This is a genomic window from Streptomyces sp. NPDC059906, from assembly GCF_042730645.1.
GTDB classification, from domain to species: Bacteria; Actinomycetota; Actinomycetes; order Streptomycetales; family Streptomycetaceae; genus Streptomyces; species Streptomyces rubrogriseus.
Window position 1 is genome coordinate 1 of record NZ_JBHWKU010000041.1, and the last position, 56301, is coordinate 56301.

Below are 56301 nucleotides of genomic sequence, written 5' to 3' on the forward strand. Positions count from 1 at the left end.
AGCACTACGTCGACACCCTCGTCCCGGACGAGCTCAAGCACGTCTTCGACACCATCAAGGCCGAGCACGAACTCACCGTCGCCGAGGTCCTGCGCATCACCGGCGAGAGCGAACTGCTGGAATCGCAGGGGGTATTGAAGCAGACTCTGGCGGTCCGCGACGCTCACCTCGACCCGATCTCCCGTCTCCAGGTCGCGCTGCTCGCACGGCAACGGGCCGCGGCGGCCGCGGGCGAGGACGCGGACCCGACGCTCTGCCGAGCCCTGCTACTCACCGTCAACGGCATCGCCGCCGGCCTGCGCAACACCGGCTGACCCACCCCCCTGCAAAGGAGTTCCGCCATGCCCGAGCCGGATCACTGCGTGCCCGCCCCTTCGCGACGCGGCCTGCTGCGCAGCGCGTTCGTCTCCAGCGCGGCCCTGGCCGTGCCCCTCAGCGGCGTCACCCCGCGGGCGCACGCCACCCGCTCCCGCGCCACGGTCCATCGGATCCCTCGGCCACCAGTCGGCCGTGCGCACCCTCACCATCGGGGACGTCCGGCTAACCTACGTCGTCGACGCGGCCATGGAGTTGGACCGGACCGGATTCCTCCCCGCAGTTCCGGCCGACTACTGGGAGGAGCACCCCGAGGCATTTGCCCCCTCGGGCCGTATAGCCGCCTCGGCGGGCGGCCTGCTCGTCGAACGCGGTGGCCGCCGGCTGCTGATCGACGTGGGCCTCGGAGCAAACGTGCTCTCGCCCTCGCTGGGCGTCTCCCGCGGCGGGGCACTGCTGCACACCCTGCAGGCGCTGCGGGTGCCACGGCACTCCATCGACACAGTGGCATTCACCCACCTCCACACCGACCACACCGGCCTCGGCTTCCTCACCGAGCACGGTCGGCCACCGCGCAAGGCGTTCCCCCGCGCCGACTACACGGTGGCGCGGGCCGAGTGGGACCCGTTCTGGAACCGTGAGGTGGGGGTCGGGGCGCCGTCGTGGCAGGGGTTCATGGTACCGATGTCGCGGGTGCTGTGCCGGTTCGAGGACGGTGAGGAGGTATGGCCCGGGGTCACCGCACTGATCACCCCCGGCCACAGCCCCGGCCACACCACGTATGTCGTCTCGGCCGGTGACGGGCGGCGGATCTTAGTGTTCGGCGACGTCTTCCACGCCCCGGCGCAGATGGCGCACCCGGAGTGGCCGTCCGGGCCCGACGTGGACGTCAAGGGGGTGTTGAGGGCCCGGACGAGGTTGCTGGGTGAGTTGAGCGTGCCGCGTACCCACGGCTTCGCCTTTCACTTCGGCGACCAGGCGTTCGGCCGGCTGATCGAAGGAGGGCGGTGGCGTCCGGTGCCCGCCCTCGCCCTGCTGCCCGCCCCGATACAGCTACGCTGAGCTGTGCGGACCGATCGATGAGGCCTTGACTCAAGCCGCAGCGAGCTGCCGCTCGGCAGCGGGTATCGGCTCTCCGGCGACCGTTTCGGCCTCTTCTGTGCGACCGCGGGTTGCATGGTGTAACTATGCCGCCGTCCTCGTGCGAGCCGGGCCCGCAGGCAGACACCATCAGGTGGAGAGTGACGAGGCGTGGCTGGTCGCCGAGCGGGAATTCCGCTGATGGCGAGCCGTCATCGACGCCAAGGTCCAGGCGCATGACGTGGCGCATCTGTGAGAGCAGAGCCCAGGCCGTCTCGGTCTCTGCCGTGAAGGCGTCCAAGGCCGCTCCGTCCACAGGCTGCGAGGCAACTAGGTGTATTGGCCCGCAAGGTTGTTCACGCGGCTGATCGGTGGGTGGCCGCCGAGTGTGGTGTGGCATCGGTCGTGGTTGTAGGTGTGCAGGAAGTCTGCCAGAGCTTCGGACCGTTCCTGGTTGCTGGTGTAGGGCCGCAGGTAGGCCCATTCGTCGAGCAGCGTGCGGTTGAAGCGTTCGACCTTGCCGTTGGTCTGAGGCCGGTAGGCGCGGGTGAGCTTGCCGGTCGCGCCGAGGCCGGCCAGGGCGTGCTGCCAGGCGAAGCTTTTGCGGTAGGGCCAGGCGTTGTCGGTCAGGACCCGTTCGATGTGGTCGATGCCGTGGGCGGTGAAGAAGGCGGCGGCCCGGCGGAGGAAGCCCGCGCAGGTGGCGGCCTTCTCATCGCCGTGGATCTCGCTGTAGGCGAGGCGGCTGTGGTCGTCGACGGCGGAGTGGATGTAGTCGAAGCCCATGCCACTGCGGGTGGCGCGGCCGGCCTGGCGGCCCAGGACCTTGTGGCCGCCGCCGTCGGGGATCCGGCCGAGCTTTTTGACGTCGACGTGGACGAGTTCGCCGGGCCGGTCACGCTCGTAGCGGCGGATGACCTGTCCGGTGGGCCGGTCCAGGAAAGCCAGCCGGTTCAGACCGTGGCGGACCAGGATCCGGTGAGTCGTCGAGGCAGGCAGGCCCAAGATGGGGCCGATGCGGGCGGGGCCGAGCTTTCGGTCCTGCCGCAGCCGGCAGACGCGGGCCTCCATCGCCGACGGAGTGCGATGCGGTGTCGTCCGGGGCCGGCTGGAGCGGTCCGTAAGGCCCGGATCGCCCTCGGATCGCCGGCGTCGGATCCACTTGTGGGCCGTGGGGCGGGAGATGTCCATTTCCGCGGCGACTTTGCGCGACAGGACGGCCCGAGCAGACACGGGCGATCAGCAGCCGCCTGCCATGAACGGTCAGGCGGGCATTACGGTGGAACACGAAGGCCTCCGTGCGGTGAAGATTCGACACCTCCACCACCACGGAGGCCTTCGCCATGATCAAGCCCGCCCAGCGTTAACAACGCTCGTGATCAATACACCTAGCTTGACTCTGTCGGGGATCTTGGAGGTGCCGAGGTCAGGTGCCCAGAGTGCGCCAGGACTTCGGCCGGTGTATCCCGCGGTGGTCGAGGTAGCTCTGGAAGGCGGTCGGCAGCCGAGGCACAGAGGTTTCCTCGGCCGGTGGCCGACCCCCGAGGCGCTCGATGTTGACGGCGATGGCCGTCAGAACGTGCTGGACATGGGCCTTCCCATGTCCTCGGTAACGGCAGCGCCGCATGCCGTGTCCGTGGGCGAACTCGTTGACCGTGCCCTCGACCCCGGAGCGGACCGCGTAGCGTGCCTTCCACTCGGGAGTCTGCTGCTCGGCGCGGACCCGAAGTTGCAGGTCACGGAGCTCTCGCGGGGGAAATCCCACGCTGCGGGCGTCGTCGGCGGTGCTGGTGCACTGGCTTCGGGATGGGCAGGGGCGGCATTGGCTCTTGGTGAACCGGGCCACGATCAGCGGGGCCGCGGTGGGTGACGAGGTCGGGTAGGGGCCGTGCCAGCCCGCGCTGACCTGCCCCTGCGGGCAGGTGACCCGCTCTCGGTCGTAGTCGATGTGGAAGTCGTCCCGGGCGAAGCCCTCGTTTCGGCGGTGCTGGCGGGTGGGATTGCTCTTCAGCGGACCGGAGACGGTGACCTGATGTTCCCGGGTGGCCTGGTGCAGGTGGGGCAAGGAGGTGTAGCCGGCGTCGACCAGGTGCTCAGCGGGCAGCAGCCCGCGCCGGGCAAGGCGGGTGTGGATACCGGGCAGGACCTGGCTGTCGTGGGTGGTGGCCGCCGTGGTGGCCACGTCCGTGATCACGTTGGGGGCGTCGGGAGCACAGGTCTCGGTCAGATGAACGGCGAACCCCTTCCAGCTGATGATGTGCCCGTGCCGCGCGTAGCGGGCCGAGGTGTCGTAGGGCGAGACGACCGCCCGGGCCGAGGGCGGCAGTCCGGGGCCGTCTTCCTTCTCGGCGGTGCGCCAGCACAGCCGGCCTGCGGCATCCCGGTGGTAGTTCTGCACCATGATCTGCCGCAGGGCCTGGACGCGAGGGCCGTGTGCGGGGCTCGCACCATGCTGGTAGAGGTGGTCCAGGAGCCGGACGGCATCCCTCCCGGCGGCGAGGATCCGGGTCATGGGCCTGGTGGGGTTCTTGCCCAGGCGCACCGGGCGGCCGTAGCGCACGGCCCAGTCGTCGTCGACCAGCTCGTCCAGCAGGTGCGGTGCGGTGGCGGAGACTTCTTCGAGTGCGGCCCGGACGGCCTCGGTGACCAGTTCCAGGCGGGTCAGGTCGCGCACCGCGGCCAGGACGTGGGTGGAGTCGGTGCGCTGCGTGGTGCGCTCGCGCACCAGTCCGGCCTCCTTGAGCCGGGCCAGCGCAAGGTCGAGGAGGCGGTCCGCCCGGCCGTCCTCGGCGAGCCGATCGCGGAAGTCGGCCAGCACGCTGTGATGGAAGCCGGGGTCGCCCAGCTCCATCGCGAGGGCGTACTTGAAGTCGATGCGGCACGGACCGCCTCGGCGGCCTGCCGGTCCGACAGGCCGAGCAGGAACTCCAGCACGCAGACGGTGGCCAGCTGAGCTGGCGACAGTCCCGGCCGTCCATCCCGCGGGTACCAGTCGGCGAAGTCCTCGTCACGCCACAGCCCATCGAGGCGGTCGCGTACCCATATCGCCGCCGTACCGCCCGGGTTGCTCGCCCGCGCGACCTGCGCAGTCAGAAGCTGTTTCAGATCCAGTGATCTGTGACGTTCTGTACATGACGGGCTGGTCGGTGAGGCTGGCCGGGTAGATGTTGAGGAATCTCAATAGGGTCTAGTTTCGGCCATGTTGGCTCCGTATCTGGTGATGTTGATGGTGGCAGGTGGAATCTGGGCTCATTGCCGGGCCGGGGTTACGCAGCCGACGCAGGACGCCGACGCTTCGGCCCGCGCCGGGTGGTGCGCCATGGCCCCAATGGTGGAGATGGTCGGGAAGGTCACGCGGAGCCGTTACGACGAGCTGGTGGCCGAGTCTGTGGACATGGTGGAGGAGGACACCCGCTGCCAGTTCAGGCTCGGGGATGCGGCGCTGGAGCTGGAGCCGCTTCGCGGGCACGGCGGTCACCTGCCGCTCGACGAGGGTGACCAGGGTGTGGAGGAGTCGCTGCGGTTGCTCGCCGACGAGATCGGGCTGTCCTTCTACACGGTCCGTACGCAGCGGTGGGTGGCCGCGCAGTGGCCCGCCGAGCATCGGCAGGCGGGGGTCTCCTGGGAGGTGCACCGGATTCTGGCGTCCGTGCCTGACCGGTTCGAGCTGATCCGGAACCCGCCGCTGAGCGAGCGCACCGGCCGGCGCCGGTGGAGTGCGGAGGTGGCCAAGAAGGTGGTGGGCTGGAAGACCGAAGAGGTCCAGGTCCCGATCACCACCGAGGAGAAGGTCAAGGCGATCCGTGAGCTGGCGCGGGATGACGAGGCGGTGGCGGCGCAGGTGGCCACCGACCTCCTGCGCCGCCCGGAGGTGGCGTTCAGGGCGATGCGGGACGTCGAGGCACGGGAGAATGTGAACGAGGCCCAGTTCGTGCAGGCCGGATTGGATGAAGACGAGTTCGACGAGGAGTACGAGGAAGCCTTCGGTGAGGAGGGCGAGCCGTTCGACGACCCGGCCCGCATCGTCCACAGCTGGCGGAAGTCGATGGAGTTCAACGACCTGATCGCCGTCTGCCAGGGGTTCATCGCAGGGGCCGCGCGGCTGGTCCCGAAGCTGCGCGGGCACGAGTTCACCGACACCCAGACGAAGGTGTTGGAAAACCATTTGGAGAAGATCCGCGCGACGGCCGACTGGATCGAGACCGCGGCCGCAACCGGTCAGGTTGACCTCGATGAACAGCTCGCCCAGCTGCTGCGGGGCCAGTAGCCATGGGGGCGGGTCTGCCCGCCCACGTCCACGTCCAGGCGGTACGCAAGGCTCTGCAGGAGGCACGCCGGCGGGACTGACGCTCGCGCAGCTGTGCCGGGCGACCAAGCGCACGCCGTCGCAGGTCTGGGCGGGCTTGAGGTTCCTGCGGAAGGTCGCGGTCAAGGAGGGGCTGCCGCCGGTGACCTACAGCAGACGGGACGGCTTTCAGATGTCGGAGGAGAGCGAGGTCTGGATCTCCTACGAGCGGGCCATCTTCCAGGCGGAACTGCACCGGGTCACCAACTTCATCACCGGGATCATCGCCCCGCACGCCAAGAAGGCCCCGGACGACGAATGGATCCGCCTGGTCCTGGACCAGCTCGGCGGCGTCAAGGCCACCCTGGAAGTCCTCACCCGCATGGAACGCTGATGACCGAAACCCGACCGCTGGCCGTGCGCGAGCGGCACTACCCCAGTGACACCACCGACGCCGAATGGGCCATCCTCGAATCCCTGCTTCCCGTCCCGGCCTGCGAGTTACCCACCGGCGGGCGCCCGGAGAAGCATCCGCGCCGCAACGTCGTCGACGCCATACGCTATGTCAACGACAATGGGTGCAAGTGGAGGGCAGTTCCCGTCGACTTCGGGATCCCCTGGCGCACGGTCTACGGCTTCTTCCAGAGGTGGCGGGCGAGTGGGGACCTGGCCCGCATGTTTGCCGAACTCCACCAGATGGTCCGTGTTCACGATGGAGTCAATCCCCGTACTGTTGCGGTGATCCTGGACTCCCAGTCAGTCAAGGGCGCCGAGACAGTGGGCCAGGACACCCGTGGCTTCGACGGCGGGAAGTTGATCAACGGGAGGAAGCGGCACCTGGCGGTCGACATGCGAGGCATGGCTCTGGCCGTGATGGTCACCAAGGCCTCGCCGCACGACAGCATCCCCGCCCGTGACCAGCTGTTCCGCCTGCGCCTGACCCATCCCGAACTCACCGTCGCCTGGGCGGACTCCGCTTACGGAGGGAGTCTCGTGGACTGGTCCCACTCCTTCCTCAACATCACCCTCAAGACGGTGCCCCGCCGCAAGGACCAGGAGGGCTTCGCCGTCCTGGCGAAGAGGTGGCGAGTCGAGCGGGCCATTTCGTGGATCATGAGAGCCAGGAGAAATGTCCGAGACTACGAACGGCTCGTCTCCCACAGCGAGGCCCACATCACGTGGACCTTCATCACCCTCATGGTCCGCCGCCTCACCCGCCCTCCCCGACCGCCCCGTACTTCACCGCACCCCGTCGAACCGGTGAAAGCGGTCGGCAAGCCGAAGCCCATACGCCTTCGGACGCAGGCACGGACGATCCGACTGGCTGCCACCGCCCTTCGCTGACCTTTGACCTCGTATGGCCGATACGCAGGGTGATTTGAGGCCCAAATCCTCGCGTCTCCCCAGGTCAGGCGGGCTAGCTGGTCTGCGTCGCGTTGCTGGAGGGCTCTTCGAGTTCAGGCAGAGGCCTCTTCGGTACTGCGTTCTCGATAGGCGACGGCTGGTCCGGTAGCCGCCGAGCGACACCAGTTGCGATGAGCGCTATGCCGGCGAGGGTGGTGGCCACAAGGCCTGGCCCGGTGAGAGCGAGCAACTGGCCGCCGAGCGCAGAGCCTGCTGCGGACCCCAGGTTGTAGCCCGAGCCGAGCCAGGCGTTGGCTTCCGCGTGCCGCGGGGGGTCGATCCGTTCGTCGACGAGGATGTAGGCGATCACGAAGATCGGGGTCATGGGAAGGCCGACGCAGAAGACGGCCAGGATGGTCAGCGGGGAATGTGAGAGGGCGGCCAGCAGCAGCGCACCTGCCACGAGGCCGCCCGTGGCTGCTGTGTAGCGCGTTCGCAGGGATGCGGTCCATTTCCTGCGCCCATAGGCCAGTCCGCCGACCAGTCCGCCGAGTGAGAACGCGGCAAATGAGTAGCCGGATGAGATGAGGTTGCCGAAGTCGGCGGAGGCAGCCGGGATGACTACGGTCAGCCCTCCTCCGTAGAGCCCGAGCACGATGACAGGCACCGTGATGCCCTGGCCGTCACTTGTCCGGATGATCGACCGCCGCCGCGTTCGCGACTCGGAACCGGGGGCCGCAGCCACCTCGGTATCGGGCAGGGCCCGCAGCACGCCCGCGAGGCCCAGAGCTGCGGGCAAGAGGAGAAATGCGCTGGAAGCGAGCACCCAGCGTGCGTCGGTCAGCGTCATCGCGGCGGTTCCCAGCAGGGGGGGCAACGACGAACGTCAACTCCTCGATGGTCGAGTCCAGGGCGTGGATGCTCTGAAGGTGCTGCTTGTCGGGCATCAACCGGGACCAAGCGGCCCGCAGGCTGGGGGTGAGGGGTGGGAACAGTCCGCCTGCCGCCGCGGTGAGCGCAAGCGGGATCTGCCAAGGGCTCACGCTGATCGCTGCCGCTGCGGCGGAGAACAGCAGCCCGCTGGACAGCGCCATGAGCACGACCATGGCCGGGCTGCGGCTGGAGCACCATCGTGCACGGGCGGGTCCGGGGATGGCGATGGCCAGCATCAGAGCGGCGGAAGCAAGGCCGGCGATCCCGATGCCGTAGTGCTGGGTGAAAGCGATCAGCACTGAGAACGGGATCAGACCGGAGGGCAGACGGCTCAGGACGCCGAGGGCTAGGACCTGCTTGGCCTTGGGAACCGCGAGACTGCCTCGGTAGGAGGGTGCGGTCGGATTGCTCACGCGGTTACTCCAACGTGCGGCGGTAGGCGGAGGGTGGGGGTGTTCTGTGCCTCCGCCCACTGACAGACGACGGCAAGAGCCTGATTCAGGTGAGCAGGGTCCTGACCGTCGATGAGCTGGTGCCCTTCGACCACGGCGGTGCCTTTGCTGACTCGGACCGCGATGCGCCCCACTAGGGAGTTGCCGACGAGTACCGGCATGCCGAAGTAGCCGCACTCGCGCGCGGCCGCGGGTTTGTAAGCCTCCAGCAGGTACTCGACGCCGAAGAGCCGCCGCATACGGGGCCGGTGCCAGATCAGGGAGTCGAAGGGGGAGAGCGGGGTACACGCTTCGTGGTCCAACTGCGGCGAGCTGAGTGCTGCACGTGAGGCCCAGGCGGGTTGTGCCCAACCTTCGACCTTGACAGGCTCGGCCTCATCCGACGCGGTCAGGCACGCGGCGACTTTCCGGGGCGGCAGGCGGAAGTAGTCGGCGACATCGTCTGCGGTTGCGACGCCGAGTGCCTGGAGGGCTAGTCGCGTCAGCGAGCGCAGGCACTCCGCTTCATCTGGTTCGGCGTGCAGAAGATCACCGGGGATCACGGCCTCGGCACTCTGGTAGACGCGCTGCCAGCCGCGCCGGTGTACGCAGGCGAGCTCCCCGATGGCCAGCAGCCATTCCAGAGCCCACTTGTTGGCCGAGGACCTCTCCCAACCGCTTCCTTTCGCCCCACCAAGATCGCTGATGGTGACAGAGCCGCGTTCGGCCACAACGGACCGGACGTGACTGACCGCGGCCGGGTCGACGGTGGGCCCGGTCCACCCCTTCACCGCATAGCTACGGCGCCGGAAGGCGAACAGTGGCCAGAGGCTGAGCGGAATCAGCGAAGCGGCATGGGCCCAGTACTCGAACAGTGCCGGCGGGTCTGATTCACCGATCAGCTGCTGGGCTTCGGCGACGGGCACCCCGCGGGCAAGTTGGATGAGTTCATGAGAGCGTCGCACCACGCTGATCGTGTCAAGCTGGATGCTGCCGAGGCGCCCCAGGACGTCGTCTGCGCGTAGCGAGGCCGATGTGGTGTGCAGGCCCTGAGTCGTAACGGCGAGGGAGCGGGCTTGGTCCAGCGAGAGTTCAATCACTGACGGCTGTCGCCTCCGCCAAATCGTCGTTCACGCCTCGGGCCTGCAGTGAATCAGCGTGCAGGAGAACCACTCGGGCGATCGGCTGGCCACGGCGCACGTTGACCGGGGCCGTCGGCCGTACCGCGATGCTCACGCCGTGTTCCTGGCTTGCCCGTGTCAGGACCGTGCTGGAGAGGATACCCACCGGTACCTCGAGGTCGGCGACGCCTTCCAGGGGAAGCACCAGGAGGAAGTAGCCGCGGGGAATCTCAGCAGCCCAGCCCAGACGCCATTCGACGCTTCCAGCCCCGTTGACAAGGAACATGTTCTCCCAGCCACGAGCAGTGGAGAACTGGTGCAAGTGCAGCCAGGACGTCTTCTCCACCGCCAGATGTGACTTCTCCCGTTGCCACAGCTCCGTGCGGTTCGCGGCCCGGCCGGCTGCTTCGGGGTCGGTCACGCCGTCCAACTCGATCTGGTCGAGCGGGGAGAAGGCCACATCGACGGGGCTGGCCACTTCCCAGCCGAGCTCTTTACCCATCACCCACGGAGCACAGTGCTCTGGACGACGTTCGGCTCGGACGAAGCGGAAGTTCTCCCGGTAGACCGCTGCAGTGGCACGGCTGCTTTGCCGATCGACTGCATGCTTAGCTGGCAGGAGTGACCATGCGTGGAGTTGCCTGAAGCGCACGTCGACTGGCAAGGGTTATCACTTTCCGTTGATTCGAGGGCTCCCGCAGGCTGGAACCTGCGGGAGCCGGTGTCACGAACTCACTTGTGCAGGCTCAGAGTTACAGCTTGGCCGGGGAACTGTCACTCAGTCGGGCGGCCGCCTCGTTAAGCTTGCTCTCGTCGTAGCTGACCTGCGCGGAGTCGAACACCGAGACGCTGCAGGGCCCGAAGCCGACCTTGATCTCGTCGTACTGAACGTTGCCGCCTTCTTCCGCCGGCAGCGAGAGGTCCACGCCGTCGAGGTGAACCACGCTCAAGCTGTGCGGGCTGAACTTGAGCTGGACCTGGTCGTCGTCGTCCGGAACCGTCCTGGCGAACAGACCGCAGTACACGGTGTTGTCGCTCTCGTCGACCGCGATGCCGCGGGGGCCGGGGCCGACAGGTATGTACCGGGTGGTGGTGAGTTCCTCGGTGTCCACCACTGCGATCTGCGAGATCCGCTCCAGTGACAGGAGCGCGAAGGCGTTGTCGGCGGTGAAGGCGACGGCGCGGCCACCGTCGCTCTTGACCGGGACCTTGGCGATGACGGTGTCCGTCTCCAGGTCGATGACGGGCAGTGCCTCGATCGCGTTGCAGGCGACGTAGGCGCGCTTGCCGATGCGGTCGATGTTCAGGCTGTAGGGGAAGGAGTCCTCTCCGATGTGGATCCGGGCGATCTCGCGGATCGACTCCGGACGTCCCTCGGCTGTCAGGCCGCTGAGGTCGAGCTTGGAGATGTAGCCCGAGCCCCAGATGCACACGTACGCGAACCGGCCGTCCTTGCTGATGGCCATGTGGCGCGGGTCACGGGCCACCGCAACCTGGGTGAGCTCGGTGGGAGACTCCAGGTCCACGACGGAGACCGTGTTGGAGCCGGAGTTGGACACCAGCAGATAGCGCTCGCCGGGCACGATCCCCAGACCGCGAGGGCCGGAACCGACGGTGATCCGCGCGACCTCGCGGCGGGTCAGAGCGTCCAACTCGGAGACGGTGTTGGTGCTCGTGTTCGAGACGAAGCCTCGTCCGTCGCGGGTGAACTTCACGGCCCCACGAGGAGCATTGCCGACGGCGATCTCCTTGACGACTTTGTGGGAGGAGGGTCCGTCCTTGCGGATGACCGTGATCTGTCCGGAATCGGTGTCGGTGGAGTAGATCTCAACGCTCACGCTGTCTCCAACTGTTGGCTTCCGCCACGTGCAGTGGCGGTTGAGATTTCACCAACGACGCTGTGCGCCCCAGCTGGCACATGCATACGCCACCCAAGTGTTTGTCCGAAAGCGGAGCTCTTGACATCGAGGGCAGCAGAAGGATCGTGACTCGCAGCCGACCCGACGCTGTGTCCACGAAGCGCCACAGGATGCTCGCCAAGTTCAGGACGCACTCTGCACTCGAGAGCTCAGACGGGGCGGTGGGAGCTTCCACCAGTACCTACGGAACGTCACAGATCACTGGATCTGAAACAGCTTCTCAGAGACGGGACCTGCTCACCAGAACGCGGGCGAAGGGACAACGGGCACCTCGACAGCTGCATCAGTCGGTGAAACTCCCCGAGCATGCCCGTTGATCATGCTGCCGCGCTGAGGAACTCCAAGATCCCCGACAGAGTCAAGTTAGAGCTCGTAACACGATCAAGGTGAGACGCGGTCTAGCCTTGTTGGGTGCCGTCCCTCGCCGTTACTGCTACCTCGCACTCGTTGGTGCCTGCCGCTCTCGTCTACGCCGCGCTCCTGGATGCAGAATCCTGGCCGTCGTGGACCTCGTACTACGAGGTCGACTGGGAGCTGCCCGCAGGGGTCGAGCGGCCAGCACGGGTTGGTGATCTCCGCACCATCCGTTCTCGCCTCGGACGGGTGTGCTGCCGCGAGCGCATTGTCGAGATGGTTCCCGACCAGCGGTTCAGCTACGACCAGGCCGCCGGGTTGTTCACTTCTCATCGGGGGTCTGTGGACCTGGCCCCAGCACCCCACCGCGGCACCGACATCACCTGGTCAGCGACTTACCGGCATACCCTTCCCCTCCTGGACACGCTCAGGCGACGGCGTCTGCAGATTTTGACCCACGATCTGGCTTCATACGCGAACTCGGTCATGAGTCGACACTCCTAGCTGATCCGGTCCTCTTGAGCCGCCGCCAGCAGATCAGGCTGCTGGCCAGCTTGAGGAACGCGTCGTGAAGTTCAGGGCGGCGTTCCCAGCGGACGGCGAGGCGTTTGAACTGGTGGAGCAGGGCAAAGGTCCGCTCGACGACGTAGCGGAGCTTGCCCAGGCCCTTGATGTTCGGGGCGCCCTTGCGGGAGATGACGGGCAGGATCCGCCTGCGGCGCAGTGCCAGGCGCACGGCCTTCGAGTCGTATGCCTTGTCTCCGAGGACGGCCTCGGAGCGCCGCCTGGGTCGGCCGGGTCGGCCGGCGGCAGGAGGGATGCCGTCGACCAGGTTGATGGTCTGGGTGATGTCGTTGACGTTGGCCGCTGTGGTGATCACGTGTAACGGAGTGCCATTGCCGTCGCAGATCAGGTGGTGTTTGCTGCCTGTCTTCCGGCGGTCGACCGGCGACGGACCGGTCGCGGCACTCCCTTTTTCGCCCGGACGTGGGAGCCGTCCACGCATGCGCGACTCCAGTCGAGCTCGCCGGCCGTGTTCAGCTCGGCGAGCAGGAGGCGGTGCAACCGCTCGAAGACCCCGGCCTTCTGCCAGCGGTCCAAGCGCCGCCAGCAGGTCTGTCCAGAGCCGAATCCCAGCTCCAGGGGCAGAAGTCGCGTCGAGGAGGAACCCGTCGAAGCAGGCGGGCAGGACGTGCAGGCGCTTCTCGAACCGCGGATCCCTCATCTCCACGACGAGGTCGCGCAGGTCTCCGCCGCCTTCGCCGCACACATGTGCGAGACCAGGCTGTCGTGGTCAGGTTCGATCTGGGGGACTCCGAGCTGTTCGCTGAGGTATCCCTGCGGGTCGAAGTCGACGATGAGGACGCGCTTGTCGGTTCTCGGCGTCGGCCTCGCCGAGGCCGACGGAGATGGCGGTCTTGCCGACCCCGCCCTTTCTGGTTGCCGACGATTTTGCGCTCGGGGTCGGTGCCACGAGTCCCGTGCTGGGGGGAGGGGTTCGCGTCGAGCCAGCCACGGATCGACTGGGCGAGGCCCTGGGTGAAGGAGACGCCGCGGTCGGTGCAGGTCTGCTTGAACTGCTCGTACAGGCCTGGCGGAAGCCACGTGGAGAACGACCTCGCACCGGCGGTGTCCACGTCGGCACCACCGCTCGTGCCGGCGCGCCGGCCGTTGATCGCCGCCTCGACGGCGTCATGAATGTCCAGGCTGAGCTCGGCGGCGCGAATCTTGTCAGCATATTGACTCATTAGGGCGTAATGACACCCTTTGCAAGTTCTGACGCTGTTTCACCCAATGGGCGTCCAACCTGGACTATCACGCCGTGACAATTGCCGCGCGTGGCTCGACACCCCGCCTACCCTCAGGTCGACCTCGGCTCTTGTCTGCTGGCGCGGCCCGAACACCGGACGACGGATCATCGCGTACTACCGTGTCCCGATGACTGATGTCGAGGTCCTTACGCGCACACAGACCGCTGGTGGGCACCCCGTCGAACGACTGGTCTGCCATCCGCGACTACCGCTCTTCGCATGCCTGGATTCGGAACGTCCCGCGGTCACCATCTGGACCTGCGACGCGGGACAGCTACGCGAACTGGGTTCGGTCGGCACCGACTCAGTCGTCTACAGCGAGGCTTTCGGATGGAAGCGATCCCAACAGACGCCCGCAGTGGCATGGCATCCCTCCCAGTCGCTGCTCGTAGTGGCGAGCGAGGGCAGAGCGGTGCAGTGGGAGCCCTCCGGACTGACCAGTCTGGAGAGCTTGCCACCCGGTGCCGGCTACACCAGTCTGGCCTTCAGCCCAGACGGTCGGGCCATGTGGGCGTCGCCGCCATCGGACGGTGAAGACGACGCCTGGGACCGCTCGGACATCCTCGACCTCGACTCGGGCTCCGTCAGCACCGGCCCGCGTTGGGACACAGGGGTCACGGAACATCCCGGCGGTGGCCTGGTGACCATGCTCGCCAGCGATCAGGGAGCGACGCTCACACTCTTCGCCCGGGCCGGTACCCACGCCGCACCCGCAGGGATACGGCTGCTGCGGCACGCACTGATCCTGGACGCCGACGGCTACGAGACACCGATCTTCAGCCCTGACGGACGCCTTCTCGCTATCCGCGGCAACGCATACGGCAACTCGCTGGATGTCTTCGAGTTCCCCTCCCTCCGCCGCGTCTTCGCGACGTCCCTCGGTGAACCCAGCCCGGGTTACCCATATCCGCAAGAGTGGCTCGACCAGATGCGCGCCTGGTCACGCCACAACGTCGCCTTCGGAATCCGCCCTGCCGTGCTCTGGGTCGGAACTCCGGCCGGGGCCCTCATCGAGGTGGATACTGAGGCCCCAGCCGCGACAGAGCACGACTTGCCGGGAGGCGCCCCGGTGTCCGCGCTGGGCCGCACGGCGACGGGCGAACTCGTCATCGCCACCGACGCAGGCGATCTCGCGCTCCTGTCCGTGGACCCTGCCTCCACCAGGGCTCACGGCACAAACGACGTCACTGCTCAGGCCGCAGTCGCAGCATTCGTGAACGCGACCTCCGAAGTTCCCGACGCTGCCGACCTGGGTACCGATCTGGTCCTTACCGACGGAGCCTCCACCTGGGATTCAGGCGACCTGGCGACGGTCAACACGGCATCGGCCACAGATCCGACGTGGCTCCAGCTCCAAGCAGCCATCAACGACGCCCGTGATCAGGACAAATAGCCGCAGCGGCATATCGGTCCGGCCTTCGGCGAGCTGCGCCGATGCTCCTCGTTCCGGCGGAGCGGCTGTGATCGTCTTCGGCTGCCGCCTCAAGCCGTCAACTACTCCACGAGGCCGAAGCCGTCCGGGAACGATTCCAGGTAGTCGCGGCGGCCAGGGTCGGCCTCGGCCTCGGTCATTGCCCCGATCACCTGCTGAAACTCTGCACGCTGGCAGCTCGACAGGCCGCCCACCACCGCGGCGACACCTTCCAGTGCCTTCACCGCGTCATCCTGATCCAGGTGTTCGCCGTCGGCACTCTCGACGAACCAGGCCAGGTCCACGAGCGCCTCCGCCAAGGCACGGACCAGCGACAGGTACTGCGACATGGAGGACCCCCAGAGGTGGTGGCTGCAGAAATCTCCGCGCACCCAATCACATGCTGCTGACAACGCTCACTCACTGCCACCGCACCACAGAAGGTGGACCGAGACCTGCCTTTGGTGTCCGGGCGTGCCTTCCTCCCGGGCTGGACCGCGCAGTCAGTCGGTGAGCTCTGTCTGGGATGCCACCGCGGTAGTGGAGTCGTGACGGATGAACCACTCGGTGGCGAACAGCTTCCTCCGCGCATCCGGCGGAAGGCCGGCGATCACCCCTGGCAGAGCTCCCCGCTCCACCTCGGAGCGGTGCGCCAGTACGGCGGCGATCTTCTGCCGTATCCAGGGGCTGACATCGACGGTCGCGGTGACCTGTCCATCCGGAACGCTGTACACCGCCCTGCGCGCACCGATCACGTCTTTCAGAGCCGGCACGGCCGAGTGCGGGTGCGTGGCCAGATAGACGGCGTGAGGCTCCCAGGGGGCACCGACGTCTGGGTAGAACTGCTCAAGTCCGGCTGCTCGGGCAGCAAGCATGGTCACCCGGTGAGTGTGCACGTGATCGCGGTGACCAGGCAGCCCGCCGTATGCGTCATGGGTGACCATGACGTCCGGACGGAATTCCCTGATGTGCTTCACCAGCCGCCGCACGGCTTCGTCGAGCGGTGCATCGCAGAACCGCATGCGGCCCGGAGCCGAGTGAGGTACACGCGCGTCGGCGTAACCGAGCATTCGGGGCCGGCCCGCACCGAGGATGTGCAGTGCCTCGGCCAGCTCCGCGGCCCGCAGGGTGTCCGCCGCCCAGGTTGCCGTGACGACCGCCGTGCGCGCGCCCGCGGCGGCGTGACGGGCGAGCACCCCGCCAGCAGACAACGACTCGTCATCCGGATGAGCGAAGACCGCGAGCAGGCTCGGCACAGTCATGGTCAGACAACCTCCAGCTCGAAGGAGGGCCCGGTCGTACGCCGCTCAGGATGGAGCGCCACTGGTCTCCGATCTCGCTCAGAGTCGGGACGAGACCGAGAATCGGACTCGTGCAGAGGCCGGACCCACGGATTGTCATGCCGTGATCCTTGCGGGGGGGGGGAGTACGGCCGTGACGGTACTCCCGGCTCCTCCCGGTGTGAAGTGATCCGACTCTGGAGTCGGATCACTTCACACGGCGGGTCTTCAGCTGCCGACGGCTCGCAGGTGACGCCCTGCCTGGCCCCGGTCCTCGAAAATGGCAGGGGCGAGCCGGAAGTGCTTGACGCTGTGCCCGGTTCGGCAACCGTCGCTGTTCAGGCGCTGATGCTGGGTAGTTGCTGTCCAAGCCGGTACTAAGGGTGGGATGAGTGATCAACAGAACTTAGAAGCGGCCTGGAGACGCCTCACTGCCTGGCTAGAGGTGAACGCGCCGGTTTCCTACGCATCGCTGCTGCCCGGCGCCCCGGAAGTGGCCATTGAGTCAGCGGACTCGACACTGAAGCAACATCTGGGATTTCCGCTTCCTGCTGAGCTGGCCTCACTGTGGCGGATATGTGGTGGCGTGGAGCACCAGGAGCTCGAGGACGACGAGGAGGGCGAAGTCGGTTCGGGGGCGCTTCTTCCCGGCGGGGTGATCATGTCCCCAGTGGACGCGCTGAGGCCCCGGTTGCCCGAACGCACCGGCCCCGACTGGTGGGGCGGTGCCCCGGTGGTGCCATGGCTGACCGGCGACGAGGCAGGGCCCGAATCCGGGCACTGGGTGGGCGATATCGGTGTGGGCCGGTGGACCTTGGACAGCTTGATCGACGTCGGGCAGAAGGCCGCGTACCCGTCGATCGCCGCCTACCTGGATGCGGTCTACCGCACGCTGACCGACGGTCCGGCCGACGCGATGGACTCGCGCCTGCCGGGAGTGGTGTGGGGGTGCTTGACCTGGGACTGGCCTGAAGCACCGCTGCTGGACGAAGCGTTGCCGCACTGGACACCCATCCACTGACTCTGCCGCTGGACCTGGCTCTTACGGGTAGCCCATGGTGCAGATGACCTCCGGGGTGGAGGTACTGCATCCGTTGAACCAGGTCAGCGAGCCGCCCGGGGTGACCCAGCACTCGTCCTTGTCCAGGAGCCGCATCCCGGGTGCGAAGGTGTTGCCGAAGCCGCTCATCGCGCCGGAGTTGATGTACTTCGACATCGACGACCGCCCGCAGGTCTCATCGCAGGTGGGCGGATCGTAGCGGGTGTCGTCCAACAGGTGATCGCTGCCGTCGTCGGTCTCGGCCGCCACGGTCTGGATGCACTCGCCACCGCCGTTCTTGCCGACGGGCATCCGGCCGGCCCGCCGCGAAGGGGAACTCGTCGCAGGAGATCTGGTCCGGATACGGTCCGCCCTGGATCTCCGGGTGCATCGCCGTCTTCGGGTGGGTGAGGAACGGCTTCTTCGGGGTCCACCCGTCGGTGCGCTCGGACTGGCTCTTGGCGCACACTCGCCGCGAAGGGGAACTCGTCGCACGAGATCTGGTCCAGATACGGTCCGCCCTGGATCTCCGGGTGCATGTTGTGTGGTTGCCGCAAGCTGGCGGCACTTGGCGCGTTCGACGTGGCGCAGCAGCAGGTCGGCGAACTGCACGATCTCCGCTGCCTCGATCGGGGCGTCGAAGTCGACGGAAGTGCTTGGCCATCTGTTCGGAGGGCTGGCGAGGTCGCGGTGGATGTGGGTGAGCGCGGCGCCGGCGTGCGGAAGGTTGGTGGCCAGGGCGTGGCGGGCCTGGTGGGCGACGTAGGCGCCGCCGAGGTCGGGCCGGGCGATACAGGTCCTGAGGCACTGGTTGAGGGCGGTTCCAGGTGACCGCCGAGCTTCCCCCTCCATCCGTGACAGCCGGGTCACCCTCCGCCTCTGACCGAGGAGAGAGTCCCGATGACCATCCGATGTCCGGCGCCGACGGCCTCACCGCGACCTGAGCCGTCTGTGCCGACCCCGCCCTGCACGACACCCGTGTCCGACGGCATCCGCACGGTGGCCGCCGGAGACGCGCTGCTGTCCCCGGTGACCACCCGCGCGAGGGAGCGCAAGGGAGCGCGAGGTGACGGTGCTGGTCTCGAACGGGCAGCGGGCCACGAGATCGCCGAGCAGCTCTTCCTCGGCCCGTTGACCGTGCGCACCCACGTCCAGCGCGCCAGGACCGAGCTCGACGCCGCCCGCAGTCGGGCCCAACTGGCCGCCATCGTCTACCGGGTGGGGCTCGTCCGGCATCCGTGGTGAATCGGACAGCTCCCCAGACGGAGCGACGTCAGTGGCCATGCCGGCGGTGAGCAGGACCCGGTTCGGTCCCGGGTTCGGTACGGCATCATGGGTCTGCCAGGGCAAGCCGAGACTCTCCCCACGGAGCGGAATCCATGCGCCAGAAGCTCGCCATGCGCCACCCAGGCATCGTCGTCGCCCTCCTCGCGCCGGGTGTGGCACTGCTGTTGGCCGGGTGCGGGAACGACGGTTCGGACGAGTCCGGCGCGGACCGGCCGAGCGCGACCCGGACGTCGGCGAGCGCGGCCTCGACGCCCGCACCGGATCCGGACACCACGCCTCCGACCGGGAGTTCGGGCCCGTCGGCCCCGCCCACCGGCGAGGACCCCCCGGCGGACCCGGCACCCGACGCGAGCGACCTGGTCGACGACGCGTTCGACGCGGCCCGCGTCGCCGCCCTCCAGAGCGGCCTGCGCTACATCGATCCGGCCCTCGGCACCCCGGAGGACCTGGCCAAGGCCGACGCCCAGTGCGCCGATCTCCAGCGGAACGTGGCCGAGCCCGACCGGGTCGCCGCGCAGCGGTTCAGCACCGGGGACCACAAGGTCACCGAGGCCAACGGCAAGCGGATCAACACACTGCTGAGCAACACCTACTGCGGCCGGTGAACGCGGGCGCGGTCCGGGACATCCGTACAGGTCCGGGTACGGGTCAGTTCTCGGGGGGGGGCGGCAGCGGGCTGCCCGCGGTGTCCGCGCGCGGCTCGTGGAAGGCGGGCTCGGACCGGGCCGCCCGGCGCAGGTGTTCGGCGAGCGCGGTGGTCGCGGCCGACGTGGCACGGTCCTTGACGCCCCGGGCCAGGAGGTGGTGGCGGCGCGCCCAGGGTTCCTGCAGTTCACGGACGTCGAGGGTCCGGCGGGGGTCGACGGCGCGGCGCGGTACGACGGCGAGCCCGACGCCGGCGGCGGCCAGGGAGACGAGGACGTTCAGGTCGGCGACGGTGGTGCGGTAGCGCACGGCCGGGGCGTGCGGCCCGAGGCGCCGCTCGATCCAGCGCCGCAGCGACGCGTCGGCGTCGAGGCCGACCAGGGGGTGCTCGGCGACCTCGCGGTAGCTCAGCGCGGTCCGTCCGGCGAGGATCCCTCCGGCCTGGCCGATCACGACGAGGGAGTCGTCGCCGAGGGGTTCCAGCTCCAGGCCGCAGTCCCCGGCCTCGTGGTCGAGGACGACTCCCAGGTCCGCCTCGCCGTCGGCGAGCATCCGGACCGTCTGCGGGGTGCGGCTCTCGAAGACCGTGACGTCGGTGTCCGGGTGGGCACGGAGGAACGAGACCAGGGCCTGCGGCACGAGCCGGTGCATCGCCGAGCCGCCGCTCAGCAGCGTCAGCGCGGTCGTCGGGGACCGCGTATAGCTCGCGACGGCGCTCTCAGCCGTGCCGTCCGGTCGAGTACGTCACGGGCGTGGCGGGCCAGGGTCGTTCCCGCCGGTGTGGGCCGCACGCGCGTCGGCCACGGATCGGCAGGGCCACCCCGGCGTGGTGTTCCAGCGAGCGCACCCGGGCGCCGGCCGAGGGCAGGCTCAGGTGCATGCGGTGGGCGCCCGCCGTGATCGACCCCTCGGTGACGATGTGGAGGAACAGTCACAGGTCGTCCAGGTCGTAGCGCACCTCGCCAGCTTAGGGCGGCTCGAACCGCGGACCGTGGCGAGGCACCGCGCAGGCCTGCGCCCAGCCTGCGGCCCAGCCTTAGGCTCCGTACGTCGATTCCGCATTGTGGAACCGCGCGGCCGCGGGAGACGCTCGGCGAGTGATCGAGGTTTGCCTTGTCCTGCTGACCGGTGTCGCCGCCGGGATCCTGAACGCCGTCGGCGGCGGCGGCACGTTCGTCGCGCTGCCCGCGCTCGTCGCCTTCGGTCTGCAGCCGGTGACGGCCAACGCGGTGTCCCGGGTCGCGCTCGTGCCCGGTGTCGTGGCCAGCGCGTGGGTGTGCCGGCGCGAAGTCGTTCGGGTCGGGCCCGCCTCGACGAAGGCGCTGACCTGGGTGAGTGTGGCCGGAGGTGGGGTCGGCGCCGGGCTGCTGCTGGTGCTGCCCGCGTCGTCGTTCGACGCGGCGGTGCCGTGGCTGCTCGCCTTCGCCACCGCGATGCTCGCCTTCGGCCAGCAGCTTTCCCGCGCGTTGGCCGGGGCGCTCGGCCCGCCCGTCGGCCTGGGCCCGGGAGGCGTGCTGTGCGGTCAGTTCGTCCTCGCCCTGTACGGCGGATACTTCGGCGGAGGCGCGGGCATCGTGATGACGGCCCTGTGGAGCATCGGTCTCGGCCTCGACGCCGCGGTCAGCAATCCGATGCGGATCACGCAGCTCGCGGCCGTCTACCTGAGCGCGACGGTGCTGTTCCTCGTCGCCTCGGACGCGCTGAGCGCTTCGCTGCTGCTCACCGTCATGCTGGCCGGCGCCGTCGCGGGTGGTTTCGCCGGCGCCCACCTGGCCCGTCACCTCCCGGCCCGGCTGCTGCGGGGTTGCCTCCTGACGACAGCCGTGATCACGACCGTCCTGTATTTCCTGCGCGGCTGACGACACCGCAGGCCGCACGCACACACTGCCGACCCTGGAAGCGGAGGCGACCGGCATGACCGACAACGGAGCGCAAGTGGGGGCGGGGGCGGCCGCGCCCCTCACGGACACGGCACGGACGAGGCTGCTGATGGCCTGCGCGGCGTGCGACTTGGCCGACCTCGCCCGTGCCGCCGTCCCGGTCGGCGCGCACGAGATGAACCCCGACGGCACCAGCCGAGAACCGGGCGCCGTGCTCACCGACGCCGCCCGTGTACTCGCCGCCGCGCACCGCTACCTGGAGGCGGCCGCGGTCTACGAGCGTGTCGGCGGCGCGGACTGGCGGCTCGTCGGGGACAGCCTCAACGTGTCGCCCCGTGCCGCCCGCGTGCGCTTCGCGCCGGCCGAGGCGGTCTTCCGGGCGGAACTGCGCTCCCCCGCCGACGCGGACGGCCTGCGCGCCCACATGCTCGCGGAGCCGCCGGAGACGGCCCTCGACCTGGACGACTGGGTACGCCGCCACCAGGACAGCGACGTCGGCCTGGGCACCGCACCGGTCTCAGGGGGCCTCCTGCCCAGCGAGCCCGTTGCCGGCCCGGGACGGGAGAAGGGCCGACCCCGCGCGGCACGACCGGTCTGATCACGCCGTCAGCCGCCACAGGGACGTGGTCTCGGCGCTCCGCGCGTCGTGGAGCGGGTCACCCGTGTCCCGGGAGCGGGGGTGCCGGGGCCTGGTGCCGGTCCGGTCCACCACCCGGAGGCCGGCTGCCCCGACCGCGTCGAGGAGGTCGCGACGGGTGCGCAGGCCGAGGAGTTCGGCCAGGTCGGACAGGACGAGCCAGCCCTCGCCGCCGGGCCTGAGGTGGGCGGCGAGTCCGGCGAGGAAGCCGTGCAGCATGGTGCCGTCCGGGTCGTAGACGCCCTGCTCGACGGAGCTGGTCGGCCGGCCCGGCAGCCAGGGCGGGTTGCATACGACGAGGTCGGCGCGGCCTTCGGGGAACAGGCCGGGGCGCCGTACCTCGATACGGCCGGCCAGTGCGAGCCGATGGGCGTTCTCCCGCGCGCAGGCCAGGGCGCGGGGGCTGATGTCGGTGGCCACGACGCGGCCGAGTCCACGGCGGGCCAGGACCGCAGCCAGGACACCGGTGCCGGTGCCGAGGTCGAACGCCGTACCGCTGCCGGGAGCGCGCCGGAGCGCCGGTGGCAGCGGTGCGTGGGCGACGAGGTCGACGTACTCGCCCCTGACCGGGGCGAACACTCCGTAGCGGGGGTGGATGAGGGTGCCGAGCGCCGGTACGTGGACCCCTCTCGCACGCCACTGGTGGGCGCCGATCACGCCCAGCAGTTCCCTGAGCGAGACCGCCACGGGTCCCTGGGCAGGGCCGTAGGCGTCCAGACACGCCTGGCGGACGTCGGGGGCCCGGCGCAGCCGCAGGGTGTGGTCGTCGTTCAGCAGCACCAGGAGCTTGCCGAGGATCCGGGCGCGGTGACCGTTGCCGCGCCGGTGCAGGTGGAAGGACTCGGCCGGGGTCGCGCCGGGTCCGGGCGGCTCGGGGCGGATGCGCCGGCCCATCGCCACCAGCAGTTGCCGGGCGTTGTGGTAGTCGCCCTGCCAGAGCAGGGCCGTTCCTTCGCGGGCCAGCCGGCAGGCGGCGTCGGCCGTCGTCCGGTCGTCGGCGAGGACCGTGCGCAGCGGCGGCGGGAAGGTGCTCTCGGAGTGCCAGCGGGCGGATCGGTGGGTGGGGCCGTCGGCCCAGTGGATGGCGGACCCCACGTACTCCTCGTGGTCGAACGTGCGGGGACACGAAGAGCACTTCGACGAGGAGCAGGCCGAACCCACGCCGGTCCGCGGGACGGGCGTGTGCGGTGGGGCAGGGGGGCGTCTACCGCTCTCGCGTCGAAGCGCGCGAGCGGACGTCCCACACAACCATGCCGGGCACCACCATCGGATCCAGCCCTTTCCTGAGGAGGGACAGCAGGTTCGCACGGTGCGTGCAGCCTGCCAACCGATATATCGGCCCTTCTGCCCTTGAGCGCCGCGGCACATCGCCCTCGCCACCGCCAAGTGACGGTGCGCGGGCCGCCGCACTCGCCTGGTGTGCGAGCGCGCCCCCGGCCGGGCCGATACGCGGCTGATACACGGCCGAGCCGCGCCGGATGCCCGCAGGCGACGCGCGACCGGCAGAATGCGAGCAGTACGAGGTCAGGGGCGCCGTGCGGGATTCCCCGGTGGGCGACGGGAAGAGAGGTCGGGCTCAGTGAGCGAGGAGGACGCTCCGGCGACCGTGACGATCCTGCTGGTCGAGGACGACGAGGTCATCCGCAGGTCGGTCACGCTCGCGCTGGAGCGCTACGGCTACCGGGTGGTGTCGGCCGGTGACGGTCTGACCGGGCTGGAGCTGTTCCGGGAGGGCCGCCACGACCTGCTGCTCCTGGACGTGATGCTGCCCGGCCTCGACGGCATCGGGCTGTGCCGGCGGATCAGGGAGACCAGCATGGACCCGGTGCTGATGATGTCCGCGCGTGGTGACGCCCTGGACGTGGTCTCCGGTCTGGAGGCGGGCGCCGACGACTACGTCGTCAAGCCCGTCGACACCGCGGTCCTGGTGGCCCGCATCCGCTCGCTGCTGCGGCGGGCGGTCTACACTCCCGCCGCCTCCGGCGCGGCCCCGGCCGCCGCCGAGGGCCGGGGGCGGCCGGAGCGGTCCGGTGCCGACGGGCGTGAGCTGCTGGTCTTCGGCGACCTGACCGTCGACACCGCGGGCCTCGAGGTGTCGCTGGCGGGACGACCCGTCGCGCTGGCGCCGACCGAACTGCGGCTGCTGCTGGAGTTCGCCGCGCACCCCGGCACCGTGCTCGACCGGCAGACCCTGCTGCGCAACGTGTGGGACTACGGCTGGGACGGCGACAGCCGCGTGGTCGACCTGTGCGTGCAGCGGCTGCGGAAGAAGATCGGCGCCGACCGGGTCGAGACCGTCCGCGGGTTCGGCTACAAACTGCGGCGCTGACGTGGACGCCGTACGCGACCTGCTCAACTGGCGTTCCCTGCGCTGGAAGACCTGTCTGCTGGTCACCGTGTGCTGCTGTGCCGTCGCGCTGACCATCGGGACCCTGGTGCACTCCAGCACCCTGGCCCGGTCGATGAACGACGGGGCCGCCGAGGCCACCGCGGCACTCCGCACCGGCCTGGACGCCTACGAGCGGGACGGCGTCCCGTCCCCGGGGCTCCACCTGGTGCCGGGCGAACTGCCGCAGGAGTTGCTGAACCGGCTCGACGACCGGCGCGACAAGCGGCAGGCGCCGGAAGCGGAGCGCGGCGCGGTCACCTGGTACGAGGAACCGGGCGCCGGGGACCACCCCTCAATGTGGGCGGCACGCCTCTACCGCGGCAAGCCGGTCGCCGCGGAGATCGACATGACGTCCGACCTCCTCACGCGCCGTGCCCTGGACCGGCACATGTGGAAGTACTCCCTGCTCGCCCTGGCCTTCGTCGTCCCCGTGTCCGCGCTCGCCGCCGAACTGCCCTACCGCCGGCTGCGGCGGGTGGCGCGCACCACCCGCCGGATCACGGACGGCGACCTGACCGCCAGGACCGGAGCCGGGCGCGGCAACGACGAGATCACCGCCATCTCGGCGACGGTCGACTCGATGGCCGACAGCCTGCATCTGCGGCTGCTCACCGAGCAGCGCTTCACCGCGGACGTCGCGCACGAACTGCGGACCCCGCTGATGGGCCTGGTCACCGCGAGCGAGTTGCTGCCCGAGGGGGAGGCGACCGGCCTGGTCCAGGACCGGGTGCGGGTGCTGCGGGCCCTGGTGGAGGACCTGCTGGAGATCTCCCGCCTGGACGCGGGCGCCGAACGGGCCGAGCCGAGAAGGGTTTTGCTGGCCGACGCGGTCGCCGAGTCGGTGGAACGCACCGGGCTGGACACACGCTTCGTCACGCGGGACGCCCTGTCCGCCGAGACCGACCCGCGCCGCCTGGACCGGATCGTCACCAACCTCGTCGTCAACGCCCACCGGCACGGTCGTACGCCCGTCGAGGTCACGGTCGCCGGCACCACGGTGACCGTGCGGGACCACGGCCCCGGTTTTCCGCCCGCGCTGCTGGCCGAGGGGCCCCAGCGGTTCCGCACCGGCACGCCGGAACGCGGCCGGGGGCACGGCCTGGGCCTCACCATCGCGCTCGGCCAGGCGCAGGTCCTCGGGGCGTCGCTGTCGTTCGCCAACGCACCCGACGGCGGGGCCGTCGCCACCCTCGGGCTGCCCTCGGACGCCGCACGGCCGATACACAACGGATGACCGGCCGAGCGGGAGCGGCGACACGGCCACGGCCGTGCGGACATCCCCCTCGCCGAGAGTGGCCGCGATGCGCGAACGACGCGCACCGCGTCCCCTGGAGGTGCTCCCGTGCGCCCAGTGCCCGAACCCGGCGAGCGTGACGGTTTTCCCACCCCGCCGTCCCCCTTCCGCCCGCGGCGACGCCCGGCGCTCCTCGCCACCGGCGCGAGTGCCCTGGTCACCCTGGTGACCCTCGGCAGCGTCCTCGCGGCCCGCGGAGCCGCCGACGACGCGCCGTCCGCGACGGGCCCCGGCGGCGGACGGCCCGGCACGTCCCTCACCGCGTCGCTGCCCTGGCCACAGGAGGGTCAGGCGGCCGTCCTGGTGGAGGGGATCGGGCAGCAGGGCACCGCCGCGGTCCACGGGCCACGACGGCCGGTGCCGATCGCCAGTGTCACCAAGGTGATGACGGCCTACGTGATCCTGCGCGACCACCCCCTGCGCGGCGACGCCTCCGGCCCCCTGGTCACGGTGGACGCCGAGGCCGCCGGCGAGTCCTTCTCCGGCGCGGAGTCCACCGTGGAGGTCCGGCCGGGACAGCGGCTGAGCCAACGCCGCCTGCTGGAACTGATGCTCGTCCCCTCCGGCAACAACATCGCCCGGCTGCTGGCCCGTTGGGACGCCGGGTCGCAGGAGGCGTTCGTCGCCCGGATGAACCGCGCCGCCGACGACCTCGGCATGGACGACACCACGTACACGGGAGCCAGCGGCATCGAGTCCACCACCACGAGCACCGCCTCGGACCAGTTGAAGCTGGCGCGACAGGTCATGCGCGACGAGGTCTTCAGGTCCGTCGTAGCCCTGCCGCGCACGGCCCCGGCAGTGGGTTCCGCGACGATCTCCAACAGCAACGAACTGCTGGCCGCACCAGGTGTGATCGGGATCAAGACCGGTTCCAGCACGCCCGCCGGGGGCGCGCTGATGTGGGCGGTCGACGTCGCGGACCGCACCGGCCGACGGCATCTCGCCCTCGGTGTGGTGCTGCACCAGCGCGCCGGTACCAGCCCGCAGGAGGGCCTGCACGCCGTCTTCGACACCAGCCGCGCCCTCGTGGACGAGGTACGGCACCGCATGGCCGCGATCGTCCCTGCCCGTGCCCCTGCCCCTGCCCCTGCCACGGACACCGGCTCGGACACCGACGCCCCGTCCGGAACCCGGTGAGACGACCTTGACCGCAGTTCTCGACACCTCCCCCGCCCCACCGCAACCCCCCGCGCCCCGGCCGCCGCGCCGCCGCGTCTCCCCCGGCGGACGCGACGCACTGGCCGCCGCCCTCGTCGCCCTGGCCGCCACACTCCTGATGCTGGGCCACTCCCTGATCCCCGACCGGCCCGGACACCTCGGCAGCCTCACCGAAACCTTCCTGCCCTGGACCGGCCTCGTCGTGCCACTGCTCCTCGTGTGCGCCGCGATCCGCCGTTCCGCCGTCGCCGCCGCGACCGTACTGCTGCCCGCCCTCGTGTGGGGCCTGCTGTACGGCGGGACGCTGACCGACAAGCAGACGAGCGGCGGTGACCTCACCGTGGTGACGCACAACGTCAACGAGCACAATCCGCGCCCCGCGCGCACCGCCCGTGCGCTGGCCGAATCCGGCGCCGACGTGGTGGCCCTGGAGGAACTGGGCGACGCGTCGGTGTACGAGGAGGAGCTGGCCGCCGATTACCCGTACCACTCGGTGCACGACACGGTGGGCCTGTGGAGCCGCTATCCGCTCACCGACACCCGGGCCGTCGACATCGCCCCCTGGCCGCGTGCCCTGCGCGCCACGGTCCGCACACCCAAGGGGCCCGTCGCCGTGTACGTGGCGCACCTGCTGTCGGTCCGGTTCAGCCCCACGGCGGGATTCGGCACGGCCGCCCGCGACCGCGCCGCCGGTCTGCTCGCCGAGGCCCTGCGCGCCGAAACGTTGCCGCGCGCCCTGCTCGTGGGCGACTTCAACGGCACCACGGACGACCGCGCCCTGTCCGCGCTGACCTCGCCGATGCGCTCGGCGCAGGAGGTGGCGGGAGCCGGATTCGGGCTGAGCTGGCCGGCGGCGTTCCCGCTGGCCCGGATCGACCACATCCTGCTGCGCGGCATGGAGGCATGCTCGGCGTGGACCCTCCCGGCCACCGCCAGCGACCACCTGCCGGTGGCGGCGTCCGTGCGGTGGTAGCGGCGGCGGGGCCCGTGGCGGTGACGGTGGAGCACTGGTTCACGGCGCCGGGGTCATCGCGGTCTCAGATCCACCGCAGCGTCCCGGCGGAGGACGCCGAGGTGGCGCCGAGAGCCTGCCCGGCACCCGTGGCGGGGCGCAGGGCCGCACCTGCGCTTCGGACAGTGGGCACCGACAGATGAATCCCTGGTGGGGCACCTTGTCGGCGGTGATGTCGGCGATCCGGCCGATCGCGTGCCCCGCCTCGGCCCCCGTCGCGTAGGCTCGTCAGCGGGGTGGGGCGTAGCGCAGAGGTCGACGCGCGCGGTCTCCAAAACCGCGAGGACGCTGGTTCGAATCCAGCCGCTCCGCCCCGTGCGCCGCCCTCCGCCGGGCAGGGCTCGCGGGATCCGGCTCGTCAGAGGATGAAGACGCTCTGTGCCAGCTCGGTGCGGTAGATCTCGCCGGGATGGACCAGCCACTCGACCTGCCCGGTGCAGCCGGGGCCGCGGTGGACCTCGGCGATCGCGTCGGTGTGGTTGGCCACGGACGAGGGGTAGCGGTCGATCGGATAGCAGCCGCTGGGGTCCTTGTGCGTCTGACCGTTGATCACCAGCGTGCCTTCGGCCGCGGTGGCCGATGTCGTCACGCCCAGCACAAGTGTCACGGCCGCACCGGCGGTTCCCACAGCCATCGCCATGCGTCGGATTCGCTTCACGCGTGTCCCCCTTCGTTCGCCGCGGTCGCACGGTGCGAGCCGCTCCACGGCACAAAGGTGTCCACTCGCTACGCGATGTATTCGGGCGGGAAGGGTGGTTGGGCCGGGATCGGTCAGGTGCCCAGGTACTGCCTGATGAGTTCGTACGAGCGGACCCGGTCGCGGACGTCGTAAACGGGTGTGGTGAGCATCAGTTCGTCGGCCCCGGTCTCGTCGGCCAGGTGGGCCAGCCCGCGGACGACGGTGTCGGGGGTGCCCACGGCCTGCTGGGCCCGGAAGTCCTCCAGGGCGCGCAGTTCCCCGGCCTCGAAGGAGTGCGCGGCGGCCTCCGCGGGCGTGGGGAAGGGCAGGTCGCCGACTCCCTTGAGGAGCCCGGCCTTGACGACGTTCATCGGGCCGCGGAGCCGTTCGGCCTCTTCCGCGCTCTCGGCGCACACCGTCTCCACGCAGAGGAGCACGCGGGGCCGGTCGCACCAGCGGGAGGGGGCGAAGGCGGAACGGTAGTGCTCCAGTACCGCGGAGGTGTTGTCCGGGCGGATGTGGTGGGCGACGGCGACCGGCAGCCCGAGCCGGGCGGCCAGGGCGGCCCCGGCGGGGCTGGACGCGAGCAGCCACGGCTCGGGCAGCGGGCCGAGTGCGACCTCGTCCACCAGGAGGGCGAGGATCGCGGCCACGTCCGCCTCGTACTCGGAGTCGGTCGTGGGTCCGGCGCCTCGGCGCAGGGCTCGTGCGGTGGCCTCGTCGAAGGTGCCGGGGCCGCGGCCGATGCCGAGGTCGATGCGGTCCTCGTGCAGGGCGGCCAGGGTGCCGAACTGCTCGGCGACCGTGATGGGCGCGTGGTTGGGGGCGAGTACGCCGCCCGAGCCCAGGCGGATCACCGCTGTGGAGGCCGCGGCGTGCGCGGTCAGCACGACGGGCGGGAAGGCCCCGATCGCGGGTGAATGGTGGTGCTCGGCGTACCAGATGCGGTGGTAGCCCAGGCGTTCCAACTCCCGTGCGAAGGTGGCGGTGTCGCGCAGGGTGTCGACGGCCCGGGTGCCGGTCTGGACCATCGCGACCTCGAGCGCGGAGAGTGGAATGTCGATCACGTCCGCCATCATAGGAACCGGCCGGGCCGGACGAGGGATGCGTGAGCCCGTTCCCGCCACGGGACGAGTCCGTCCGTCCCCGCGGCCGCGTACCGGGACGGATGCTTCCTGGCTCCGGCGGCATCCTGGACGGCAGGTCCAAGCCGACCATGACACATCACTGACGTGTCCTGCGGGAAAGCGGTGCCACCTGGCAGCAGCCCTCCGACCGGGAGAACCTGCCGTCCCTGTCCCTGTCCCTGTCCTTGTCCCTGTCCGTGCGTCGCGAGGACCTCGACACCCGCTACCCGGGACTGCGCAACGCCGTCATCGAAGGCGCCCGGCTCGACGACGACTCGGACCGCGCCTCCGCACCGTCCTGGCCGGGACCGCGCTCCCGCGCTGCGCGCCCTCCGCCGCCGTGCGCCTTGCCTCACGACTGCCCGCCGCTCCGTTCCTGCCCACGGGAACGTGGAATGCTCCTCGGCCGGACATCGCCACGTGGGAAGGCCGAAAGGTGTACGTACGTGGTCGAGTCGGTCGGCGGGGCCCCGCTGTCGATCGTGGGGCAGTACATCGAGCAGCAGAACCGGCCCGTATGAGCGGAGGCCGACAGTGCGGACCCGTGCACACGGCGTGGGTCAGAGCAGCACGCATGTGACTGAGCGTTTCAACTGACGAGTGGGCGTTGGCCAGGCACGAAGGGTTGGCCGTGAAACTGGCTCTGCCCGCAGTTCCTTGAACGGACATATGGCCGGGAGCGAACGTGCCGCATGTGGCACCCTGACCGGATGGTAGAGAGCGACCGGGAACGCGGATTAGAGGGCTGGATCTGGAGCGAGAACGTCCAGCCCTTCTTGGCTCTTTTGGCGCGTTACGCCAACTATGACTTCGATGGCACCGACTGGCAGGTGGTCGAACTCGGTCTTGAGACCACCGATGATCAGCACCCGGACCGTTGGTACAGCTATCCCCTCGTCGGATCGGACCATCACCTCGAAGTGCACCTTGCCAAGGCTGTGGGTGGCGATGAGGTATCTGTCCGCGTGGCGGGAACTTCCAACCCTGAGCTGCTGCTGAGGACGGACACCCTGATATCGGCCTTTGCCACCAGGCTCGTCGTATGAGGCAAGGGTGGGTCGCAGCCCTCATGGTTGGGTGAGAATCCGGGTCCGGAGGAGGGCGAACGAGGCTCGGCCATACATGGCCCGCTTCAGTATCTTCACCCGGTTCACGTTTCCTTCGGCGGTTCCGGATCTCCAGGGCAGGGTCAGGCCAGCAGTCACTGCGTCGAGGTCCTGGCCGAGGAAGACCGCGAAGCCCTTCATGGGCTTCGGTGCCTCCGGCTCGGCCGGCCGGATCCACTCCAGCAGCAGGTATCCGCGCCGGTGACGGACTATGTCGGCGAACCCCCGAGCGACGTCGCAGACCCTGGTGATGTCCAGGAAGGCGAGCCGGACTTGAAGGAGTCGCCCGTCCTGGCTCTCAGTGAGCGTCTCCCGGGCCGTATGATCCACGAGGTGGTTTCCCGGAGGGCTCGCGGTGTCGGCCTGGACCGGTTCGGCGGTGCCCGCTCGAAGGGCAGCGAGGTGTTTGCGGACGATCTCCCTCGCTCACGGTCGCTGACCTGGGGATTCACGGAACTGCGGACAGAGCCAATTTCAAAGAACCCTGTCAGTGAGGTTGCCAGCCTCTCGGCGGTGGGACCTTCTTCGACAAGCTACAGGTCATGCACAGCGGATCGGGCGGTGGAAACGAAGGTCAGAACAGACTGCCAAAAGGGGTCGTAGCACTTGGTCAAAGGCGGCGGAGGCGTTCGCCTCGCCTGCGATAGACGCCTCAAGAGCGCGGTATGGAGGGCGAGTCGTGAGCCTGAGATTCTCCGCGGCTGTGGCGACATCGTCGGGCCCTTCCAGGTTGATCACCCATATGAAGTGGCGGAGCTTGCCGTACTCCTCACGGAGATTGGCCCGGACCTCTTTCAGAGCGGGCACCTGATCAGTGCGCGAGTCGCTTGATCCATGAATATCTGTAATCTCCCAGTACAACTCCGCCATCTTGTGTGCCTGCTCGATGAGGCTCACGTAGGCGGATCGTCTTGCTTCACTCACCCGGACGGTGCGTTGGGACCTCTCGACCGCGTTGGCCTGGATCTGTGCGGCGCGGGCAGTGCCGCGGCTGGTGACCCAGCTGGCGAGCACGGCAGTGGCGGCGGTCAGTGATGAGATCCAGATGGCTGAGTAAGTCATGCCGATGAGCATTCCCCCGCATGGGCATGACGACGACACCTGTATCCGAGGACCGGGTGCGGCTGCTCGCGATCCAGCCACGATGTGGGAACATCCAAACTCAGAATCGCTTCACCACCGCGCTGAAGCCCGGTGCACTGCGATGAGATCCGGTAGAGCGCCAGTGCTGTGATCGCATAGGTTCGCCGGGTTGGCCGTGTACTGCTCAACTCCGCGCCGATCCAGTGCTGATGATGCGTGGAGATCGGTGCAAGGTGACACCTTCCTGATCCATACTCTGTGGCGGCAGCGTCGGGGAGGGCATGTCCTTGCAGCACAGCAGTGGGATGACACGAGCAGTCGGGCGAGCAGCGGTCGTTGCCGTTGCCGCTGTCCTGATGAGCAGTTGTTCGTCGGACGATCCAGCGCAGGCCAAGGAGCGACAACGGGATTACTGCACCAAGCTGGGGACCTGGCAGGACACGGCGCACGCCACGACAGCCGGCGATCCGGACGCCGATGCCGGTGACGGACAGGGTGTCCAGTCGCCCGAGTTCGACACCACCGGGTCGGCAGGGCATGCGGTCATCGAGGCCTCGAAAAGGCTTGAGCGGGCAAGCCCGGAACACGGTGGTACCGGCATCGTCGATGACACCGTCAACGCGGTCGGCGGCGACATCGGGGCTGAGGGTCGTGCAGTGTCCTACTGCGACAGCTCAGGCTTCGAGACCTTGGTCAGTTCGGCGGGCTAGTGTTGTGAGCACATGAGGGTCACCGGGTCGTCGGCGTGAAGCACAGCTCGACGCGGTTCTTCTTCGCCCATCGACGGATCTTGTCGCCCTTGTGGGCGGACAGATTGACCAGGATGACGTAAATCGGGGCGCGGTCCGGGCACGCGTCCCGATCGACCTCAGTGCGGTCGTGGCCGACGGAGTGGCAGCCGTGGAAGTACCGGACCCCGTGTGTGCGGTGGCAGGTCGCGGGATGGTGCTCGGGGCGACCGGCGGGAGCCCAGCCGGCTCCGGCGGTGGGGCGGATGCCGAGCGCCGGCGTCACGCTCGGGGTCGGGCGACTCCTTCCGGGTCCTGGTGCGCTGGAAGGTGACGCCGCGGCGGGCGAGCAGGCACCGTAATGCCTCGCGGCCGACCCGGATCACACGGCCGTGCACTCTCCGCGGGTAGGCGGCGAATTTGCGGATGGACCAGCGGGTGAAGGGCTGGCCGAGCTTGGTCGGGCGGACGGTGTCCTCGTCGGCCTGGACCAGCTGGCCGATCACCGGGACCCTGTTTCCGCCGGCCGAGGCCAGCAGCATCATCGCGCGCCGGTATCGCACCGAGCTGGTGCTGCCCCGGCGCACGAACTGCTGCAGCTTCTGCCCCTCCTGGTCGGTCAACCTGCGCACACGGACAGGCTCAGCCACCACACCCCAACGGTCGGATCGGACGTCTCCGGACATCCAACCGCTGGAACCGCGATCCGGCGAACCTTCCCGGTCAGAGCGCTAGATGTATGAGGGGCGGACGTTGGCGACGACTTCTCGCAGTCGGGATGATGGTGGCTGGCCGCCCGCACCTGAGTGTGGTCGGTGGTAGTTGTAGTGGATGTTCCAGACCTCGATTGCAGCTGAGCGCGCATCCTCGCTGATGAAGTCCCGGGCGTAGAGCAGTTCTTCGGCCAGGCTCCGCTGATGGCGATCCACCTTGCGGTTGTGTCGAGGTGTGTAGGGCTTGGTCCTCTGATGCCGGGACTGCTTGCCCACGATCCGGGCGAAGTCTCCGGAGCGGTAACACGCGCCGTTGTCGGTGACGACGCGGTGGATGTGGGTGATGCCGTGGGCGGCGGCCTTGGCTTGGTCACTGTTGCGGCCGTGGATGCGCCATCCGCCGCCGTCGGTTGACCCATTTCGACGCGCACGCCCGCGAGATTCCCGTCTCGGCGGCCACGTGTGCGATAGGCCGGTTCTTGCATCGCTCGACCAAACGTCGTCGTCCTTCAATGCTGAGCGGCGCGTTCGCATGGGTCATGCCTTGCCCCCGCCGGAGCGGTTTGCCAGCACGCAATTCACAGTGGTCTCCCGGTCGGTTCAGACGTCTGCGGTCAAGGCAGACAGGAGGGACTGGTCCGATTCTGCTTCTGACGCGTCATCGGGTGCACCGCGTCGCAAGTACGGGCTGGCCAGGGCGGGCAGGATGGCGGCGATTGCCAGGATCGCCAGGCCGATCCCGAGGACGACCGGTGCTCGCAATCCGTGCAGCGGGATGAGCGCGGAGCCGACAGCAGACCCGATGATGACGCCGAGGGTGATGAACGAGCCGTGGATCGTGTTCACCAGTGGTGCGGTGCTTCCTGCACGCTGGATACGGACGGCCATGGCGGGGTTCATGGTGACGCCGACCAGGCCGATGCCGAGCATGAACGCCAGCGCCAGTGACGGAATGTCGGTGAAGAGCGCGAAGCCGGTGAGAAAGAGGGCATTCAGCGCGGTGCCGAACAGCAGCGTGGAGATCGTGTGCTTGTCGGCCAAGCGGCCGACGACGAGATTCCCAACCAGGGTCGCCGCTCCGTAGACGAGCAAGAGAACGGGCACGAGGCTGTCCGAGAAGCCGGTGACTTCGGTGAGGACCGGGGTGAAGAAGCTGAATGCCGAGAATGTCGCTCCGATGATGAGCGTGCTGGAGGCGAGGGCGAGCAAGAACTGTGGCTTTCGCAGCACAGCCAAATCCGAACGGGTCGATGCGGCGGGCTCAACACCGCCGCCGGCCGGCGCGGCGGGGTTCGACACGAAGGCCAGCGTCAGGATGGCGGCGACCAGGGTGATCGCTGAGATCGTCCAGAACGCTGCCTGCCAGCCGAACCGGCCACCGACGAAGATCGCGAGCGGCAGGCCGAGCAGAGTCCCGAGCATCAGCCCGTTCATGACGACAGCGACCGCCCGTCCGCGCACCCGCTCGTCGACCAATTGGACGCCCATCGAGACCGAGATGCCGAAGAACGCCTGCGCGGCGGCCCCGCTGATGATCCGGGCGAGGACCATCATCGGATACCCGGTCGCGAGCGCTGCGATGACGTTGCCGACGAGAAAGATCGCGAAGATGGCCATGAGCGCGCTCTTCGGCGGAACCTTGAGCAGGGCATAGGTGAGCAGTGGGCCTCCGATGGCCATTGCGACGGCGAAGATCGTCACGAGGTAGCCGATCTGCGGGATCCCGGTGACGAGGCCTTCCGCGAGCTGGGGCATGAGGCCTGCGACGGTGAACTCGCTGGTCACCATCGCGAAAACCCCTGCGGCGAGGACGTACACCGCGGGTGGGACGGCCTTCTTCACGGCTGGTGCCGTTGTTGTGCTCAAGGGAGAGCCTCTTTCTGTACTCAGTTATCCAAACTTCAGACATGAAGAAGCGCCGCCGGGCAGCGGTGCTGTCAGTGCAGGAGGGAACTCAATCCGGCCAGGGCGATCCGGCGGAGCGTCTCGACGTCGACGCCGGTCTGCGCGGTTACGCGCAGGCCCGAGATGACGGTACTGGCGAGCACCGCCCCGTCGTCGGGATCTACGCCTTTGGTGATCGACCCGTCGATTTGACCGGCCCGGATCGCTCCGGACAGAAGGGAGAGCCTCGCGCGTAGGTCGTGGTCGAGGATCCGGCCCACGCGCTCGTCCCGCTCACGCAAGTCCGGGTTCATGAGGCTCTGTACAACCATGCAGCCGGCCGCGTGGCCGCGGTTCGCCGCCTGCAGCTCCTCGTCCACTATGACGTCGACAAGGGTGCGCAACCTCTCCGCGCCCGTCAGCTCCTCGTCGGCGAGGATCATCGACTGGCGCGCTCCGGTCGTCGCGACGTAGTGCTGCAAGGCCCGCACAAACAGCTCATCCTTGGAGGTGAACGCGTTGTACAGGCTGCTGCGCCGCACGCCCGCCGCCTCGCAAAGCTGCTCGGTCGAGGTCTCCGCGAAGCCGTGCACGCGGAACTCACGCGCCGCGGCGTCAAGCACTGCGCTCTCGTCGAACGTGCGTGGTCTGGCCATGAGGCGAACCTAGCACGTTTTGGATGACAGAATCCATAACGTCTGCTTCGAAGCCCGAGACGCCTCGCCGACCGTCACCAACCTCCTGCCCCGCAACAGCTAGAGGCCGAACTCGAGGTGCTCGATGTCCGTGAACCGGACCTCTTCCAGGCTTCCGGCGCGGCGGCCGCTGTCCTGGAAGTAGACCTCCTTGAGTGCTTCGGCGGCGATCTGCTGGAGCTGCTCGTCGCCGGCGCCCCGCTCCTGGGCGTCGAAGAGGCGGGCGGCGTACTGGGGCGGCAGGGCGACGGTCAGGTGCCGCAGGCGGCTCTCGTCCGTCGTACCGACGGGCGCGGTGTAGCCGATCCTGGCGCGGGTGTCGATGACGATGCCGTTGGTGGTCGCCGCCGTCCGCCGTGCCCTGGCACGGACCTGCGGCTGCCACCGCTTCTTCACCTCGGCCTCCAGGCGCGCGGCGAGGTCCGGACGGGGTTTCTTGATCTGGTCCTTCACGTACCGCTCGACGGTGCGCTGCGAGATGCGCAGCATCTGGGCGACCGCTCTGGTGCCCTTGAGCTGTCTGACCAGGTACCGCATCTGCGCGGGCGCGCTCTTGGGCGCCGGGCGGGTGAACGCCTTCTGCACCGCGGCTTCCAGGCCGTCCTCGAACATGCTCATCGTCGTCTGCCTACTCCCCGGAGTCCTGGTCGGTGACGGTGCCGTCCTTGATGTACCGGGCGAGGTTCAGTTCGGGGGCGTTGAACCGGTCGCGGACCTCTTCGCCCCACAGCACGCTCTGGGTGCCCTCGTGCTTGACCAGGCCCGGGTTGATGCCGAGTTTGAAGCCGCCCGGCAGCGGTTTGCCGTCGCGGTAGGGCAGGAAGTCCAGCGGCGACGGTCCGTCGGAGGCGTAGACGGCGCAGTCGGAGAGGACCGCCACAGGGTACTGACCGGTGAAGGCGGCATGCTTGACGATCTTGCGGTGCATGTTGATACGGGTCCGGGAGATGACGGCGGCGCGGATGTCCGGGCGCCAGGTCGGCCGGGCGAGGGCCCGCCACGGCTCACCGGGTCTCCAGCCCCCGCCCCGGGGGCGCTCGCGCAGCTTGCCGATACCGCCCTTCACGGTGGCCTTGACCGCGGACACCACGATCGCCAGCTGTGGGTCGCGCTGCCGGTAGCCGTCCATCGCCCTCAGGAATTCCTCCGGCGACAGGTCCGCGCCCACCGCGAGGTCGGCCATCGTGGCGAGGTAGGCGTCGCGCAGCCGGTTGTACCAGGCGTCCAGGTAACGCCCGTTGTCGTAGCGCACCCATGCCTCGACCGGGCGCACGTCGTAACCCAGCTCCACCGCGTACGCCACGGTCGGCGTGGCGTACCAGGCCGGGCCCTCGGGGCGCTCGCCCTTGGGCGTGAACGGGCTGGGCAGCAGACTGGCGTCCAGGTCCGCCCACTTGTCCTTGCCGACCTTCACCCGGGACAGCTCGACGTGGGACAGGTCGACCAGCCACGAGCCGGGCAGCTTCGCATCGAACACCGGCGCCTTCACGTACGTCGGCGCGCCGAGGCCGACGGCCAGGCCATTCGCGCCCGCCGCGAAGGCCATGTTCACGTCGATGCCGACCAGGTACCGCAGGGTGCACTCGGCATCCGTCATCGGCCGCGCCCAGTCGTACGCCTCCTCGAACAGCTTCTCCGCCGGGCCGCGCACATGAAAGCGCGGCAGATCCTTCAGGACCGGGTGCCCGTCGGGGGCCTCGCACGGCGCGCAGTCAACCGGGTCCTTGCCCAGCGAGCCAGGGTTGTGCTCGGAGTGCCGCTTGCCCGTCGCGTCCGGTGCCGAGGCGCGCGTCGGCGGATGCAGCGCGGTCATCAGCTCCAGGCCGGTCACCGCGGTCGATCCGCGCGGTGTCATCACCCGGGCCGCGTACGTGCCCAGCACCCGAGCCAGATCCGCCGGGGGCAGTTGCCCGGCGTCGGCCCAGTGCCGGGTGTCCAGCGCGTCCCAGGACGGAATGCACAACTGCACGCATGCCCGCTCCGAGCCCTGCGCGGGGCGGTAGATCCTCGCCCACGGCCCGAGCCCGCGCTTGGTCAGCTGCCAGTCGGCGCGCGTCAACTGCTTGACGACCTTGTGGCCCTCCGGGATCCGGCCGGCCAGTCGCTCCTCCTCGGTGAGCGTGACGGGCAGGCCGTAGTACTCGCACGCGGTCTCGGTCAGCACGATCAGCGGGTCGGCGTCCTTGCCCGGCCCGGACAACTTCGGTTGGCCGAGCCGCCCTTCGCGGAGCGTCCACTCCACCAGGGCGGGGAACGACTTCGCGGGTACGTCGAGGACCAGGCCGCCGATGCAGTACGCCAGCACCTGGCGGTCCTCGACGTCGACGACCGCCAGCGGCCCGTGCTCGAACCGCGCGTCGGCGCCGCCCGCCGGTGTGCCCGCGGATGCGGCCCTCGTCGTGGCCGGACGCGGCGGTGCGGAACGCGGCGATGTCGGACCCTGCGATGCCGACCGGGTCGTGGCCGCCGAGCGCGGTACGGGCGCGGCGCGGTGCGTTCCCGTGGGCTCGGTGAGCAGGGTGGGCTCGGCTGCCGGCGGCGCGGGAGTGACCGGAACGGCAGAGGACTCGGGGGTCGCGGTGTCCTCGGGGGGCTTCGGAGCGGGGGCGGGGTAGAGCTGGGCGAGCTGCTTGAGCATGCGGGCGTAGGCGTCGCGCTCCGGCGGCCGGGGCTCCGTCTTGCCGGCCTCCCAGCCGCTGACCGTCGCGCGCCGCACCTGCAGTGCGGCGGCCACCTCGTCCAGCGTCAGACCGTGCGCCTGACGCAGCCGCCTGCGTTCCGCGGGAGGCGGCAACGGGGAACGGGACGCGACGAGCGCGTCGATCCGGTCGAACAGCTCGGACATACGACACCTCCTGCACGCACGCTAACATGGAGCGCACATTTCGCGTACCAAGTGCGTACGGATCCCGTAAACGGGCCGAACCTGCGGCGGGTCTCGTCGACGCGACTGGGCCGGCTCCTTCCGCTGCACCGTGCCGGCCGGAGCGGTGTCCGTCCTCGGATCGGCCCGGGGGATCCGGCTGTCGGCAGCCCGCAGCCCACAGCCGCGCGTGTCGGTGGCCCTGCGGGCGCTACACCAGATCCTCGCTGCGGAGTCTGTTGCGTATGGAGCGGGACAGGTCCGGTCTCATGGCGCGCCTGGCGGCCTGGAGGGCTCGCTGTGCCGCGCGTTCCGCGTGGCCGCGCCGCCCGGAGCGGCCGAGGGCCAGTGCGAGGGCCAGCGCGGCGGACGCCCGACCGGCGTAGTCGTCCGCGTCCGCCGCCGCCTCCTCCGCCCGGGTGGCGGCGTCGATCGCCTCCGACTCCCGGCCGAGGTTCAGCAGCCCGTGGGCGAGCAGGGCGCGGGCCTGGGACTCGGCCGACCGGTCCCCCTCGCCGACGAAGAGGCGAAGAGCGCGCTTCAACGCCTCCACGGCCGGGACGTGTTCGCCGAGCGCCGTGTAGGCCGCGGACAGGTTGACCAGGGTGCGTGCCAGGTCTTTCGGCCGCTCCAGTTCCTCGTAAGCGGTGACGGCCTTCGCGTACAGCCGGACCGCGCCCAGGAGGTGGCCGGCGTGGTGGCACAGCTCGGCGAAGTGGCTCAGGGTGGCCGCGGCATGCTCGGCGGAGCCGAGGCCCTGCCACGCCGCCAGGGACAGCGAGGCCGCGCGCTCCAGGTGGTCGCGCAGGTGGCGCAGCCGATCCCTGATCTCCAGCGCGGCGTACGCCGTGCGGTTGGCGGTCTCCGTCAGCTGCCGCCAGAGGTGCTCCAGCCGTGCGGCGTCGGTGTCCGTGCTCCCTGCTGCGCACAGCAGCGCTTTGAGGGCCACGTCCAGGCGGCTGAGGGCTTCCGGGATGCGGTGGCGCCGGACCCAGTGACGTGCCTTCACCAGATGGGTGAGGGCAACCGAGAGGTGGTCTCCGCTGCTGCCGGCCTGGGCGAGCGCCAGCCGCAGGGGTCTGGCGACCATGTAGTCCTCGAGTCCGGCCATGGACGCCGTACGGGCCAGCTCGTGCAACAGCGGCACGGCGGCGAGCTTGTCGGTCCCGGGCAGTTCGGCGACGGCGCGGCGCACGGTCTCCCACAGCGCCGTGAGTTGCTCGTGTGCCGCGCCGTCGGCAGGGTCCAGCGACCGGCGCAGCGACTCGGCGGAGAGCGCGAGGAGTTCTCCGGCCCGCGCCGACCCGCCGTGTGTGTTCAGCCGTACGCCCAGTTCCCAGGCCCGGCCCGCCAGGGCCCACGGTGTGCTGTGGACGTCGTCCGAGGAGGACGCGACGTCCGCCATCCGGGCGGCGGCCTCCGCCAGCTCCGCCGACTGGCCGCGATGACGGTGGACCTGTGCGACGGCGTCCAGCATGCGCAGCGCGGCGTCGACGTCGTCGAAGGTCGCCGCCGTCCCGGCCGCGGCGTGGAGATTGGGCAGCTCCCGGTCGAACCAGGCCAGCGCCTCCCGCACCCGGGGATCGTCCGGGGGAAGTCCCTCGCGAAGCGCCTGCGTGACTGCCGTGGACTTCGTCGCGTAGTGGTTCAGCAGCCGTTCGGAGGGCTCTTGCTGGTCGTCCTGGTCACGTGCCATCAGCTCGATGGCGTAGTCGCGGATGAGGTCGTGCTGGCGCCAGGCGCCGGCGGCCACGTGCTCGATCATGTGCGACCGGGCCAGTCCGTGCAGCAGCAGCCGCGCCTGGTGGGTCCGGGAGCCGAGGAGTTCGGCGGCGCTGTCGATGCCGAAGTGCGGGCCGGGGTGGAGCGGCAGCAGGCGGAACAGCCGGGCCTGGTCCGGTGCCAGTCGGTGGTACGACAGGTCGAAGGCGGCGCGCACGCTGCGCTCCCCGTCGTCCAGCAGGTCCAGCCTGCTGTGCGCCCGGGCCAGTTCGTCCGCCAGCTCGGCGGGGGCCAGCCCCGGCGCGCCGGCCAGCAGCGCCGTCACGATGTGCAGCGCCAGGGGCAGGTGCCCGCACAGCGCGCACAGCCGTCGCAGGCCCGTCAGGTCGTCGCCGTGGACGCGGTCGTCCCAGGCGGACAGCTGCTCCAACTGCCGTCTGACCAGCGTCAGCGAGTCCTGTCCCGCCAGCGTCCGCAGGTCGAGGGTGCGGGAGCCCCTGACGGTCAGGGTGTGCCGTGAGGTGATCACGACGCGGTGTCTGCGTGAGCGGGGAAGCAGGTCGGCGACCTGGGCGCTGGTGGACGCGTTGTCCAGCACGAGCAGGACGCTCCGGCTCTCGGCCGCGAGGGAGTCCAGCAGGCGGTGGTACCGCACGGCCTGGTGGCGCGGGTCGACCCGGTCCCCGGCACCGTCGTCCAGGGCGTGCAGCAAGGGCCCGTACGTCTGGTGCGGCTGGATCCGCTGCTCGGGCTGGAGCGCGTAGCCGTTGAGGTCGACGAAAACCGCACCGCCGGGGAACCAGCCCCGGGCCACCGCTTCCGCCGCGCTCACCCTGGCCAGCGCGGTCTTGCCGATCCCGGCGAGCCCCGACACCGCCGACACCACCATCATGGCGGTCGCCTCGTGGCGCGGGTCGAGTACACCGAGCACGGATCCGATCTCGTCGTCCCGGCCGACGAAGACCTCCCCGACCGCCTCGGCGGTCGGCTGGAGCCGCTCCACCAGTACGATCGCTTCCGGTGTCGGCGCGTGGTGGTGGACCTCGGTGATCCGTACGTCGCGGGCGGCCTGGACGACGCTGCCGCCCGCGGACGCGCGAGCGGTCATCCGGACCGCCGGGGAGGTCTCCGGCTGACCGGTTCTGTCGGACGACGTCACCGCCGCCCCGTCACCGCTCGTTGATGGTCATGTCGCCGCCCGACTGGTAGACGCGGCCGCCGCGGGTGGCACGGGCGTTCATCCGCACGGGGCCGGCGCGCGGCGCGGGCGGGGTGAGACTCCGCGTCAACCGGTCGAGTTCCTCGGCGAGTTCGTCGGTGCGCCGCTGATCGGCGAGCAGCAACTCCAGCAGCCTGGCCCGCCACACCTCGGTCAGCTCGGCCGCGTTGACCCGGCCGTCGTCCGCGAGCAGGACCGTCTGGGCCTCGGACAACTCCTCGTCCACTGTCGGTGCCTCGTCGGGGCGGACCCGGCGCCACAGGGCGACGACGCCGCCGCGCGCCTGCTGCCAAGCGTCGGTGGCCATCGCGGCGACCACCGCCGACCCCGCCAGTTGTGCGACCGTGTTCGGATCCATGCTCCCCCGGCCCCCTGCCCCCGTGCCCGTCATGTCCCAACCCTCGGGCCCTCAGGTTACGCCGCGTCGTCATCGCTGTCAGTCCGTCCCAACGCCGCGCCGACGACCACCCGTCCGACCACTCGACTTTCGTGGGGGGTCAGGGCTTCCAGGTGCGCAGGAAGGAGGCGATGCGTGGGGCGGTGCAGCGCGGGTTGTTGAGTTCGTGAGCGAGCGCGGTGAGCTGCTCGCGGGTGGGGCTGACCGGGATGTTGCTCGCTTCGAGGTACATGACGGCGGCGGCGCAGGCGACGGTGAGGTTGGAGCGTTCCAGCCAGCGGCAGCGGCCCAGGGTGTGGACGAGGGCGGCGGCGCGGGCGTAGGCGCCGTCGTAGACCGGGGTGTCGAGCAGTTCGCCGCGGTGGCGGGCAACGGCGGCGATGGGCACGCCGTAGTCGTCGGCGGCCGGGTCGCGGTGACCGGCCCGTTCTGCTACTTCGAGGATCCAGGATTCGTCGACGTGCAGGATCACGCGGCGACGCCCGGCCGAGAGCCGGCGTACGGGGCGTCGAGCTGCTGCTCCAGGTCGTCGAGGAACGAGCCGTGCTCGTCGATGAGCCGCTGGGCCGCTGCCATGCCGGCGGCCCGGGCGCCGGTGGTGTCCTCGATGATGAGCCGCTCGACGTACTTGTTGAAGTCCAGCCCGCGGGCGCGCGCGGCTGCCTTCCCGGCCTCCAGGGCGTTCTCGTCCAACCGGACCTGCGTCTGCTTCTTCGCGGAACTCATGCAACTATGGTAGCAGGGTGGTAGCAGTCGGGTGGAAGCCGCAGCGGCGGACGCGCAGGAGACGGGGCTCAGAGGCTCAGGGGCCCAGGAACTACGGCCGGCACGCTCGTACGGCGGCAGAGACCCTCCTGGAAACGCGCTGCCGACCACGATCTGGCAGTCCCTGCGACGCCGGTTGCGGAATTGGGTTGCAGTGGCTCAGGCGGATGCGGCGATACTCCGGCATGAGTAGAGACGCCGAGGTCATCGTGCTCGCTCGCTGGTCGGACGAGGTGATGGATCCATTGACCCGGGACGACCCTGACCGTACGTGGCGAGGTCGCTTCGTCCCGATAGCGGGGCACTGGGGCTATGAGTTCGGGTAGGCCCTGGAGTTGGAGAGGATGCGCGCCCGCAAGGGCCTGCTCAGGCACCTGGAATCGCTGCCGTGGCCGCATCCGCATACAGTCCAGGTTCTACTTCGCGACCAGGACGACGACTGCTTCGGGCTGTGGATGTTCCAGGAGGGCCGGCTGGTGGAAGTCACCATTGCGCGCACCGAGCGTTTCCACCAGCCGGCACCGTCGAATGAGGACTTCGAACCCGACCCGGGCATGCTGCTGCGCACCGACCAGAACACAGCTCTGCCCGAGCAGACGCCAGAAGCACGCCGCGACACCCGCCCACCCTGGTAGACCCAGTTCGACGGCTCATCCTGGGACGTCAGGGCGTCCCCTCACCGGCCGGGCGTGATGACAATACCGAGCGGGCTGCACCTGCCTTCCCCGGCAAGGTGGATCTTGCTTGTGAGTCCGACTCGCGAGCGTCTCAGTGCCTCGTCGGAACGATGACGTACCGGGCTTCCGCGCCGACCCGGGGTCTTGGGGCACGGGTGGAGGTACCAGCCGGGTGCTGATGAGCGCGGCAGGTCGTGGAATCGACGCCGAGATCCGGGATCATGAAGCATGCTCCCGGACGACTGGCACCTCACCCATGACGTTGACGACTTCCTCGCACGAGCCGGGGGCTTCCTGCGCTCGCGCCCCGCCCTGCACAACACGCCGCTGACGGACATCGAAAAGCTGCGGATACGCAGGCCGGACGCATACGGCCCGGTCACCGCCCTCCTCGGGCGACTGGAGGCCGGAGGCGAGGTCCGCGCGGTCTTCTATCTCACTTCGCGCGGCCGACTGGGCCTCACTCCCCTTTCCGTCGAGCAGACCGACGCCCTCGCCGCCCATCTGACAGCCCTCGGCCACTCGCCCGCCAACGTCATCGCGGACCACGACACCGCCACCGCATTCGCCGACTCCTGGCAGCGGCACACGGGCGCGGCGCCGGCACTCTTCTGGCGGACGCATCTCTACCGTCTCGGCACACTCACCCCGCCGCAGCCGCACCCGGAGGGCCGGGGCCGTCTCGTGGACGGGACAGACCGCGAACGCCTCGTGCACTGGTGCCGTGAGTTCTGCGTTGATGTCGGGGAGCAGTCCTCCATCGACTTGATCGACGCCGGCTCCTGGGACGACTCACGCTTCGGCGACCGGCACTTCACCTTCTGGGAGACCCCGGACGGCACCCCCGTCTCGATGGCCGCGGCGACCCCGGTCATCGGCGGCATGGTCCGGATCGACCCCGTCTACACCCCGGCCCGCCTCCGGGGCCGCGGCTACGCGGGCGCCGTGACGGTCGAGGCGAGCCGGGCAGCGTCGGCCGCGGGCGCGACGGACGTCGTCCTGTTCACGGACCCGGACAACCCCACCAGCAACGCCCTCTACCAGCGCATTGGGTATGTCCACGTCGCCGACTTCGCCGGGTACAAGTTCTCCTGAAGTGAATCGGGTCGTGCTGTGCTTCCTGTGGTGGGTGGTCAGGTGTTGAGGGCGATGGCCGCGTAAGCCGCCGACGTCAGGAGGTGGTGGGCGCGGCGGGGCGGGCGGCGGTGGGCGGGGCCGCGGCCGGGTGCTTCGACCGGGGCGGGCGAGCGGGACGGTTGGCGATCCGAGCGGGCCGTGGACGACGCACCGCCGGGGCAGGCGTGTCCGGGCGCTCCGGCCGCGCGCCGACCGAAACAATCGGGTTTGTGAGAGATATTCACGTGCGTACGCCGATCGCGACCGACGGCCGCCTCGACGCGGCCGCCAAGCACCCTGGCCTCAGTGACCCCCGCTACCTGCTGCGGCGTCGGGCCATCGCCTCGCTGGCCCGCGGACACCGGGTCGGTGACCCCTCACCACGAGTGGACTACACCGAGGCCGAGCAGCGGACCTGGCGCACCGTCCACCAGCGGCTCTGGGACGCCCAACGTGAGCATGCCTGCCGTGCCGCTCTCGACGCCCGTGAACAGGCGCCCGTGCCGGCGGACCACATCCCGCAGCATGCCGAGGTCGGGCTGCACTTGCGGAGGTTGACGGGCTTCGACTTCACCCTCGCGGGCGGTGTGGTCGCCAACAAGAGGTTCCTGGGTTCGATGGCCGACGGCTACTTCCACGCCGTGCAGTTCGTCCGCCACCCGGCCGTACCGATGTTCACCCCCGAACCGGACATCATCCATGACGTCTTCGGCCACGGGATCCACCTGGCCTCGCCGGCCTTCGCCGACGTCTACCGGCTGATCGGCGATGCGGCGATGGGCGTCGAGAGCAAGGACGTCCTCCAGATGATCAGCGACGTGTACTGGTTCACCCTGGAGTACGGAGTCCTCGACGAGGGCGGGACACCGAAGGCGTACGGGGCGGCTCTGCTCTCCTCGTCCGGGGAGATCTGCCGTCTGCGGCAGGCTCGGATCCGTCCGCTGGACATCCCCGCGATGCTGGTCACCGAGTACGACATCTCCGGGTACCAGCCGGTGCTCTTCAGCGCCCGCAGCCTGGACGAGGTCACCGACACCCTGGGCGGCTTCCTGTCGGCGCTCGACGACGAGAGCGCGCCGCGCTTCGGACGGGCCGCGGAGTCCTGAGAGCTGTGCCGTGCCAGTACCGCGTCACGGTTTCGCGGAGGTGAAGTCGACGAGGGCGTGGGAATCAAAAGACCGGGACATTCCCTCGCGGAGGGTGTCGCCCGGAATATCCGCCCAGGATCGTCCGTCGGGATTGCGGATTCGGCGGCGTGCGCATCACCTCCGAAACCGTGACGTGAGATTTCGGCTGCTGCGGTCGAGGGCGGGTGCGACTGGGGGTACAACAGCCGACGTCGCGTGTGTGGGGACTGCGCGGGCACGCGGCGGTGGACCGGGAGCTGTGTGTCCCGCGCTCGTGGACGCGGGACCCGGATCGCTGCCGGGCGGCGGGCCTGGGCGAGGACACCTTCTTTGCGACCGAGCCGGAGCCGGGTGACGTCAGCGCGGCCGTGCGCCTGTGGAAGGACTACGTCCACCAACCCGAGCGCGATCTGTGGCACGACAGGCCCCCTGGTGAACATGACCGTCGGTCCCGTCACCCGTCCGTTCTTGTCAGTTGATCGGGCCGAAGATCTCGGTGCGGTCGAAGTCGGTGTCCATGCCGTCCAGCACCGCTCCCAGTTGCTTCTCCTCGTACTTGAAGTGCGTCTCCATGACCGCCTCGATCCCGTCCAGGTGGCGGTGCGCCACTTCCGGGTCGGTCGAGTCGGCCACCGCCTTCTGCAATCCGCCGATGAGGTGCTCGATCATGTTGTGGTCCTGAGTCAGCTTCGCGACCACGGGCCCCAGGTCGGGTCGCGCCCGTACCAGTTCCGGGAACAGCGAACCGTCCTCGGCGCGATGGTGGCCGGACAGCGCGGCGCAGAACCCGTGGCAGAACAACAACAGGTCGGTGGCGGCGTCGGCGGGGTCACCGCTGTCCAGTCGCGCCCGCGCCAGCGCCAGCGCATTGCGCAGCTTGCCGTGCACCCGCTGCAGTTCCCCGCCCCAGGCCGTGACACGGTCAGTCGGCAAGAACGCCCTCCCGTCGCAGCCAGGCCGCGCACGCGGTCGTCCAGGACGCGGTGTGCGGCTCGCGCGCAATGAACTTGTGCGGCTCGCCGCCGTATTCCACGCCGTCGGCCAGGCCGATGCCGTGACTGCCGACCGGGTAGACGTGCAACTCCACCGGGACCCCGGCCGCCGCCAGCACCCGGGTCCACTCCAGGGCGTTGGGCAGGCCCGGCGGGTCCTGAGCGGTGGCCCATACGAAGGTCGGACACACCAAGGCATCCACATGCTTGGCCGGGGACAGCTCGTCCTTGATGGGCAGCAGGTCGCCCAGCAGGGTCTCGACGACCGGCGGCGGCAGCAGGTCGAGGTCGGCCAGCGCATAGGCCAGGATCGCGAAGTCCGGTCGGGGCGGGTCGACGACGCCCTCCTCGACGGACAGGACCCGGCCGGTCATGAGCAGGCCGGCGAGTTGGCCGCCCGCGCTTGATCCGATGACGCCGACCCGGCCGATGTCGAGGCCGTGGTCGCCGTTGCGGATGTGGTCCAACCCGGCCCGGGCGTCTTCGAGCGGGGCCGGGAACCGGTCCGGCAGCAGCCGGTAGGACAGGACGAAGGCGTGGATACCGAGGCCGGACAGCCAGCGCGCGTAGCCTTCGCCCTCGTGCGGTGGGAGTTCCCGGAAGCCACCGCCGGGCAGGACGAGGACGGCGGGGCGGGGACCGCGGAACCGGTCCGCTGCGGGGTAAAGCGTGATCTTCTGTGAAGTTGGGACGGGAATGGCCGTAGCCACCTTTCGGTACGACGCCTCCATGCCTGACGATCCACCCGCCACCGGCACGCGACGCTGCCTGAAATGGTAACCGGCAAGGACAGAGCGGCAATTGTGCCTCGCGCTGCCGCAACGGCGTCAGGGCGAGCACGCAGACTCCGAGGGGCGCGATTCGGCATGCCCCGGGCGTCCGCCCAGTGGAGATCGCATGGACGGCGGGCCCCTATGCGTGCTTCCGCGAGCACTTCGGCGGTGATGACGGCACCGAGGACAACCAGGCCGATGCGGGCACGGTGCCCCCGGGTCACCTGAGGCACCACACCCGTCCCCGCTGTCATGGCCTCTCCCCCTCGATGGGATCGAGGCCCCTTCGTCGCGGCGCGCCACCCGAATCGGGATGGCCGCTGTGTTGGGTGCCGACGGCCCGGAGGCGACCGGTAGTGGGTGCCGCCCCCACTGGCCGGCCGTCCCTGTGCTCCGCTCGCTTGAACCGATCGGCAAGGATCTCCGTTGTAGCACCGGATGCTGTGCCGTCCCGGCATGCAGAAGGAGAGCCGAGATGCCCGAAGAGCAACGACCCGATAGGCACATCTCGCGGCTGCAGAACACCCGTGAGACGTCCTTCCTCCCTCACATGGCGCAGGAGCCGCACCGCGACGCGATGCGCGGCGGCCCCAGTCACGACTACGGCGCGCACAGTCAGCTCCCCGAATTCGGGGAGAATGCCGACGATCTGCCGCGCTATCCCGGTAGTCCGCCGCCCAGCTTCCGGAGCCATGACCCGCGACACAGCCCGTACCCACCGCCCAGTTTCCGGAGCCAGGACCCCCGACACGCTCCATCGAGTGCGGGAGCGGTCGGGCGCTCCACACCCTTGCCCCACGAGACACCGCATGACGTGGAGGACGGCCGTAGCAGCGTTTTGTACGCGCTCAACGCCATCGAACCCATTTCGTTCGAGCAGCAGTCCCCTTGGTCCAGGCCGCAGAGCCGCTCGGACCGTCACACCTGGGGTGTCCCGCCGAACCAGGCATCAATTGCCGCCCACGCCGCCATGTCAGGGGGCAGCGTGACACGCTCCGTTGCCTCCCGGTCCAACCTCAACGACGCACCAGTGGCTCAAGGCAGGTCGCAGGGCTCCCCGCAGACCAGCCAGAGCCGATCCAACGCCGGACACTTTCAGGCATCAGCTCGACCGGACGGGACATCACAGGGTCTGCGACGGTAGCAGCCGGGACTGCGAGTCCGTGACCCGCCTCGTGAGCTGATCACCTGTTCCGAGCCCTCGCCCTGCCGGTGGCCGCGGTCTCACTCCGGATGGCGTGGACGGTGGACCAGGAGTGGCCGAAGCGGAACAGTTCGGTGGCGGTCACCGTCCAGGACGACCGAGACGGTCGCCACCATGCGGCCGTCCGCGAGGCGGGGTGGGTGCCGCCAAGGCGCTCCAACAGAACTCGGGCCTTCTCCTCGGCCTCCGCAGGTCGTTAGCCGGGGCAGGGGTGGGCGCTGTGGGTACCGGGTGGCTTGCGTGGACCGGTGTGTGCCGTTCACCGGGCCGTCGCCGGGGTGCCGATGTCCTTTCCGTGACCGGCGCGGGCGATGTCGGACAGGCGGGTGACGATCAGTTCGATGTCGTCGCGGGTGGTGCGGTAGTTGGTGACGCAGGCCCGGATGCCGTGGCGGCCGGCGAGCCGGGCGGGGCCGAGGAGGGCGGTGCCGTCCTCGATCAGCTCGGCGAGTACGGCCGTGTGGTCGGCCTCGGTGGCCCCCTTGATCCGCAGGCAGACGGCGGTCAGTGACGGGGACGCCATCCCGGAAGGTGTCCACACCGCGGCGATGTACGAGGCGGAGTACGCGCAGGCCCGCGCCGGTTGGGCGCGGTCGCGGACCAGCAGGCAGCCCGCCTCCAGGGGAGCGAACAGCAGCTTGTGCGGGTCGAGGGCGATGGAGTCCGCGCGGTGGCACGCCTCGAATGCCGCGCGCTTGCGTTCGGACAGGACGAACAGTTCGGTCTTCCCGGCCGCTTCGCGGAACACGGATGCCGGAACATGACGGCCTCAAATGGTCTTGTGCGCGCCGCCATCGACCAGCCAGTTGGATCCGATGACGCTGGGCATCGTCGGAGACGCGAGCAGGAGCACGGCTCGGGCGATCTCCGCTGGGTCAATCAGTTGGCCGGTCACGATTCCGGCGTGCTCAGGCAACATCTCCAGCATCTTGTCGTGATCGAGATTCATGCGGGCTGCCAGCTCCGCGCCGAAGCCCTCCTTGTCGAGGAGAGCGGAAGTCCGTGTGCCGGACGGGGTGACGACATTGACCCGCACTCCCGATCCCGCCACCTGTTCCGCCAGCCCGCGGGAGAACGAGTTCAACGCGGCTTTGGCCGCCGAGTACGACAGCGGCGCCCTGCGGGGATCGCGGGCGTTCTGCGAACTGATGTTGACCACTGCGCCCCGAGAGCGCGTCAGAGCCGGAAGGGCGGCCCGAGTGGTCTCGACGGCAACGTTGAGGTTCAAGGCGAAGGTGTCCGCCCAAACGTCGGCCGTACCTCCGAAGAGGTCGGCAAGTGTCTCCTCGGTCGGCACGCCGCCTCCCGCGTTGTTCACCAGCACATCGAGGCGAGGGTTCAGCGCGAGTGCCTCGTCGACCACTCGCTGAGGGACACCCGGTGACTTGAGATCGCCGGATATGAACGTGGCACCGGTGGCCTCGAGTTCGGGTGTGCTCGTTCGGGACACACCGACAACGTCGGCGCCTTCGGCGCGGAACGCCGTGACGATCGCCAGGCCTATGCCTTTGCTTGCCCCTGTGACAAGAACACGCTTGCCCTTGAGATCCAGATCCACGAGTTTCTCCTGTTAGTGAGTGCCGTCCTGGCACAGCGACGGAGTACGTGGTCACGTTAGCCGGGTAGGTGGATGGACCCCGCTCGTCCACGCGGAAATGAGAGGCATTGCCGGCCGAGCCGTCTCACATGACCGCTCGCCCAGTTCACACCGGACTTCACCGGCCGACCGCGCCCACCCCTCGGCGAGCACCACTTCGATCTGTTGTGATCGGCGACATGGAGGTGCGGGAGCGTCGGGCCGGACGGCCGGGGTATCGGTGTTGAGGACGTCAATGCTCTCGTTGGAGAGGTTGCGGCGGGAAAGGCGATCCATTCGTCGTAGAGTTCGGCGAGGACCGCGGTCGCGAGGCGGAGGACGCCGACTGGGTTGGGGATTGGGGAAGGACTGGACGACGTCGGTGCGGCGTTTGATTTCCCGGTTCAGCCATTCCAGCGGGTTCGTCGCCGGGGTCTTCTTCCGGTGCTGGTGGGAAAGTCCGCGAACGCGGTCCGGTGTTCTTTGGCCTCCAACAGCATCTCTGACCTTGGGGAACTGTCGGCCGGGCATGTCGGCAACCGTGTCGAGCTGGGTGCGGACGGCGTCCGCGGTGGGCTGGGCGAAGGCGGAGCGGATCGTCGTACCGCCGATCATGGTCGGGTGGTGGTGGGGAGCGCGCCTCATGCAGCGGAGAATCACGGACCTGTCTGCCGACGTGATCGCTGAACTCGCCGCTGAGACCGGCCCGTCCATCATCGATCCGGGGTCACTCACGACGTGCCGGACCGCAGGTTCGGCGTGAACCGCTCCACCACCGCCCGGGCCGTCGGTCAGGCGCGGCCCCGCGCGCGAACAGGACGACCAGTATCGTCAACAGCGCCGAGATCCAGGTCCGTCGGCCCACCGCCGGACGCAGGAATCGCGGCACGCTCGTCTCCGGCAGGAACAAGCCGAACGCCGTCGAGTGCACAGTGGTCACGGACGACGCAGGCGACGCGCCGGGGCGCAGCCCGACCGGCCCCTCATGCCGCGCGGACATCACCCAGGCCCGCCAGTTGGGGCTGTCGAGCTCCTGGCCGAGGGGCCCGCAGTGGAGATTCTCACCGCCGCCGGGTATCAGGGTCTGAGCGCGCAGACCGGCGGCCTGGTGGTGACATCACCACATCGCAAGTCCAAGAATGCCCCGGCCCGGCCCGAGGAGATGCGCGAACGACAGCGCAAGGTCACTCCTCGTCGCAAGGCACACTCCTCACGTCGTACGAGTCGAGCACGGCATCGCACATCTGAGGAACTGGCGGCCCCTGGCCCGCCGCCTCGGCTGCCGCGCGCGCATGAGCGACACCGTTCAGGCCGTCGCAGGCCTGCTGTCCCATCGGCAAGACCGCGGACCTGGCGTCGACACGGCAGAGGTGGGGACCGGGCCCCGCCGCCGTTCTCGACGCCTCCCTGCCTACCGCGTACGAGCTCGTCAGGCCAGCGCCGCGGCCAGGCGGGTCAGCGATGTGTCGAGTTCGTCGGCGGTGACGACCGGCATTCGCATCAGATGCCCCGGGTGTGTGACCGCTGCCCAGTCGTAGGTCTGGGTCACCTCGGTGCGACCGTTGCCGGTCGGTGTGAGCTTCCAGGTGAAGCGGTGCCCGGACGAGCGCTGTCCGGGCTGTCCGGGTGCCCAGCCGAGGAGCCGGTTCTCGGTGAAGGCGACGACGCGGTTCTCGATCCGGTAGTCGCCGTGCTCCTCGCTGTGCATGGTCATCATGAAGGTGTCGCCTACGGCGGCGAGCGGCTGGGAGGTCTCGGCGCGCCGCAGTCGGCCGGTGGCGTCGAGTTCGGGGTGGCGGCGGGGGTCGCGGAGGACGGCGAAGATCCGTTCGGCCGGTGCGTCCAGTACCTGCGAAACGGTGGTGTGGGTCGGGCCCTCCATGGTGACCGGGTCCGGGTAGAACCGGGCCCAGGCGATCCGTTCATCGCGGGTGGTGAGGATGACCGGACCGCGCAGCAGAACCGTCACCCCGGTCGGGGCGGTGCCTCGGTACTCCCACTCCGACCACAATTCGTCGCCGTTCTGGGCGTGGCGCAGGATCTCGACATGGAGGTCGGGCAGCCCCGCCAGGATCTTCGTCCAGTTCACGGCGACCTCGCCGGAACCGATGAATCCTTCGGCCGGTCGCAGAGGTCGTTCGGCCACGTAGTCCTCAGTGAAACAGCCGGCGATCCGCTCCGGGACGTGGGAGTTGATCGCGTCGCGCAGTGATTGAAGGGCCCGAGGGAGCATGGCCTGGATCTCCTAGCGGTGGTTCGTCCTGTCATGTCGATCATGAATATCGGAAGTGCTGCCCGGCAACCGGACACTGCCGGGACAACGCCCGGACCCCGTTGGGCCACAATCGACATCGTGAACGATTCAGCAGGACCGGCACGAAAGGCGATCAGCTTCGCTGCGCTCTTGCGGGATTTACGGGAGGCCAGGTCGCTGACCCAGCAGGAACTGGCCGACGCCGCCAGGCTGTCCGTCGACGCGGTCAGCGCGCTGGAACGCGGGCGACGGACCCAGCCCCAGCCGCACACCGTGCGGATGCTGGCCGCAGCGCTGCAGCTCCGAGACGCCGACCGCATGGCGCTGCTGTCCTCCCTGGGGCGGGCCGGGAACGTGGCGCTCGAAATGCCGTCCCGCAAGCTGACGCCCCGCACGCCGTCGCCGTCGAGCGTCGAGGTGGTCGGCCGTGACGCCGAGGTCGCGGAAGTCGTCGACGCCCTGGGCTCTGCGCCGGGCCGGCTGGTGACGCTCACCGGTCCGGGCGGGGTGGGCAAGACCACCGTCGCCCTCGTAGCCGCTGATGTGCTGGCCGCCGAGCGCCCGGGCGCCGTGTACTTCGCCGACCTCACCGCCGCCGCCGGACCCGACGACGCCCTCGCGGCCGTGGCCCACGCGGCGGCCTGTGCCGCCGGCACCGTGGCCGGCCTCGCGGAGCATCTCGCCGGGACGTCGGCCCTGCTCGTGCTCGACAACCTGGAGCGCGTCACAGCCTTCGGCCCCCACCTGGCCGAGCTGCTCACGGCCTCCCCCGACACGGTGATCCTTGCCACCAGCCGGGTCCCGATGCGCGTACGCCGGGAACGTGAGATGCGTATCGCCCCGCTCGGTCCGAGCGCGGCGGAGCAGCTCTTCGGCGAGCGGCTGGCCGCCGCCGGGGCACCGCCCATGGGGAGGGAAGACGACAGTGCCGTCACGCAGCTGTGCAGACAGACCGACGGGCTGCCCCTGGCCATCGAACTCATGGCCGCCGCAGCGGCCCGGCTGGGGCCCCCGGCGCTGCTTGAGCGGATCGACACGCTCACGGAACTGCCCGTGGCCGGCCCACGGGACCTGCCTGCGCGGCAACGCACCATGGCGGCCACCGTGGAGTGGAGCTGCCAGATGCTCGGCCCCGCGGCCCAGCGCCTGCTCCCTCGGCTCTCCATGCTGCCTGGCAGCTTCTCCCTCGATACCGTCGACGCGATCGCCGCGGCGGACGCGGCGGACGCGGCGGACGGGGCGGACGGGGCAGACGCGGTGAGAGCGCTCGTCGAGCTGATCGAGCACTCCCTGGTGGCTCGCGCCGACGACACGGGGCCGGGCACGCGGTACCGGCTGCTGGAACCGATCCGCCGGCACGCCGTCGAGACCCTTGAACCGGCCGACGGGGAACACGTGCGTCGAGGCGTGGCCCGATGGGCTCTGCGGGCGGCACGCGAACACGGTGCACGGATCCGGGGCCGGGGCGACATGACAGCGGTCGAGCGGGTCGAGACCGACCGCCATGTGCTGCGGCTCGGCTTCGACCACCTCGTCGACACCGGCCAGTACAACGCCGCCGCCGAACTGCTGTGGTCGGTGTGGCTGCCGCTGTGGATGACCGGGCACACCCACGAAACCCTCGCCTGGACCAACCGCCTGCATGAGGACGACCTGAGCGAACATGGACGTGCCCGCTGGCTGGTGGCGCGCGCCGGGTCCAATCGCATAGCCGCAGACCTGTTCACCACCGCGCAGCGGGCGATGCGTCTTGCCGAGCGGATCGACGACGCCTCGCTGACCGCGGAAGCAGCGATCTTCGCGTCGGCGGCGGCGTTGCGCCTGGAGGACTTCGACGGTTCACGGACTCTGTTGGCCAAGGCAGAGGTCCTGATGAAGAAGCGCCTTGATGTGGAGCGCGACGTGTGGACGGCCGTACACGTGCCGATCGGCTACGGCGACGGTGCGCTGTTGCGCGGCGACCGGGCCGCGGCGGCGCGACACTGGCGGGCCGCGGCGGACACGGCGCGGAAGCTGGGCAGTGAGTTCTCGGTCCCGGCGGTCCTCGCGGAGTGCGCGCAAGCCGCCCGCCGCGAAGGACGCCTGGACGACGCCGCCGTGATGCTTGCCACCGCCGCCGAACTCTCCCCCCAGCAGGACGAGAGGCCGCGGACACAGTTGGCGGGCGTGGCCGCAGCCGTGGCCGCCGACCTCGGTGACGTGGCATCAGCACAATGGTGGGAGGGCGTGGCAGGCTCGGAACCAGCCCCGGACTCCGACCAACTCGGCGAACGGTTCCGGGAACTTGTCCGGCGCGCCGAGACCGTTTCGGGGCGGGGCTGAGCCCGGCCGCCCGCTGACGACCGCCCACCGGGAAAACGTTATGTTCTCGAAGCCTTCCCCGCCTCGAAAATGCACTGCCTGGAGTGGCCAACCAAGTCAAGACTTACCCTTCCAGGAATTTTATCTTAAGGCCAATGGCGCAACGTCGTCTCCGTTGCCGAGAAAGCGGAGGCGAATGGAGTTCTCGGCAAACAGGAGGAATCGAAATGGAGTACGGCCTGCACGAGAAGGCAATGCACTTTCTGAGGCAATTGGCATCCTCAAATTTCGACGCGGCGCGCGCAATGTGCACGAAGTGGTCCGTTGGTTCGAGAAGACCGACGAGGTGCTGCAGCAGCAGAATCTCCAGTTGACGCGGATCGACGGGGCGCACGAGGAGTTTCACGCCATGATGTACCTCCGGTTCAGGGACGGCCTCGTCGACCGGGTGGAAGAGTACGGATACGCCACGCCGGCATCAGCGTCGGGCAGGTGCTGACCGTGGGATCCGCCGAGGTGAGGGAAGGAACCATCGCCGTGCCGGGCGGCGAGGTGTGGTACCGCCGGATGGGACACGGTGGCAGGCCTCTACTGCTGGTCCACGGTGGGCCGGGGTACCCGAGTGATGTGTTGTTCGAGGCGTTCGAACCCCTGACTCAAAGATTGGGACATATTCGACCGGCTCGATCAGATCCGGATTCCGACGCTCGTCCTCGGGGGCGAGTTCGATGAATGCGTTCCCACGCACCTCGCTGACATCGCCGCGCGCATCCCGGGATCCGAGCATGTGACACAGACGGGAGCAGCCCACATGGGGTTCCTGGAGGAGGAACCGCTGCGGCGGGAGTACGTGGAAATCATCCGGAACTACCTGGCGCGGACCGAAGCCTGAGCGTGTGCCCGGCCGCACACCAACTCTGGCGCGGCTGGCTTGGCCGGGTGTCCAGCACGGGCGCCGGCCTTGCCTTCGAGCGGGCCCTGGCCATGCCGAGGATCTGCCGCGCTATCCCGGTGGCTGCGCGGCGCGGGTGCCCACGCGCGGCGTGCTCCTGCACGCCGACGCTCCGCGTCGGCCGGTTCCCCGTATCGCGTAGGCCCGGTCGAGGGCCTGATCGGCGGATCCGTTTCGGGTGGCTTGCGTGGACCGGCGTGTGTCGTTCACCGGGCCGTCGCCGGGGTGCCGATGTCCTTTCCGTGACCGGCGCGGGCGATGTCGGACAGGCGGGTGACGATCAGTTCGATGTCGTCGCGGGTGGTGCGGTAGTTGGTGACGCAGGCCCGGATGCCGTGGCGGCCGGCGAGCCGGGCGGGGCCGAGGAGGGCGGTGCCGTCCTCGATCAGCTCGGCGAGTACGGCCGTGTGGTCGGCCTCGGTGGCCCCCTTGATCCGCAGGCAGACGGCGGTCAGTGACGGGGACGCCATGAGTTCCAGGTCCGGAGCGGCTTCGACGAGGTCGGCGAGGTACTGGGCGAGGTCGAGCACGTGGTCGGTCACGGCCCGGAAGGTGTCCACACCGAAGGTCTGCAGGGCGCTCCATATCTTGAGTGCCTTGAAGCTGCGGGACAGCTGGGGGCCGTAGTCCATGTAGTCGACCATCAGGGGGTCTTCGTCCGCGGCGATGTACGAGGCGGAGAACGCGTAGGCCCGCGCCAGTTGGGCGCGGTCACGGACC

Annotated in this window: 53 protein-coding genes, 1 tRNA gene and 6 pseudogenes (1 of these 60 only partly in view); 25 read left to right on the forward strand and 35 right to left on the reverse strand. The window is 69.6% G+C overall.

Annotated features, from left to right (window positions below; all coding sequences use genetic code 11):
- Window positions 1-314 (forward strand): phosphoenolpyruvate carboxylase (locus ACFV9J_RS36220; protein WP_385361817.1); only part of this gene is annotated, 314 nt, incomplete at its 5' end.
- Window positions 315-510: 196 nt separating this feature from the next.
- The gene (locus tag ACFV9J_RS36225) at window positions 511-1377 is read left to right on the forward strand and encodes an MBL fold metallo-hydrolase (RefSeq protein WP_385361819.1); all 867 of its coding nucleotides are present in this window, start codon (window positions 511-513) and stop codon (window positions 1375-1377) included.
- A gap of 348 nt (window positions 1378-1725) precedes the next feature.
- Here the strand turns inward: ACFV9J_RS36225 and ACFV9J_RS36230 are convergent.
- Together ACFV9J_RS36230 and ACFV9J_RS36235 are read right to left on the reverse strand one after the other, a co-directional pair.
- Window positions 1726-2683, reverse strand: a pseudogene (locus ACFV9J_RS36230) (IS481 family transposase).
- Between the two features lie 138 nt (window positions 2684-2821).
- Entirely contained in the window at window positions 2822-4246 is a 1425-nt protein-coding gene (locus ACFV9J_RS36235) for a transposase (RefSeq protein ID WP_385361821.1), read from the reverse strand.
- Between the two features lie 468 nt (window positions 4247-4714).
- Here ACFV9J_RS36235 and ACFV9J_RS36240 point away from each other — a divergent pair, with 468 nt between their 5' ends.
- The 3 genes and pseudogenes from ACFV9J_RS36240 (at window position 4715) to ACFV9J_RS36250 (ending at window position 7062) form a co-directional block, all read left to right on the forward strand.
- The gene (locus ACFV9J_RS36240; RefSeq protein WP_385361823.1) at window positions 4715-5662 is read left to right on the forward strand and encodes a DUF6192 family protein; all 948 of its coding nucleotides are present in this window, start codon (window positions 4715-4717) and stop codon (window positions 5660-5662) included.
- A 136-nt stretch (window positions 5663-5798) separates the two neighbouring features.
- Window positions 5799-6074 (forward strand): hypothetical protein, encoded by a 276-nt coding sequence (locus ACFV9J_RS36245; RefSeq protein ID WP_329909074.1) that lies wholly within the window; start codon window positions 5799-5801, stop codon window positions 6072-6074.
- A 23-nt stretch (window positions 6075-6097) separates the two neighbouring features.
- Window positions 6098-7062: pseudogene (locus ACFV9J_RS36250) on the forward strand (IS5 family transposase).
- A gap of 35 nt (window positions 7063-7097) precedes the next feature.
- Here ACFV9J_RS36250 and ACFV9J_RS36255 read toward each other — a convergent pair.
- From ACFV9J_RS36255 to ACFV9J_RS36270, 4 genes are all read right to left on the reverse strand, one after another.
- Window positions 7098-7874, reverse strand: coding sequence for an MFS transporter (locus tag ACFV9J_RS36255; RefSeq protein ID WP_385361825.1), 777 nt, complete (start codon window positions 7872-7874; stop codon window positions 7098-7100).
- Between the two features lie 492 nt (window positions 7875-8366).
- On the reverse strand, window positions 8367-9488 hold the full coding sequence (locus ACFV9J_RS36260) for a winged helix-turn-helix domain-containing protein (RefSeq protein WP_385361827.1): 1122 nt from the start codon (window positions 9486-9488) through the stop codon (window positions 8367-8369).
- Entirely contained in the window at window positions 9481-10011 is a 531-nt protein-coding gene (locus tag ACFV9J_RS36265; protein WP_385361829.1) for a hypothetical protein, read from the reverse strand. The genes ACFV9J_RS36260 and ACFV9J_RS36265 overlap by 8 nt, the downstream gene beginning before the upstream one ends.
- A gap of 250 nt (window positions 10012-10261) precedes the next feature.
- On the reverse strand, window positions 10262-11347 hold the full coding sequence (locus ACFV9J_RS36270; protein WP_385361831.1) for a YncE family protein: 1086 nt from the start codon (window positions 11345-11347) through the stop codon (window positions 10262-10264).
- Between the two features lie 492 nt (window positions 11348-11839).
- Here ACFV9J_RS36270 and ACFV9J_RS36275 point away from each other — a divergent pair, with 492 nt between their 5' ends.
- A complete protein-coding gene (locus ACFV9J_RS36275; RefSeq protein WP_385361833.1) occupies window positions 11840-12286 on the forward strand; it encodes an SRPBCC family protein in 447 nt (148 codons plus the stop codon).
- On the opposite strand, the gene ACFV9J_RS36280 is transcribed toward ACFV9J_RS36275, so the two are convergent.
- On the reverse strand, window positions 12267-13007 hold the full coding sequence (locus ACFV9J_RS36280; protein ID WP_385361927.1) for an IS5 family transposase: 741 nt from the start codon (window positions 13005-13007) through the stop codon (window positions 12267-12269). The genes ACFV9J_RS36275 and ACFV9J_RS36280 overlap by 20 nt on opposite strands.
- 713 nt (window positions 13008-13720) lie before the next feature.
- Here ACFV9J_RS36280 and ACFV9J_RS36285 point away from each other — a divergent pair.
- Window positions 13721-14986: a hypothetical protein gene (locus ACFV9J_RS36285; RefSeq protein ID WP_385361835.1), complete on the forward strand. Its 1266-nt coding sequence runs from the start codon at window positions 13721-13723 to the stop codon at window positions 14984-14986.
- Between the two features lie 101 nt (window positions 14987-15087).
- Here ACFV9J_RS36285 and ACFV9J_RS36290 read toward each other — a convergent pair whose 3' ends face one another.
- Complete coding sequence (locus ACFV9J_RS36290; protein ID WP_385361837.1) at window positions 15088-15354, reverse strand: hypothetical protein; 267 nt, start codon at window positions 15352-15354, stop codon at window positions 15088-15090.
- Between the two features lie 153 nt (window positions 15355-15507).
- Window positions 15508-16266: a PIG-L deacetylase family protein gene (locus tag ACFV9J_RS36295; RefSeq protein WP_385361839.1), complete on the reverse strand. Its 759-nt coding sequence runs from the start codon at window positions 16264-16266 to the stop codon at window positions 15508-15510.
- Window positions 16267-16672: 406 nt separating this feature from the next.
- On the opposite strand from ACFV9J_RS36295, the gene ACFV9J_RS36300 reads away from it, so the two are divergent.
- On the forward strand, window positions 16673-17305 hold the full coding sequence (locus ACFV9J_RS36300; RefSeq protein ID WP_385361841.1) for a hypothetical protein: 633 nt from the start codon (window positions 16673-16675) through the stop codon (window positions 17303-17305).
- A 21-nt stretch (window positions 17306-17326) separates the two neighbouring features.
- Here the strand turns inward: ACFV9J_RS36300 and ACFV9J_RS36305 are convergent, their stop codons facing one another.
- The gene (locus ACFV9J_RS36305; protein WP_385361842.1) at window positions 17327-17635 is read right to left on the reverse strand and encodes a hypothetical protein; all 309 of its coding nucleotides are present in this window, start codon (window positions 17633-17635) and stop codon (window positions 17327-17329) included.
- Window positions 17636-18301: 666 nt separating this feature from the next.
- Here ACFV9J_RS36305 and ACFV9J_RS36310 point away from each other — a divergent pair.
- Window positions 18302-18568, forward strand: a complete 267-nt coding sequence (locus tag ACFV9J_RS36310) for a hypothetical protein (protein ID WP_385361844.1) — start codon at window positions 18302-18304, stop codon at window positions 18566-18568.
- 134 nt (window positions 18569-18702) lie between these two features.
- A complete protein-coding gene (locus ACFV9J_RS36315; protein WP_385361845.1) occupies window positions 18703-19215 on the forward strand; it encodes a hypothetical protein in 513 nt (170 codons plus the stop codon).
- A 43-nt stretch (window positions 19216-19258) separates the two neighbouring features.
- Here the strand turns inward: ACFV9J_RS36315 and ACFV9J_RS36320 are convergent, their stop codons facing one another.
- Both ACFV9J_RS36320 and ACFV9J_RS36325 read right to left on the reverse strand, forming a co-directional pair.
- The gene (locus tag ACFV9J_RS36320; protein ID WP_385361847.1) at window positions 19259-19906 is read right to left on the reverse strand and encodes a LysR substrate-binding domain-containing protein; all 648 of its coding nucleotides are present in this window, start codon (window positions 19904-19906) and stop codon (window positions 19259-19261) included.
- A 67-nt stretch (window positions 19907-19973) separates the two neighbouring features.
- On the reverse strand, window positions 19974-20135 hold the full coding sequence (locus ACFV9J_RS36325; protein WP_385361849.1) for a hypothetical protein: 162 nt from the start codon (window positions 20133-20135) through the stop codon (window positions 19974-19976).
- A gap of 217 nt (window positions 20136-20352) precedes the next feature.
- Between ACFV9J_RS36325 and ACFV9J_RS36330 the strand changes: the two genes are divergently transcribed.
- The gene (locus tag ACFV9J_RS36330; RefSeq protein ID WP_385361851.1) at window positions 20353-21114 is read left to right on the forward strand and encodes a TSUP family transporter; all 762 of its coding nucleotides are present in this window, start codon (window positions 20353-20355) and stop codon (window positions 21112-21114) included.
- 55 nt (window positions 21115-21169) lie between these two features.
- On the forward strand, window positions 21170-21733 hold the full coding sequence (locus ACFV9J_RS36335; RefSeq protein ID WP_385361853.1) for a hypothetical protein: 564 nt from the start codon (window positions 21170-21172) through the stop codon (window positions 21731-21733).
- Here the strand turns inward: ACFV9J_RS36335 and ACFV9J_RS36340 are convergent, their stop codons facing one another.
- Window positions 21734-22867 carry a methyltransferase gene (locus tag ACFV9J_RS36340; RefSeq protein ID WP_385361855.1) on the reverse strand — a complete coding sequence of 378 codons (1134 nt, stop codon included), beginning with the start codon at window positions 22865-22867 and terminating at the stop codon, window positions 21734-21736.
- A gap of 511 nt (window positions 22868-23378) precedes the next feature.
- Here ACFV9J_RS36340 and cseB point away from each other — a divergent pair.
- The 5 genes from cseB to ACFV9J_RS36365 all read left to right on the forward strand — a co-directional run bounded on the left by cseB (window position 23379) and on the right by ACFV9J_RS36365 (window position 27940).
- Window positions 23379-24101, forward strand: a complete 723-nt coding sequence (gene cseB, locus ACFV9J_RS36345) for a two-component system response regulator CseB (RefSeq protein ID WP_385361929.1) — start codon at window positions 23379-23381, stop codon at window positions 24099-24101.
- A gap of 1 nt (window position 24102) precedes the next feature.
- Window positions 24103-25395, forward strand: a complete 1293-nt coding sequence (locus ACFV9J_RS36350) for an ATP-binding protein (protein ID WP_385361857.1) — start codon at window positions 24103-24105, stop codon at window positions 25393-25395.
- A 108-nt stretch (window positions 25396-25503) separates the two neighbouring features.
- Window positions 25504-26595, forward strand: a complete 1092-nt coding sequence (locus ACFV9J_RS36355) for a D-alanyl-D-alanine carboxypeptidase family protein (RefSeq protein ID WP_385361859.1) — start codon at window positions 25504-25506, stop codon at window positions 26593-26595.
- Window positions 26596-26602: 7 nt separating this feature from the next.
- The gene (locus ACFV9J_RS36360) at window positions 26603-27589 is read left to right on the forward strand and encodes an endonuclease/exonuclease/phosphatase family protein (protein ID WP_385361861.1); all 987 of its coding nucleotides are present in this window, start codon (window positions 26603-26605) and stop codon (window positions 27587-27589) included.
- A 276-nt stretch (window positions 27590-27865) separates the two neighbouring features.
- Window positions 27866-27940: transfer RNA gene (locus ACFV9J_RS36365), tRNA-Trp, on the forward strand.
- Window positions 27941-27986: 46 nt separating this feature from the next.
- Here the strand turns inward: ACFV9J_RS36365 and ACFV9J_RS36370 are convergent.
- Window positions 27987-28286, reverse strand: coding sequence for a hypothetical protein (locus tag ACFV9J_RS36370; RefSeq protein ID WP_385361863.1), 300 nt, complete (start codon window positions 28284-28286; stop codon window positions 27987-27989).
- A gap of 113 nt (window positions 28287-28399) precedes the next feature.
- The gene (locus ACFV9J_RS36375; RefSeq protein WP_385361865.1) at window positions 28400-29374 is read right to left on the reverse strand and encodes an LLM class flavin-dependent oxidoreductase; all 975 of its coding nucleotides are present in this window, start codon (window positions 29372-29374) and stop codon (window positions 28400-28402) included.
- 770 nt (window positions 29375-30144) lie between these two features.
- Between ACFV9J_RS36375 and ACFV9J_RS36380 the strand changes: the two genes are divergently transcribed.
- The gene (locus ACFV9J_RS36380) at window positions 30145-30480 is read left to right on the forward strand and encodes a hypothetical protein (RefSeq protein ID WP_385361867.1); all 336 of its coding nucleotides are present in this window, start codon (window positions 30145-30147) and stop codon (window positions 30478-30480) included.
- A gap of 21 nt (window positions 30481-30501) precedes the next feature.
- Here ACFV9J_RS36380 and ACFV9J_RS36385 read toward each other — a convergent pair whose 3' ends face one another.
- Window positions 30502-30870, reverse strand: a complete 369-nt coding sequence (locus tag ACFV9J_RS36385) for a transposase (protein WP_385361869.1) — start codon at window positions 30868-30870, stop codon at window positions 30502-30504.
- A 210-nt stretch (window positions 30871-31080) separates the two neighbouring features.
- Complete coding sequence (locus ACFV9J_RS36390; protein ID WP_385361871.1) at window positions 31081-31602, reverse strand: hypothetical protein; 522 nt, start codon at window positions 31600-31602, stop codon at window positions 31081-31083.
- A 302-nt stretch (window positions 31603-31904) separates the two neighbouring features.
- On the opposite strand from ACFV9J_RS36390, the gene ACFV9J_RS36395 reads away from it, so the two are divergent.
- Entirely contained in the window at window positions 31905-32333 is a 429-nt protein-coding gene (locus ACFV9J_RS36395) for a hypothetical protein (protein ID WP_385361873.1), read from the forward strand.
- A 28-nt stretch (window positions 32334-32361) separates the two neighbouring features.
- Here ACFV9J_RS36395 and ACFV9J_RS36400 read toward each other — a convergent pair.
- The 10 genes and pseudogenes from ACFV9J_RS36400 to ACFV9J_RS36445 form a co-directional block, all read right to left on the reverse strand.
- Window positions 32362-33001, reverse strand: a pseudogene (locus tag ACFV9J_RS36400) (IS630 family transposase); the annotation flags it as partial.
- An 81-nt stretch (window positions 33002-33082) separates the two neighbouring features.
- Window positions 33083-33472, reverse strand: a pseudogene (locus ACFV9J_RS36405) (integrase core domain-containing protein); the annotation flags it as partial.
- A gap of 192 nt (window positions 33473-33664) precedes the next feature.
- On the reverse strand, window positions 33665-34930 hold the full coding sequence (locus ACFV9J_RS36410) for an MFS transporter (protein WP_385361875.1): 1266 nt from the start codon (window positions 34928-34930) through the stop codon (window positions 33665-33667).
- A 71-nt stretch (window positions 34931-35001) separates the two neighbouring features.
- Window positions 35002-35604 carry a TetR/AcrR family transcriptional regulator gene (locus tag ACFV9J_RS36415; protein WP_385361877.1) on the reverse strand — a complete coding sequence of 201 codons (603 nt, stop codon included), beginning with the start codon at window positions 35602-35604 and terminating at the stop codon, window positions 35002-35004.
- 99 nt (window positions 35605-35703) lie between these two features.
- The gene (tpg, locus tag ACFV9J_RS36420) at window positions 35704-36261 is read right to left on the reverse strand and encodes a telomere-protecting terminal protein Tpg (protein WP_385361879.1); all 558 of its coding nucleotides are present in this window, start codon (window positions 36259-36261) and stop codon (window positions 35704-35706) included.
- Window positions 36262-36271: 10 nt separating this feature from the next.
- The gene (gene tap, locus ACFV9J_RS36425) at window positions 36272-38488 is read right to left on the reverse strand and encodes a telomere-associated protein Tap (RefSeq protein WP_385361881.1); all 2217 of its coding nucleotides are present in this window, start codon (window positions 38486-38488) and stop codon (window positions 36272-36274) included.
- 229 nt (window positions 38489-38717) lie between these two features.
- The gene (locus ACFV9J_RS36430; protein WP_385361883.1) at window positions 38718-41336 is read right to left on the reverse strand and encodes an ATP-binding protein; all 2619 of its coding nucleotides are present in this window, start codon (window positions 41334-41336) and stop codon (window positions 38718-38720) included.
- Window positions 41337-41397: 61 nt separating this feature from the next.
- Entirely contained in the window at window positions 41398-41805 is a 408-nt protein-coding gene (locus tag ACFV9J_RS36435) for a hypothetical protein (RefSeq protein ID WP_385361885.1), read from the reverse strand.
- A gap of 139 nt (window positions 41806-41944) precedes the next feature.
- The gene (locus ACFV9J_RS36440) at window positions 41945-42316 is read right to left on the reverse strand and encodes a fic family toxin-antitoxin system, toxin component (RefSeq protein ID WP_385361887.1); all 372 of its coding nucleotides are present in this window, start codon (window positions 42314-42316) and stop codon (window positions 41945-41947) included.
- The gene (locus tag ACFV9J_RS36445; RefSeq protein ID WP_385361889.1) at window positions 42313-42570 is read right to left on the reverse strand and encodes a hypothetical protein; all 258 of its coding nucleotides are present in this window, start codon (window positions 42568-42570) and stop codon (window positions 42313-42315) included. The genes ACFV9J_RS36440 and ACFV9J_RS36445 overlap by 4 nt, the downstream gene beginning before the upstream one ends.
- 383 nt (window positions 42571-42953) lie before the next feature.
- Here ACFV9J_RS36445 and ACFV9J_RS36450 point away from each other — a divergent pair, with 383 nt between their 5' ends.
- Window positions 42954-43244 carry a hypothetical protein gene (locus ACFV9J_RS36450; protein ID WP_385361891.1) on the forward strand — a complete coding sequence of 97 codons (291 nt, stop codon included), beginning with the start codon at window positions 42954-42956 and terminating at the stop codon, window positions 43242-43244.
- A 44-nt stretch (window positions 43245-43288) separates the two neighbouring features.
- On the opposite strand, the pseudogene ACFV9J_RS36455 reads toward ACFV9J_RS36450, so the two are convergent.
- Window positions 43289-43497 (reverse strand): annotated as a pseudogene (locus ACFV9J_RS36455) (IS5/IS1182 family transposase); the annotation flags it as partial.
- 17 nt (window positions 43498-43514) lie between these two features.
- Here ACFV9J_RS36455 and ACFV9J_RS36460 point away from each other — a divergent pair.
- The 3 genes and pseudogenes from ACFV9J_RS36460 to ACFV9J_RS36470 all read left to right on the forward strand — a co-directional run.
- The gene (locus tag ACFV9J_RS36460) at window positions 43515-44381 is read left to right on the forward strand and encodes a GNAT family N-acetyltransferase (RefSeq protein ID WP_385361893.1); all 867 of its coding nucleotides are present in this window, start codon (window positions 43515-43517) and stop codon (window positions 44379-44381) included.
- A gap of 251 nt (window positions 44382-44632) precedes the next feature.
- A complete protein-coding gene (locus ACFV9J_RS36465; RefSeq protein ID WP_385361895.1) occupies window positions 44633-45508 on the forward strand; it encodes a phenylalanine 4-monooxygenase in 876 nt (291 codons plus the stop codon).
- A 245-nt stretch (window positions 45509-45753) separates the two neighbouring features.
- A pseudogene (locus ACFV9J_RS36470) lies at window positions 45754-45876 on the forward strand (IS701 family transposase); the annotation flags it as partial.
- Window positions 45877-46000: 124 nt separating this feature from the next.
- Here the strand turns inward: ACFV9J_RS36470 and ACFV9J_RS36475 are convergent.
- The 6 genes from ACFV9J_RS36475 to ACFV9J_RS36500 form a co-directional block, all read right to left on the reverse strand.
- The gene (locus ACFV9J_RS36475) at window positions 46001-46462 is read right to left on the reverse strand and encodes a hemerythrin domain-containing protein (RefSeq protein ID WP_385361897.1); all 462 of its coding nucleotides are present in this window, start codon (window positions 46460-46462) and stop codon (window positions 46001-46003) included.
- Window positions 46452-47231 (reverse strand): alpha/beta hydrolase, encoded by a 780-nt coding sequence (locus ACFV9J_RS36480; protein ID WP_385361899.1) that lies wholly within the window; start codon window positions 47229-47231, stop codon window positions 46452-46454. The genes ACFV9J_RS36475 and ACFV9J_RS36480 overlap by 11 nt, the downstream gene beginning before the upstream one ends.
- Window positions 47232-48757: 1526 nt before the next feature.
- Window positions 48758-49246 carry a hypothetical protein gene (locus ACFV9J_RS36485; RefSeq protein WP_385361900.1) on the reverse strand — a complete coding sequence of 163 codons (489 nt, stop codon included), beginning with the start codon at window positions 49244-49246 and terminating at the stop codon, window positions 48758-48760.
- Between the two features lie 21 nt (window positions 49247-49267).
- A complete protein-coding gene (locus ACFV9J_RS36490) occupies window positions 49268-50056 on the reverse strand; it encodes an SDR family NAD(P)-dependent oxidoreductase (protein ID WP_385361902.1) in 789 nt (262 codons plus the stop codon).
- 51 nt (window positions 50057-50107) lie between these two features.
- Window positions 50108-50791, reverse strand: coding sequence for a transposase (locus tag ACFV9J_RS36495; protein WP_385361931.1), 684 nt, complete (start codon window positions 50789-50791; stop codon window positions 50108-50110).
- A 712-nt stretch (window positions 50792-51503) separates the two neighbouring features.
- On the reverse strand, window positions 51504-52307 hold the full coding sequence (locus ACFV9J_RS36500; RefSeq protein WP_385361904.1) for a nuclear transport factor 2 family protein: 804 nt from the start codon (window positions 52305-52307) through the stop codon (window positions 51504-51506).
- A 120-nt stretch (window positions 52308-52427) separates the two neighbouring features.
- Here ACFV9J_RS36500 and ACFV9J_RS36505 point away from each other — a divergent pair, with 120 nt between their 5' ends.
- Both ACFV9J_RS36505 and ACFV9J_RS36510 read left to right on the forward strand, forming a co-directional pair.
- Window positions 52428-54650 (forward strand): ATP-binding protein, encoded by a 2223-nt coding sequence (locus ACFV9J_RS36505; protein WP_385361905.1) that lies wholly within the window; start codon window positions 52428-52430, stop codon window positions 54648-54650.
- 175 nt (window positions 54651-54825) lie between these two features.
- Window positions 54826-55128 (forward strand): hypothetical protein, encoded by a 303-nt coding sequence (locus tag ACFV9J_RS36510; RefSeq protein ID WP_385361907.1) that lies wholly within the window; start codon window positions 54826-54828, stop codon window positions 55126-55128.
- Window positions 55129-55787: 659 nt separating this feature from the next.
- Here ACFV9J_RS36510 and ACFV9J_RS36515 read toward each other — a convergent pair.
- Window positions 55788-56301, reverse strand: partial view of a pyridoxal phosphate-dependent decarboxylase family protein gene (locus tag ACFV9J_RS36515; protein ID WP_385361909.1) — the final stretch only. Its footprint extends 941 nt past the window's final position; only the last 514 of its 1455 coding nucleotides appear in the window; the start codon falls outside the window, past its right edge — the gene reads right to left on this strand; the stop codon is at window positions 55788-55790.

Bases quoted from the DNA above. Each gene is read 5' to 3' on its own strand.
- ACFV9J_RS36415 (WP_385361877.1), bottom strand. From the start codon at position 35,604: ATGGCCAGACCACGCACGTTCGACGAGAGCGCAGTGCTTGACGCCGCG.
- ACFV9J_RS36300 (WP_385361841.1), top strand. From the start codon at position 16,673: ATGAGTGATCAACAGAACTTAGAAGCGGCCTGGAGACGCCTCACTGCC.
- tpg (WP_385361879.1), bottom strand. From the start codon at position 36,261: ATGAGCATGTTCGAGGACGGCCTGGAAGCCGCGGTGCAGAAGGCGTTC.
- ACFV9J_RS36285 (WP_385361835.1), top strand. From the start codon at position 13,721: ATGACTGATGTCGAGGTCCTTACGCGCACACAGACCGCTGGTGGGCAC.
- ACFV9J_RS36395 (WP_385361873.1), top strand. From the start codon at position 31,905: ATGTCCTTGCAGCACAGCAGTGGGATGACACGAGCAGTCGGGCGAGCA.
- ACFV9J_RS36290 (WP_385361837.1), bottom strand. From the start codon at position 15,354: ATGTCGCAGTACCTGTCGCTGGTCCGTGCCTTGGCGGAGGCGCTCGTG.
- ACFV9J_RS36280 (WP_385361927.1), bottom strand. From the start codon at position 13,007: ATGAGGGATCCGCGGTTCGAGAAGCGCCTGCACGTCCTGCCCGCCTGC.
- ACFV9J_RS36265 (WP_385361829.1), bottom strand. From the start codon at position 10,011: ATGGGTAAAGAGCTCGGCTGGGAAGTGGCCAGCCCCGTCGATGTGGCC.
- ACFV9J_RS36450 (WP_385361891.1), top strand. From the start codon at position 42,954: ATGCGCGCCCGCAAGGGCCTGCTCAGGCACCTGGAATCGCTGCCGTGG.
- ACFV9J_RS36235 (WP_385361821.1), bottom strand. From the start codon at position 4,246: ATGGAGCTGGGCGACCCCGGCTTCCATCACAGCGTGCTGGCCGACTTC.
- ACFV9J_RS36335 (WP_385361853.1), top strand. From the start codon at position 21,170: ATGACCGACAACGGAGCGCAAGTGGGGGCGGGGGCGGCCGCGCCCCTC.
- ACFV9J_RS36255 (WP_385361825.1), bottom strand. From the start codon at position 7,874: ATGACGCTGACCGACGCACGCTGGGTGCTCGCTTCCAGCGCATTTCTC.
- ACFV9J_RS36325 (WP_385361849.1), bottom strand. From the start codon at position 20,135: ATGCACCTGAGCCTGCCCTCGGCCGGCGCCCGGGTGCGCTCGCTGGAA.
- ACFV9J_RS36390 (WP_385361871.1), bottom strand. From the start codon at position 31,602: ATGACTTACTCAGCCATCTGGATCTCATCACTGACCGCCGCCACTGCC.
- ACFV9J_RS36320 (WP_385361847.1), bottom strand. From the start codon at position 19,906: ATGCACCGGCTCGTGCCGCAGGCCCTGGTCTCGTTCCTCCGTGCCCAC.
- ACFV9J_RS36495 (WP_385361931.1), bottom strand. From the start codon at position 50,791: ATGATGGACGGGCCGGTCTCAGCGGCGAGTTCAGCGATCACGTCGGCA.
- ACFV9J_RS36430 (WP_385361883.1), bottom strand. From the start codon at position 41,336: ATGACCGCTCGCGCGTCCGCGGGCGGCAGCGTCGTCCAGGCCGCCCGC.
- ACFV9J_RS36445 (WP_385361889.1), bottom strand. From the start codon at position 42,570: ATGAGTTCCGCGAAGAAGCAGACGCAGGTCCGGTTGGACGAGAACGCC.
- ACFV9J_RS36460 (WP_385361893.1), top strand. From the start codon at position 43,515: ATGCTCCCGGACGACTGGCACCTCACCCATGACGTTGACGACTTCCTC.
- ACFV9J_RS36240 (WP_385361823.1), top strand. From the start codon at position 4,715: ATGGCCCCAATGGTGGAGATGGTCGGGAAGGTCACGCGGAGCCGTTAC.
- ACFV9J_RS36510 (WP_385361907.1), top strand. From the start codon at position 54,826: ATGGAGTTCTCGGCAAACAGGAGGAATCGAAATGGAGTACGGCCTGCA.
- ACFV9J_RS36380 (WP_385361867.1), top strand. From the start codon at position 30,145: ATGGTAGAGAGCGACCGGGAACGCGGATTAGAGGGCTGGATCTGGAGC.
- tap (WP_385361881.1), bottom strand. From the start codon at position 38,488: ATGTCCGAGCTGTTCGACCGGATCGACGCGCTCGTCGCGTCCCGTTCC.
- ACFV9J_RS36435 (WP_385361885.1), bottom strand. From the start codon at position 41,805: ATGGATCCGAACACGGTCGCACAACTGGCGGGGTCGGCGGTGGTCGCC.
- ACFV9J_RS36295 (WP_385361839.1), bottom strand. From the start codon at position 16,266: ATGACTGTGCCGAGCCTGCTCGCGGTCTTCGCTCATCCGGATGACGAG.
- ACFV9J_RS36315 (WP_385361845.1), top strand. From the start codon at position 18,703: ATGCGCCAGAAGCTCGCCATGCGCCACCCAGGCATCGTCGTCGCCCTC.
- ACFV9J_RS36305 (WP_385361842.1), bottom strand. From the start codon at position 17,635: ATGCCCGTCGGCAAGAACGGCGGTGGCGAGTGCATCCAGACCGTGGCG.
- ACFV9J_RS36500 (WP_385361904.1), bottom strand. From the start codon at position 52,307: ATGCTCCCTCGGGCCCTTCAATCACTGCGCGACGCGATCAACTCCCAC.